Below are 57671 nucleotides of genomic sequence, written 5' to 3'. Positions count from 1 at the left end.
AGATCGATCTGGCGGGCTGGACCGTCACCGAGCGGTTCCGCTTCTCCGACGTGTCGGGCGCGTTCGTCACGCCGTTCACCTCGGCCTATCTGCCCGCGACGCAGGGCGCGGCGCTGCTCGGCGGCGCGGGTGCGCGGCTGTCCTATGCCAATGGGCCGCTCGCCGGTCAGGCGATCGCCGATCCGGCCAGCCTCAACGGCAACGGCCTGCTCGCCGCGCTCAACATCCTCGACCTGCGCATCAAGTCGATGGACAATGTCACCAACGACGTCCGCGCCAGCCGCGTCTGGTCGGTCGGCGACGGCGATCTGACCACCACCGCCGGCTTCTATGCCGCACGCCAGTCGATCGCGCGCGACGCGCTCTGGTCGACGCTGATCTCCGACGTGCGCGGCGACGGACGCGCCGCGCTGGTCGATGTGACCACGGCGGGGGGCCGTGCGCTGACGCAGAACGGCGTCTATGCCTACAACCTCGCGCTGGCCGGCGGCACGCGGCGGCGCAGCGTCGACCTCGACTATGCGGTCAACGCGCCCTTCGCCTCGGCCAATTACCACATCGGCCGCGTCGCGATCGGTGCGAGCATCCGCTACGACTTCGGCACCGCGCGCGGGCAGGTCTTCGGCTCCGATCTGGGTGGCGGGCGCGTCGGCACCGTGACGCGCGACATCGATGGCGACGGCGTGATCTCCTCGCCGGAGACGCGCGTCGGCGTCACCCCGCTGACCACCCCCGCTCCACTCGACTACAGCTACCATTACCTGTCGTATTCGAGCGGCATCAACTTCCGCATCGCCGAGCCGCTGGCGGTGTTCGCGCGCTACAGCCGCGGCGCACGCGCCAACGCCGATCGCATCCTGTTCAGCCCGATCGTCAACACCACCGACGGCAGCCTGACCAATAAGAGCGCGGCCTTCGATCCGGTCAAACAGGCCGAGGTCGGCATCAAATACCGCCGGGCCGGGCTGACGCTCAACCTGACCGGTTTCTGGGCGAAGGCGCAGGACACCAATGTCGACGTCGTCACCAGCCAGATCATCCAGCGCGACTATCGCGCCACCGGTCTGGAGTTCGAGGGCGGCGTGCGCCGCGGCGCATTCGCGCTCACCGCGGGCGCGACCTATACCGATGCCGAGATCACCCGCGACGCGGTCAACCCGGCGGTGGTCGGCAACACGCCGCGCCATCAGGCGAAGCTGATCTTCCAGGCGACGCCGCAGGTCGTCACCGATCGCTTCAGCATCGGCGCGGTGTTCATCGGCACCACCGGCAGCTATTCGCAGGATACCAACATCCTGAAGACGCCGGGCTTCGTCACCACCAATGCCTTTGCGCAGGTGCGGGTCGCCGATCGGCTGATGCTGGGCGTCAACGCGAACAACCTGTTCGACACGCTGGCGATCACCACCTTCGACGAAGCGGCGATCCCGGCCTCGGGAATCCTGCGTGCGCGCCCGCTCAACGGCCGCACGGTGTCCGCGACCGTCCGCTTCGACTTCTGAGCCGCACCGCCGCGGCCGTCCCCGGACGGTCGCGGCCCGCGCCCCTTTGCCGCCGCAGCGTAAGACTTAGGTCGAATCCGCTCATGGTTCAGAGGCGTGGCTATCATCTGCTTAACCACTTCGGCCGCTGAACGACCCTCGCGCCCACAACGGGCATGTGAGGATTTCGATGACGCGACGCGGGACGGGGTGGTGGATGACGATCGTGGTGGCGCTGGCCGTCACGCCCGCCGCCGCCACCACGCCTGCCGGCACCGCGATCACCAACACCGCCCGCCTGACCTACACCGCCGGCACCACCTCCCCCGCCTCGCTCGACAGCAACACCGTCACGATCGCGGTCGACGCACTGGTCGAGGCCGCCATCGCCGCCGATCGTCCGACCGCGCCGATCACGAACACGGCGCCGCTGCCGCTTGCCTTCACCGTCACCAACCCCGGTAACGCCGCCACCGTCTATCGCCTCGCCGCACTCGCCGACCGCGACGGCATCACCGTCGCGACGATCGCCGCCGACACCGACGGCGACGGCCGCTACGATCCCGCGATCGACCGCATCGTCACCAGCGTCACGCTGGCGGCGGGTGCGCAGCAGCGCATCTTCGTGCTCGCCAGCGGCACGCTGACCGCCGGTGCGACGATCACCGCCACCGCCACCGCCGAGCCCGCCGCCGCCGCCACCGTGGGCGCGACCGGCGGCCGCGCGAGCGCCGCGGTTCGGCTGACCGACGGCACCGCCCCCGCCGCGCAGCTCGACAAGGCGCAGTCGGTCGCCGCCCCGGGCGGCGGCACGCGCGCGATCCCCGGCGCGGTCGTCACCTACACGGTCACCGCCCGGTTCGCGCGCGACTGCGCCGCGGTCGAACTGAGCGATGCCGTGCCGGAGGGAACGCGCTTCGTTCCCGGCAGCATCATGCTCGACGACCAGCCGCTCGCCGATGCCGGCCGCTTCGACGGCAGCACCGTCCGCGTCGCGCTCGGCGACATGCCCGCCGGCGCGGTCCGCCGGGTCCGCTTCAACGCCATCATCCTGTGAGGAACATCGTCATGCTCATCCGCTCGCTCTTTCTTCTGGGTGTCGTGCTCGCCACCTCGCCCGCGATGGCCGCCGGCCCGCTGCAGGTCACGTCGCAGGTGATGGTCGAGGCGAAGCAGCGCGCCGCCGACGGCACCACGAAGATCGCTTTGGTCCCCGCGCACCGCGTCGTCCCCGGCGACCGCGTCGTCTTCACGCTCGCCTATCGTAACACCGGCGCGCAGCCGCTGGCCGATCTCGTCTTCGACAATCCGGTTCCGAAGGGCGTCGCCTATCGCGCGCCGGTGCCGAACAGCCCGGCACCCGAACTGTCGGTCGACGGCCACCGCTACGGCACGCTCGCGCAGCTCGGCGCGGTCGAGCCGGACGCCGTCACGCACGTCCGCTGGCGCCTCGCGCGCCCGCTCGCGCCCGGCGCGTCGGGCACGTTCGCCTTCCAGGCGGTGCTCAAGTGATCCCCCTCCCCCTTATCGTTGAAGGAAAGACCGTTCCATGTTCGTGAAGAGAAGCATCGCGCTGCTGCTCGCCGGGGTCGCCGCCGCCGCGCTCGGCGGCGGCGCGGCGCAGGCGCAGACGCCCGCCGCGCAGCTCACCACCGCCGGCACGCGCATCGACAACACCGCGTCGGTGACCTATTCGGTCAACGGCACCAGCCAGTCGATCCAGTCGACCACCGCGTCGTTCGTCGTCGACAAGAAGGTCAACTTCACCGTCGTCACCGCGCAGACCGGGCCGACCGTCGTCAACCTCGGCGACCAGAACGTCGTCACCACCTTCCAGGTCACCAACCTGACCAACGACGTGCAGGATTTCCTGCTCGACCCCGATCAGCAGAACATCTCGCTGGGGCTGTTCCCCGGCAGCGACAATTTCGACGTCACGTCACTGCGCGCCTATGTCGATTCGAACGGCAACGGCCGCTACGACGCGGGCGTCGATACGCAGACCTATATCGACGAACTCGCCCCCGATGCCTCGGCGACCGTGTTCATCGTCGGCAACGTCCCCAACCAGGCCGGGGCCAGATATGCCTATAACTCGCTCCACGTCATCGCCGCCGCCGGCGGTCAGGCGAATGCGCAGGGCGCGGTGCTGATCGGCACCGATCTCAACCTCGCCGGTGCCGACAATATCGTCGACATCGTCTTCGCCGACGACGACAGCGATGGCGCGTTGCTCGGCGATATCGCGCGCAACGGCCAGGGCCGCGCCTATTCGGGCTGGCACGTCGCGGTGAACAACGTCGCGCTCAGCGTCACCAAGTCGGCGCGCGTGCTGGCGGACGGGCTCGGCTCCGCCAATCCCAAGGCGATCCCGGGCGCGACGGTCGAATATTGCCTGCTGGTCCGCAATGCGACGCTGACCACCGGCGCGACCGGCGTCACGCTCGCCGACGTCATTCCCGGCCATACCACCTATGTGCCCGGCTCGATCTCGATCGGCACGCCCGGCGCGCTGGGTGTGTGCAACATCAACGGCTCGGTCGAAGACGACGACGACAACGACAGCGCCGAAACCGACGGCTACACCGCCGCCTTCGACGGCATCGCCAAGAAGGTGACCGTCAACCTCGCCAGCGTCAGCGGCGGCGGCTCGGTCGCGGCGTCGTTCAAGGTGACGATCGACTAAAGCGCCTGCCCCGTCGTCCCGGGCTCGATCAGGACCTTTGCGACACTCCACCCGTCATGCCGGACTGGTTCCGGCATCCACCGTTCCGCAAACGCGCGAGGCCGTTGATGTCGCGGAACCGTGGACCCCGGAACCCGTCCGGGGTGACGTAAGGTTCGGGGCAACGTCCCGACGTTCGCAGAGGCCCGCCAGAATCCGGGGCGACGATCACAGCCACCCACCAACCACCCCGGCGCACCCCCACGCGCCGGGCAGGGACCCTTCATGCCCGTCGTCCGCGTCCGATCACTGCTGGCTTATGCCCATGCGCTGGCGATCGCGGCGCTGTGCCTGGTCGCCACGCTGCCCGCCGCGGCGCAGACGACGCGCATCACCAACACCGCGCACCTCTCCTTCGGCGCCCCCGACGCGCGCACCACGCTGGCGTCGAACACCGTGACGCTCGACGTCGACCGCACGCGCCGCCCGACGTCGCTCAGCTTCCGCCTGCCGCCGATCGGCTATCGGTTCAGCGGGATGCGCTGCGACACCGTGCCGGAGCTGCGCTTCTCGCCCGCGCCGGTCGACGCCGCCGATCTCGCCCGCGCCGCGCCGCTGCGGACGATCGACACGCGTCAGCCGATGATCATCGTGCTCGACGCACCCGCCGACAACCACGATCCGCTGACGCGCGAAGCCGATTATATCGACGTCGACACCGACCGGGGCACCTTCAAGCTGCCGCTGTTCGAAACCGGCCCGGACACTGGCGTCTTCGCCGGTGGCGTTCCGCGCGGCGGCGAGCATCCGGAACTGTCGGCATGCGATCCCACCCGTTCACGCACACCGAAGCTGCGCATGTCGTTCGAGGGCAACGAATTCAGCGACGCCAGCGAAGCGATGCTGCTGGTCGACCCGGCCGGCTACGTCTTCGATTCCGCGACCGGCGCGTTGATCGACGGCGCGGAAGTGTCGCTGCTCGACGCCAACGGCAACCTCGCCACCGTCTATGGCGACGATGGGATGAGCGCCTATCCCTCGACCGTCATCAGCGGCGGCGAGGCGTATGACTCGAGCGGGCGGCATTACCCGTTCTCGAACGGCAACTATCGCTTCCCGCTGGTCGCGCCCGGCACCTATCACCTGCGCGTCGTCCCGCCGGGCAAATATTCCGCGCCTTCGACCCGCGACCGCGCCGACCTCGCGACGTTGCGGGACCCCGGCGGAAAGTCCTTCCTCATCAACGACGCGTCGTTCGGCGCGCCGTTCACGATCGACTCGCCCGAGCCCTTCTATTCCGACATCCCGCTCGACCGCAGCGGCGACACCGTCCTGCTCGTGACCAAGACCGCCTCGACGCGCGAGGCCGCGCCCGGCGATGTCGTCCAGTATCGCGTCACCGTCACCAACCGCGGCGACATGCCCGCGCGCGACGTGGCCGTCACCGACCTGCTCCCCGCCGCCTTGCGCTATCGACCCGGCTCGACGCGCGGCGTCGACGAACCCGTGCGCGGTAGCGATGCGCACAAGCTCGACTTCGTCATTCCGATGATCGCCCCGCGCGCCTCCGTCGAACTGCACTATGCGGTCACGATCGCGATGGGCGCCAAACCCGGCGAAACCGTCAACCGCGTGCTGGCGAGCGGCAGCGCGGGCATCACCGGCAACGAGGCTGCCGCGGCGATCCGCGTCCGCCCGTTGCTGTTCAGCGACGGCTTCACCGTGATCGGCCGCGTGACCGAGGGCGCGTGCGGCGACCCCGCGCAGGGCCGGCGCGGCGTGCGCGGCATCCGGCTGCTGCTCGAGGACGGCACGTTCGTCGTCACCGACAAGGACGGGCTCTACCATTTCGAGGGCGTGCGCGCCGGGCGGCACGTCGTCGCGCTCGACCGCGCCTCGGTGCCCGCCAGCCACGAGCCGGTCGCCTGCGACGCCGACACGCGCCAGGCCGGCAGCGCCACCTCGCGCTTCGTCGAGAGCGACGGCGGGCTGCTCAAGCGCGTCGACTTCCAGCTGCGCCCGACCGGGCGCACCGCCGCCGCCGACGCCACGCTGCCGGTCGCGGTCCGCAGCGACGGCGCGGCGGCGGGCGCGGGCCGCGACTGGTTCGTCGGCGAGACGCCGGGCACCGCCTTCCTCTTCCCGACCGCCGACCACAATCCGCGCGCCCCCGCGATCCGCGTCGTCGTCAAGCATCACCCCGGCCAGCGTGTCGCATTGACCATCAACGGCGTCGCCACCGACCCGCTCGCCTTCGACGGCACCGACACCGATGCGGGCGGCACGATCGCGATCGCGCGCTGGTCTGGCGTGCCGGTCGTGGCCGGTGACAACCGGCTGGTCGCACGCGTGCTCGACGCCGATGGCCGCGTCGCCGCGACGCTGACGCAGGTCGTCCATTATGCCGGCGCGCCGGTGCAGGTCGTCGCGGTCCCCGACAAGAGCCGGCTCGTCGCCGACGGCCTCACCCGCCCGCTGCTCGCGCTGCGCGCCACCGATGCGCAGGGAAAGCCGGTGCGCGCCGGCACCCTGCTCACCGTCCGCGTCGCCGCCCCCTATGCGGTCGCCGAGGAGATCGCGATCGCGCAGGAGCGCCGCCAGATCGCCGACGGCGCGACGCACAGCGCGCAGGTCGTCGGCGACGACGGCTTCGCCTTCATCGCGCTCGAACCGACGATGCAGAGCGGGCAGGTTCGCGCGCAGATCGACCTCGCCGACCGCGACACCCGCCGCACGATCGACGTCACCGGCTGGCTCGCCGCCCCGGCGCGCGGGCTGACCGTGGTCGGCTTCGGCGCGGGCACGCTCGGCTTCGACACGCTGCGCCGCCACGGCGAGCCCGCGCGCGGGCGCTGGGTCCGCGACGGACAGCTCGCGCTCTATGCCAAGGGGCGGATCAAGGGCGCGTGGCTCGCGACGCTCGCCTATGACAGCGACCGCCAGCGCGACCGCACGCGCGGGCTGCTCGGCACGATCGACCCCGATCGCTATTACACCGTCTACGGCGACGGCACCCGCCAGGGCTATGACGCATCCACCGATCGCAAATTGTACCTGCGGCTGGAGCGTCGCGACGTCTATGCGCTGTTCGGCGATTACGAAACCGGGCTGACCGCGACGCGGCTCGGCCGCTACAGCCGCACGCTGAACGGCGTGAAAGCCGAATATGACGGCCGCCGCCTGCTGTTCAGCGCCTTCGCCGCGCACACCGACGAGCGTTATGCGCGCGACGAGATCCCCGGCAACGGCCTGTCCGGCCCGTATCGCCTCGCCGCGCGCGACATCGTTCCCAACAGCGACAAATTGCGCATCGAGGTCCGCGACCGCTTCCGCCCCGAACGGATCGTCGCCACCACGCTCATGACGCGCCACATCGATTACGACATTGACACCGGCGCGGGCACGATCCGCTTCCGCGAGCCGGTGCTGACCCGCGACGCGAGCCTCAACCCGGTCGTGATCGTCGTCGACTATGAAACCTACGGCCGCGGCCGAAAGCGGGTCGCGGGCGGGCGCGGCGCGGTGCGGCTGGCGGGCGGCAAGGTCGAACTCGGCGCGACCGCGCTCCACGACGAAACCACCGCCACCGCCGACCTCCTCGCGGTCGACCTGCGCGCGCGGCTGACCGCCACCACCGAAGTGCGCGCCGAGGCGGCGAGCGGCGGGCGCGGCGGCGTCGACGCCGGCCGCGCCTGGCTCGCCGAGGCCGAGCATCACGGCCCGCGCGCCGACGTGCTGGTCTACGCCCGGCAGCAGGACCGCGCCTTCGGCGTCTCGCAGCAGAATGTCGTCGAGGCCGGCGCGCGCCGCGTCGGGGTCGACAGCCGCGTGCAACTCGCGCCGCGTCTGTCGCTGATCGCGACCGGCTGGCACCAGCAACAGCTCGATGGCCCCGAAACGCGCACCGCGCTCGATACACGGCTCGAATTTCGGCGCGATCGCGGCACCATTTTCGCTGGCACCCAGCTCGCCAGCGATCGCGGCATCACCGGGCGCGACCGCAATTCGCAATTGCTGACACTGGGCGGCACCCAGTCGGTCCTCGACGGCAAACTGACGCTCACCGGACAGACGCAATTCGCCCCCGGCGGCGACACCGACAGCCGCGACTTCCCCGCCCGCCACCAGCTGCTCGCCGGCTATCGGCTGACCCCCGGCGTCCGGCTGATCGGCGGCTACGAAGTCGCGCAGGGCGCCGGCCGCGACGCGCAAACCGCGCGCCTCGGCTTCGACCTCGCGCCGTGGACCGGCGGCAAGCTGTTGACGACGCTCAATCAACAGGCGTCCGGCGGCGAGAATGCACCGCGTCTGTTCGCGCAATACGGCCTCAGCCAGTCGCTCCCGATCGGCACGCGCTGGATCGTCGACGCCTCGCTCGACGCCAGCACCACGCTGCGCGGCCACGCCGACCCCGCCACCGCGCTCAATGCCTTCGGCACGCTCGCCCCCGGCATCACCGTGCAGGACAATGGCGGCGGCGATTATGCTGCAATTACAATGGGCGCCAGCTATCGCGCCGCGCGCTGGTCGTGGAACGGCCGCGGCGAATATCGCGCCAGCGCGCAGGGCAATCGCTTCGGGCTGACCACCAACCTGTTGCGCCCGCTCGGCGAAGGCCGGTCGCTCGCGCTCGGCGTGCGCTGGTACGGGGCCGGTAGCGCGTCGTCGCTGACCGCCGATGCGGCGCTCGCGTGGCGGCCGATCGACAGCCGCTGGTCGATTCTCGAGCGATTGCAATGGCGTGACGACCGCGCCGGTGCGGGCACGACCGCCGCCAACGTGCTCGGCATCGCGGCGAACGGCGACCTGTTCCAGGCGACGCGCCGCGCGCTCCACAATATCGCGGTCAATTACCGCAGCGGTGCGGAAGGCGACGGCCATGGCATCGAGATGACGCTCTATCATGGCGTCAAATGGGTCCGCGGCAGCTTCGGCGAGGACGACTATACCGGCCTGACCCAGATCGTCGGTGCGGAGGTCCGCCGCGATCTCGGCGCGCACGTCGATCTCGGCCTGCAAGGCTCGGTCCAGCACGGCATCACCAGCCGCACGCTGGCGTTCAGCGCCGGCCCGAACATCGGCGTCTCGCCGGTGCGCGACCTGTGGATCAGCGCCGGCTACAACGTCAGCGGCTACCGCGACCGCGATCTCGCGCAGGACCGCTACACCCGGCGCGGCCCGTTCGTGACGCTGCGCCTCAAGCTCGATCGCAACGCCGCCCCCCGCTGATCCGCCGCTCACGACAGCAGCGCGCGCACCTCGGTCGCCAGCGTCAGCGGCTCGAACGGCTTGACGATCACCCCCTGCGCGCCCGCCGCGTACAGCGCGACCAGCTCATGCGCGCGGCTATGCGCGGTCATGAAGATCACCGGCAGTCCCGGCACGATCTCCCGCAACGCGCCCAGCAACGCCGGCCCGTCCATTCCCGGCATCGACACGTCGAGCAGCGCCGCATCGAACCGCGCATCGGCAAGCGCCGTCAGTGCCGCATCCGCGTTGTCGATCGCCACCACCGCGATCGTCGGGTCCAGCCCCAATGCCAGCGTCACGATCGTCCGTATGTCCGGATCGTCGTCGACGAACAGCAGGTGCAGCGCACCGGTCATCGCCGCGCCTCGCGGTCGCGCAACAGCCGCCGGATCGTCTCGACCACCGTGGTCACGCCGTGCCGCCCCTTGACGAGCACCGCCGCCGCATGGCGCGCGACGTCGGGCGCTACCGCTGCGCCGGACAGGATCACGACCGGGATCGCTCGGCCGCTGCGGTCGATCAAAGCGGGAAGCAGCGTCGCCATATCGATCGATTGCGTATCGAGCAGCGCCAGCTGCGGCGGCTGCGCCTGCACCAGCGCGCGTGCCGCGTCGATGCTGTCGGCGCACACCATCCCGGCGCTGCCCCGGAACGCCAGCGTCATCGTCTCGCACAGGTCATGGTCATCATCGACATGGAGGATGACCGGCAGCGCCGCCGCGCCCGCCGTCGCGTCGCCAACGGCGGGAAGCAGCGGCAGATCGAAGGCGAAGCGCGTCCCGCCGCCCGCCCGATCCTCGAACCAGATCGTACCGTCCAGCCGCCGCACGATCTCGCGTGCGATCGCCAGCCCCAGCCCGGTCCCGCCCGACCCGCGCGCCGACTGGAAGCGTTCGAACAGCCGTGATCGCAGGTCGTCGGGCACCCCGCCGCCATGATCGTCGACGCTGATCCGCGCCCGACCCGCGACCATTTCGGTTCGTAGCGTGACCGTCCCGCCGGCGACAGAAGCATGGATCGCGTTCGACAACAGGTTGGTGACCACCTGCAGCAACCGCCCGGCATCGCCCGCGACCAGCACCGGCGCAGGCGCGGGTACGTCGACCAGGCTCACCTCATGCCGCCGCGCCAGCCCCTCATTGTCGAGTGTGGCCTGCGCGATGATCGTGCGCAGGTCGAGCGGCGTCCGCGCGATCGTCAACTGACCGTTCTCGATCCGGTCGATGTCGAGGATGTCGTTGACCAGCCGGATCAATCGCCGCGCATTGTTGTCGGCGATATCGACCAGCCGCCCCGCCTGCGCCGGCCACGCGCCCGCGCTGCCGGCGCGCAGCAGCGCCAGCGAGCCGACCACCGATGTCAGCGGCGTGCGCAGTTCGTGGCTGACGGTCGAGATCAGCTCGTCCTTGGCGCGGGCGATCCGCAGCCGATCCGACGCATCGCGCAACGACAGCACGAACCGGTCGCCGTCCACGCCATGCATCACCCCGATCGCGACATCGACGATCACCTCGCTACCGTCGCGTCGCCGCGCGGCACGAGCCGGCAAGACGTCGCGGCCGGCGCCGATCGCGGTGCGCCATTCGTCCTCGCCCGCGCGGGAGGGAAGGATCGCCGACAGGTCGCGGTCCGTCAGGTCGGCGGTGGTATAGCCCAGCAGATCGTAGCCGGCGGCGTTGATCGTCTCGATCGTGCCGGCGCGATCGACGATCAGCAGCGTATCGGTGGTGCTCGCGAGGATCGCGGCATTGCGCAGCGCCGCTTCGTGCACGGCGCGCGCCGCCTCGTGGCGATCGGATTGCGAGCGCCACCACGCCAGCATGAACCCCAGCAGCAGCAGGCTCACCAGCGCGCCCGTTACCTCCAGTAGCCGGTAACTGTCGTCGCGATGCGCCCTGAACGATGCGGAACGTTCGGCGGTCCGCGCCCGCTCGGCCGCGCTGGCATCGGTCACCACGTCGCGCAGCTGATCCATGATGCGCTTGCCGCGTCCCGACGCGACCTCGCGCCGCATCGCTGCGACGTTCCCGGCCTCGAACAGCGCGATCGTGTCGTCCAGCTCGGCGAACTTGGCGGCGATCAGCGGGCGCAGCACGCGATCGATCGCCCCGGCGTCGGCCAGCAGCCGCTCGACCTGCGCGCGTGCCGGGGCATAAGGCGCGAGGAACGCCCGGTCCCCGGTCAGCAACAGCCCGCGCTGCGCCGTCTCCGCATCCTTCAGCGCCGACAGCAACAGCAACAGCGTCCGCTCGCGCGCGAACGAGCGCGCCGCGGCGGATTGTGCGTCGACCGCGCGGCGGTATTCGATGCCGGTCCAGCCGATCAACGCCGCCAGCAGCAACGGCATCAGCGTCGCGATCAGGAAGAAGCGCCACCGCGACGGCGGGAGCAGCGGCGGGACGGGCAGCGCCGCCTCGCTCACGAATCCGCACGACCGATCAACGGCTGCGCCGCCAGCAGCGCCTGCGCGCGATTGCTGACCCCCAGCTTGCGGAAGATCGCAGTCAGATGCGCCTTGATCGTCGCCTCGGTTACGCCGAGGTCGCGCGCGATCTGCTTGTTCGAATGCCCGTCCGCCAGCGCGAGCAGCACCGCCCGCTGCGCATTGGACAGCGTCGCCAGCCGCGCCAGCAGGTCGTCCAGCACGGGGGCTTCGGTCGCCGCGGTCGACGGGAAGACCTGCTGCCCGCCATCGACGCGCCGCAACCGCTCCGCCAGATCGTCGAGCGGCAGGCTCTTGTACAGATAGCCTGCCGCGCCGACCGCGCGCGCCGCCTCCACCAGCCGCGGCTCCTCGCTGGCGGTCACCACCACGATCGGTGTGGCGGGCGCGTGCATCTGCAGGGTCAGCAGCCCGGAAAAGCCCCGCGCATCGGGAAGGTTGAAGTCGAGCAGGATCATCCGCAACGGTGCGCGCTCGGCCAGCGTGCGTGCTTCCGCGATCGACCCGGCCGCCATGACCGACACACCGGGCAGCGCGGCGCGTGCCGCCATCGCCAGACCTTCGCGGGTCAGCGGATGATCGTCGGCGACCAGCGCGCGCCCTCCCAACCTGCGACCGTCTTCTTCCATACCCCTGTATGTGCAGCTGTTATCGCTATCGAAGATCGTGGTCGCCCGTCACGCTGTCCAGTGTCAATTATTACCAAAGTCGAGCAAATAGAGTAACATAGCGCAGAATGATCGTGCTGATTAACCCTAATTCGGATACGATCGCTGCCGCGCGCACGATCGCGATACAGCATGGCTGGCCGCATCGATCCTGCTCCACGCCTGTGGTGGCGGCGGCGGGGGCGGACGACATCGTGCTCCACGCCGCCGATCATCCGGCCGTTGCCGATCTGACATGGTCGCCGCTCGCCACCGAGGCACCGGTGCTCGCGCTGGCCCCCGCCGCCTGGATCGCGCGCACCGATTGGGCGGCGCGTGGCTATGTCGCCGCCATCGACGATCGCGACCTTGCTGCGAGCCTGCCCGGCGTCGTCGCCGAATGGAGCCATGCCGCGCGGCTGGCGACCATCGACCGGCTCGGCGACACGTTCGGGATCGCGCCGGTCGCCGGGCTGCTGCGCGGGCTGCGCCACGCGCTGGAGGTGGCGATCGGCGCCTCCGACGACCCGGCGCTGCTCGCCGCCGAAGCGCATCGCATCGCCGGCCTCGCCGGGACGCTCGGCTTCGTGGCGCTCGGCCGACATTGGCTGCGCGTCGCGGAGGGTGGACGGGCACCCACCGCTGCGACCCGGCGCGCCACCGCGCACGCCCTCGCCACGCTCGACCGCGCCTCCTTTACAGGATTTTAGCCACTCATACCGTAGGCACGCGCGTTACCGATCGGCCTGAGAGCGACATGTCCCGCGCCATTGTGTCTTTACCATCGACGTTGCGTGCGCTGCTCGTCGCACTGCTGGCGGTCGTCGGTGCGCTCGGCGCGACCCCGGCGATGGCCGCCGCCTGCACCGCCACCGCGCTGACCGCGACTGATCTCGGCAGCTACTCCCCCGCAGCGGTCGCCGCCGGAGCGGTGCCTGCCCTCCGCAGCCGCGCCGGGCTCACCTGCTCGCCCGGGTTGCTCAAGGTGTTGAGCGGAAATTATATCAAAGCGACCTTCCAGAGCCGTAACGCGCTCAGGCTCCTTCCCACCGCCGCGGGCACACCCTCCCTCGCCTACGCCCTGTCCGCCGACCCGAACAACAATGTTCCGATCGCGCAGAACGGGACGGTGGATTACATGCAGGGCGATCTGCTCAACGTGCTCGGGCTGCTCGGCGGCACCGCGGCCGATCTTCCGTTCTTCGTCCGCCCCGCCGCCACCGCCGCCTTGCCGGAGGGCGTCTATACCGATCGCGTGACGATCAAATGGGACTGGTACATCTGTCAGGGGATCGGCGCGCTCGGCGCGTGCATCCTCGCGCTGGACAAGGACAGCGCCACCACGATCGTCGATATCACGCTGACGGTCGCCGCGCGCAAGCTGGTCATCACCACGACCAGCCGCACGACCTGGGACCCGGTAAACGCCGCCACCTTCCCCAAGGCCGTACCGGGCGGCAAGCGCCGGGTCACCGTGCAAGTCAACAACCCCGATATCGTCGCGACCGAGAGCAACGTCACCGTCGTCACCCCGATCGCGCCACGCCAGACGCTCGCGCTCGACGGCGACGGCACCTCCGCCGCGGTGGTCGCCTTCGCGATGGCCCCGTCCGGCAGCGCGGTCGCGCTCACCTACGACGGGCCGGCGAGCGCGAACGACGACGTCGACTTCTCCGCCGATCAGGGGCTTACCTGGACGTACGTGCCCGGCCCCACCGCCACGCAGGCCAATGCGATCCGCTTCCGCCCGCGCGGTCGCGTCCCCGCGGGCGCAACGCTCGATTTCTCCTTTCCGGTCACGGTGCGTTAGTCGCTCAGCCGCCGCGCGCGACCTGAAAGCCCGCGAACGACTGACTGACCGGCATCAATTCCAGCCGGTTGATATTCAGATGCGGCGGCAGCGTCGCGATCCACAACACGGTGGCGGCGATATCCTCGGCGGTCATCGGCGTCGCGCCGGCATAAAGCGTGTCGGACGCGTCGCGATCGCCGCCGGTCCGCACCAGCGTGAATTCGGTTTCGACCATCCCCGGATCGATCGCACTGACCCGAACCCCGGTGCCGTGCAGGTCAGACCGGAGGTTGAGCGTGAATTGCTGCACGAACGCCTTGGTGCCGCCATAGACGTTGCCGCCGGGATAGGGGTAGCTGCCCGCGACCGACGCGATGTTGACGATCCCGCCCTTGCGCGCGATCAGCCCGGGCAGCAATTTGTGCGTCACCGACACGAGCGCGGTGACGTTGGTGTCGATCATCGTCCGCCATTGCGACAGGTCGGCCTGCTGCGCCGGCGCGGTGCCGAGCGCGAGCCCGGCATTGTTGACGAGCAGGTCGATGTCGCGAAATCGCTCCGGCACGGCGTCGAGCGCGGCATCGCGTGCCGCTTCGTCGCGGACGTCGAACGCGGCGGTGTGCACCTGCTCGCCGCATTCCGCCGCCAGCGCGGCCAGCCGGTCGGCGCGCCGTCCGGTGGCGATCACCTGCCAACCCGCACCGGCCAGCGCCCGCGTCGTCGCCTGTCCGATCCCCGATGTGGCACCCGTCACCATCGCCGTCTTCATTCGTCAGTCTCCCATCGGCCTCGCCGCTTTGGCCGGCGGCGAGGGGCACGGCGCGCGATCTGCAACGATCACAGATGCATTTCCAGCCCCGCCCCCAACGTCTGCGGGTCGCCGACGATGCCACGCCGGCCATCCGGGCCGCGATATTGCAGATATTCGGCGTCCAGCAGGTTGCGCGCGAAGGCGAACACCGTCCAGCGCCCGGCGTCATAGCCGATCCGCGCGTTCACCACCGTCCGGCCCGGCAGGCGGTTCTGGCCCTGCGTCGTGCCCACGTCGGTATAGACCCCGCTGCGGTAATTGGCGTTGACGTTGCCGGTGATCGCGCCGGCCCGCGCGTTGACCCCGCCCGACAGCGTCCAGCGCGGCGCATAGGGGAATTGCGATCCCGCCAGTTCGATGGTGCTGGTGGCGCCCGCCGGCAGGTCGAAGCGGTCGAAGCGGGTGCGCACGTGCCCGGCCGAGAAATAGGCATCGACATGCCGGTCGACGCGCCCCTGCACCTCGACCTCGCCGCCGTACAGATGCGACTTGCCGGCATTGACGGTGTTATAGTCGTAGGCGTTCAACCCGAAGAAGGCGTTGGTCTGCTGGTTGCGCCAATCGACGTAGAAGAGATTGGCATTGACCGTCAGCCGCCCGTCCAGCCACCGAGAGCGCAACGCGCCTTCGTAGTTCCAGCTATATTCGGGATCATAGGCGACGAGGCGCGCGCGGGCGATGTTCTGGCTCGACCCGCCCGATCGATACGCGCGCTGCACGGTGAAGCTGGTGGTCAGGTCGGGCGTCCATTCCATGCTGATCCCGGCCTTGGGCAGGAAGGCATCGAAGCGCCGTGCATTGTCCGCGCGCGCCGACGCCGCCTGCGCGACGAGCGCGAGCACGCCGCGATTGATCGCCGTCACCGCGCCGTTCAGCGCCGTTCCGGCGGCGCCGAAGTCGGTCGGGGCCGGCAAGGTGCCGTTGAACGTGGCGACCGTCTCGGCGCCATAAAGATTGTCCTCGTGATCGTAGCGGAAGCCGCCGAGCAGCGAGAGGCGGTCGGTCACGCGCAGCCGCGCATCACCGAACAGCGCGGCGTTGCGCACCAGCATCGGCTGGTCGGAAAGGTAGAGGACGGGAATCTGCGGCAATGCGCTCGCATAAAGTGTCGCGATCTGCCGCGCCGTCGCCGCAGGGACGCCGCCACCTTGCAGCAATTGCGTGATCGTCGCCACCGGCGTAGCGATATTCACCCGGCTGTCGGCGGCGAGCGCGCCGGAGCGCCGGTACACCCACGCGCCCGCCAGCCCGCTCAGCCGCTCGCCATCGAAATTGAGCCGCATCTCCTGCGTCCACGTCCGGTAACGGCTGTCGTTGTCGATATATTGCACGTCGGCGGCGGTGCCGTCGCCATCGGCGAGCGCCAAGGTCGCGGTGCGGTTGAACGATGTCACGCTCGACAGGCGCAGCCGCGGTGCGATCTCGTATCCGATGTTCAGCACCGCGATGTCGGAGCGGATGTAGCCGCGGTTGCGCTGGTCGTTGGTCGACTGGCGATGATCGTAGAAGTCCGGCGTCGTCAGGTTGGTATATTCGAACAGATAGCCGCCGTCGCGGCGCACGCGATTGTAGCTCGCGCGCAGGTCGAGCCCGGGCAAGGCCCGCGGCGTCCAGTGGAGCTTGCCGCGCAGGTTGAGCAGCGCGAGCGTGTCGTCATAGCCGCCGCGCGTGACGTTGCGGATCAGCCCGCGATCGGCCCGCCGCTCCGCCGAAACGCGGACGCCCAGTTCGTCGCGGATCAACGGCCCGCCCGCCGCCGCGGAAAAGGTGCGCTCGTTGCGATTGGTCCACAGCACGCGTGCATCCGCGCCATAGTCCGAGACCGATGCGTCGCGCGTGGTCAGCACCACGGCGCCTGCCAGCGCGTTGAGCCCCTGGATGGTCGATTGCGGCCCGCGCAGCACCTCGACCTGTTCCACGTCCCACAGGTCGGTCGGGCCGCCGAACAGCGCCTGCCGCGGGATCGGTGCGCCATCGACATAGACGGTTGCGGTGTCGGCATTGCCGCCCGCGCCCACGCCCTGGTTGTTGATGCCGCGGATCGTGAACCCCGACGCGCCATAGGTCGCGGAGACATTGGCGGTGCGATCGTAGATATCCTGCACCGTCAGTATGTTCTCCTGACCTATCCGCTCCGGCGTGGTGACCGCGACGCTGGTGGCGGTCTGCTGAAGCGTGCGGTTCGACTTCTCGCCAGTGACGATGATGTCGTCGGGTAGTGCGTCCTGCACCTGTTGGGCGCGGCCGGGCGTCGCGGCCGCCAGCGCGGCAGTATAGATCAAACAGGCAATCGGCTTCATCATGGCCCCCTTTTGCGGGCCAGTTACGCCTTCAGGTAATGCAAATCAATATCAGTTGTCAGGCGCAGTCCGTCTCGATTACCCACGTTGGGGATCGCGACCGCATCCACTGGTCAGGCCACCGTTCTGTTAGCGATCTCAACCTCCATGCAGGTGCAAGGCCGCGCCCGATCGGTCCCGTACGGCACGCCGATCCCGACCCGCAAAATAACATGTTACGCCGACATTTCATCTTTGTTAGAGCAACTTAGCCGGCCCGCTCGATCACCCATCCCACGCAATCGCTGCCGCGCTTGCCGAGATGTGTCACCGCCACTTCGCAACACATGTCAGGCCAAAAAGCGGTTGACAGGTAAGACATACCATAAGAAGTTAGCGCTATCACCAACGGGGTAAAGACTCGGTCGGTGACGGTGCCTCCGGCCCGTCGCCGCTGACGAGCGATCCCGGAACCGACGTGGGATGACTGCGGCGCGCTCCCGAAGAGGAGGCGTCGAGGGAGAGGATTGAACAAGATGAACAGCCGTCGCTTCGCTCGCGCCACGCGCGCGCTCCTTCTGAGCGCCACCGTCCTCGGCGCCATGTCGTCGACCACCGCCACCGCTCAGGCGCTGCCCCCCACCGCCACCACGGCCCCGGCCGATGGTCAGGACAATGGCCCCGCCACCCCGCCGCTGCCGCAGACCGACGCCACGCAGGGCACGATCGCCGAGGACATCGTCGTCACCGGCTACCGCTCGTCGCTCGCCAAGTCGACCGATGCGAAGCGCGCCTCGACCGGCTTCACCGATTCGATCTTCGCCGAGGATATCGGCAAGTTCCCCGACACCAACATCGCCGAATCGTTCAACCGCGTCCCCGGCATCACGATCAGCCGCGACGTCACCGGCGAAGGCACCAACGTCGCGATCCGCGGGCTCGGTTCGAATTTCACCAACGTCACGCTGAACGGCGCGACGATCGCGGTCGCCTCGTCGGGGTCGACCGACGCGCAGGGCACCGATCGATCGGTCGACCTCAGCTTCTTCCCGACCGACCTGTTCACCAAGCTGACCGTCAACAAGAGCTACACCGCCGACCTGCTCGAAGGCGGCGCGGCCGGTAACATCGATCTGCGCTCGGCGCGCCCGTTCGATCGCCAGACCGGGTTCGTCGCCTATAACGTCCAGGGCACGAAGCAGTCGCCCGAGGACCGGATCGGCGCGCGCGGCTCGCTGATCGGCAGCTGGCGCAGCGAGACGTTCGGCATCCTCGCCGGCGTGTCGGCGCAGCGGCTGTTCACCGACACGCGCGGGTTCGAGACGATCGGCTACACCAATCCGGCGCTGTCCGCCGCGCAGTGCGGCGCGACCTCGGGCTGCAACAGCACCGGCGGCGGCAACTGGACGATCCCGGCAACGGTGCCGGTCGGCGCGGGCGCCGGGCTGGTCGCCGGCACGACGATCGACCGCGCCTTCCTGCTCGCCAACAATCCCGGCGCGACGATCCAGCAGATCGACAACGGCCTGCTCCCGCGGCTCGGCCGCTCGACCAGCATCCGCGGCCCACGTGATCGCTTCAACGCGATCGTCAGCGCGGAATGGCAGCCGACCGACACGCTGCATTTCTACATCGACGGCCTGTACGGCTATAAGAAGAACGAGCTGATCCGCGAGAACATGGCGTGGATCGTCCGCAACGGCGCGATCATCCCGACCAACCTGACCTTCGACAAGTCGGATTGCAGCGCGGGCTGCACCGTCACCGGCGGCACCTTCGCCAACGTGCAGTTCTTCAACGAATACCGCCCCTATACCGAAACCACCAAGCTGGTCAGCGTCAATCCGGGCGGCGAGTGGGAGATTTCGGATCGCCTCAAGCTGACGCTGCAGGGCAATTACGCGCGCTCGACCTTCCACCGCGAGAATCCGACCGTCGGCATGACCACGCCGCTCGGCGTCGGCAACACCGTCACTTTCTCCAGCGACGGTGGCATCCCGACGATCACCAGCGGGCTCGATCTCAACGATCCCAACAATTTCGGCTGGTACACCGGCAGCCGCGTCGGCGTGAACGACGAACGTCGCGTCAATGAGAACAAGGGCTTCCGTGGCGACCTGATGTGGGGCGACAAGTCGCTTAACCTGCGCGTCGGCGGCTCGTATGACGATGTTTCGCGCCGGATCAGGAGCTTCGACGCCTCGCAGCAATGGCAGAATGCGGTCTGCGGCAACAATCCCAGCGCGTTCGTGCCGTCGCCGAACAGCCAGCCGCCGTGCGAGGGGCTGAACGCGCCCGGCGCGGCCCCGGCCGGCTATCCGACCTATCCGGGACTCGGCACCGGCTTCAGCACCGGCGTCACCGGCCCGCTCACCTATGGCGGCTCGCTGGTCCCGAACAGCGCCGCGCCCAGCTACCTGCGCCCCGGCCCGGCGGGCTTCGTGACGGTCGACTTCCCGGCCTTCGCCGCCGCGACCAATTACGATTTCTATCACGACAATGCCGCCGAGAGCGGTTCGTCGACGACGGGCGCGAGCGGCGGTTACATCCGTGAGGTCAACAAGGGCCTGTTCGCCACGGTCAGCGGCGCACAGGAACTCGGCGACAACATGCTGCGGTTCAACGTCGGCGTGCGCTGGGTCAACACGATCCAGACGATCTCGGGCCGCGTCTCGGTCCCCGATCCGCGCAACACCACGGAAAGCGGTGCGAGCCTGCCCGACGGCAGCCGCTATCCGAACATCGTCACCATCGCCGACACGCGCAACGTCTATTCGAAGTGGCTGCCCGCGGCGACCTTCGCCTATGACATCGGCGAACATGCGGTGGTCCGCGTCGCGGGTTCGCGGACGATGACGCGCCCCGATCCCTCGGCGCAGCTGCCGGGCGTCAACTTCAGCGCGCCCTCGGCGGATCAGGCGTCGATCGGCAATCCGGCGCTCGCGCCCTATCTGTCGACCAACCTCGACCTCGGCTTCGAATATTACACCGGGCGCGAGGGCGTGGTCAGCTTCAACGCCTTCCGCAAGTCGATCGAGGGGTTCACCACCACCGCGATCAACACGGTGCCGTTCTCGAACCTCGCGCAATATGGCATCACCTACGACACGCTGAACCCGACGCAGCGGATCGCGCTGGATTCGCGCGGCGGGCCGACCGCGGCGCAGGTGCAGGTCACGTCGCAGGTCAACGTGCCCAACAAGCTGACGATCAACGGCCTCGAATTCCAGTGGGTGCAGCCGCTCGACTTCCTGACGCGGATGATCGGCGTGACCGGCTTCGGCTTCAACGCCAATGCCACGGTCGTCGACCAGCGCAGCGACGGCCCGGCGGTGGCGTTCGGCGTTTCGCCGTTCACCTACAACATCACCGGCTATTACGAGAAGAACGGCATCATGCTCCGCGTCGCGACGACCTCGCGGCAGGGGTCGCAGAACAGCGGCCTGGCGCAGAACGGCATTCCGGCGGCGGCGCTGTACGGGACGGACTATACCACCTACGACTTCTCGTCGGCGTTCGATCTCGACAAGCTGCTCGGCATCCCGGGCGCGCCGCAGTTGACGGTCAACATCGCCAACTTCACCGACGCCACGCTGCGCTCCTACTTCCAGTTCGAGAACGCGACCTTCACGCAATACAAGCCCGGCCGCCAGTTCCTGATCGGCCTGCGTGGGACGTTCTAGAGTTGGTCCACCCAGCTTGAACCATTTCCCATCGTCACCCCGGCGAAGGCCGGGGCCCAGTTGGGAAGGCCTGTGAAATAAGGCGCGACCTACATCATCAGCGTCCCCCAACTGGGCCCCGGCCTTCGCCGGGGTGACGCTTCAGCCTGGATGGATCACACTCTGGTGTGGGTCTCGCCTTCAGTCGTCACCCCGGACCTGTTCCGGGGTCCACTGCGCCGCGAACGTAACGGCGGCGTGTTTGCGGAACGGTGAATGCCGGGACGAGCCCGGCATGACGAAGATGAACCGGCACGACCAATAAGGAATATCCCATCATGAGCGCGATCGACGATGCGGTTTCACGGCGCGCGATGCTCGGCACCGCCGCCTTTGGTGCAATGCTGGCAACCACTCCCGCCCGCCTCGCCGCGGCAGGTCAGGCCATGCAAGAACCCGATCCCCGCACCGCTTTCCCGCTGATCCAAAGCGGCCGCGCCGCCACGATCATCGTCGACCGCGACGCGGACACCGCGGTGCAGCGCGTCGCCGCCAGCCTCGCTACCGACCTCGCCCGCGTCGCCGGCACCCGCGTGAAACCGGTACGCCAGCAAATCGATGGCGCACGCGGACCGGTCATCCTCATCGGCGTGCTCGGCCAGAGCAAGGCGATCGACGCGCTCGTCGCCGCCGGCAAGATCGCCGCCGCCGACCTGCGCGGCGAATGGGAAGCGTTCCGTCAGATCGTCGTCGACCGCCCGTGGCCGAACGTGCCGCGTGCGCTGGTGATCGTCGGCGCCGACCGCCGCGGCGCGGTGTTCGGCAGCTACGACGTGTCGGAACGGATCGGCGTCTCGCCGTGGCACTGGTTCGCCGACGTGCCGGTCGCGCGCCGCACGGAGGTGCTGTTCCCCGCCGGATCGTACCGCGACCAGCCGAAGGTCCGCTACCGCGGCTTCTTCATCAACGATGAGGATCCGTGCCTGAAGGGCTGGGCGACGAAGAAGTTCGGCGGCGTGAATTCGGCGATGTACGCGCACGTCTTCGAACTGCTGCTGCGCATGAAGGGCAATTACCTGTGGCCTGCGATGTGGGGCAAGGCGTTCGCCGACGACGATCCAAAGAGCATGGTGCTGGCGGACGCGATGGGCGTGGTGATGGGCAATTCGCACCACGAACCGATGCTGCGCGCACAGGCCGAATGGCACCGTCACAAGGAAGACCCGACGCGCGGCGGCGCATGGGACTATACGAAGAACACCGCCAACCTGCGCGCCTTCTGGCGCGGCGGGATCGAGCGGATGATGGCGAAGGGCGACGGCAAGGGCTATGAGTCGGTCGTCACCGTCGGGATGCGCGGCGACGGCGACGAGGCGATGGCGGAGGGCACCGCGACCGAATTGCTCGAACGCGTCGTCGCGGATCAGCGCGCGATCATCGCCGAGGTCACGCACCGCCCCGCCAGCGAGACACCGCAGGTCTGGGCGCTCTACAAGGAAGTCCAGGATTATTACGACAAGGGCATGAAGGTGCCCGACGACGTCACCTTGCTCTTCTCGGACGACAATTGGGGACAGATCCGCCGGCTTCCCGAGGCCGGCGCCGCGCCGCGAAAGGGTGGCTACGGCATCTATTATCATTTCGATTACGTCGGCGTGCCGCGCAACTACAAATGGATCAACACCAACCAGATCGAAAAGGTCTGGCAGCAGATGGACCTCGCCTACGCCAGCGGGGTCCGCAACATGTGGATCGTCAACGTCGGCGATATCAAGCCGATGGAATATCCGCTCGGCTTCTTCCTGAAGATGGCGTGGAACCCGGAGGCGATGACCCCGCAGGCGCTCGCCGCCTATCCGCGCGACTGGGCGGCGGCGACCTTCGGCGCGGCACAGGCCGCGGCGATCGGCGCGATCGTCACCGACTACAGCCGCTATGCCGCGCGGCGAAAGCCGGAGCTGATCGACCAGAACAGCTTCCCGCTCGGCGGCGTGACCGCGACCGAACTCGACGGCGGCGCGTTCGGCGCGATCGTTGCCGAATGGGACGATCTGGAGCGGCGGATGCTCGCCGTGCGCGCGGCGTTACCGGCTGCATCCCGCGACGCTTTTTTCCAGCTTGTCGAGCACCCGGTCGCCGCCATGGCCAATTTGTACCGGCTATTTTACGCCGCGGCGTGGAACGAGCGGCTGACCCGCAGCAACGATGCGCGCGCCAATTACTTCGCCGATCAGGTCGAGGCGACCTTCCGCCGCGACGCCGAGCTGACGAAAGAATACCACGAAATCAACGGCGGCAAGTGGGACGGCATGATGGCGCAGGTCCATATGAGCTACGTCACCTGGAACGATCCGACGCAGCAATCCATGCCCAGCATCACCCGCGTCGCCGCCGACACGCCTGATTCCAAACGAAATATCCAGCCGCGCTTCGCCGCGCCCACGCGCGCGCCGAAGGGCATGGTGTCCGTGGAAGCCACCGCGTTCAGCCGCGCCCGCCCCGCGCGCGGCGTACGCTGGACCACGATCCCGCACCTCGGCAAGACCCGCGGCGCGATGGTCGCGCTTCCGCAAGGCCGCGCCGCGACGCGCGCGGAGGATCAGATGTCACTGGATTATGACGTGATTCTCGAAAGCGCGGGCGTCGCGGAGGTCACTTTGTACCTCGCACCGACGCTCGACACGACCGGTGGAAAGGGCGTCCGCGTCGCGGTCGCGCTGAACAACGGCCCCACGCAACTGCTTCAGGCGCGACTGGAGGCGACCGGCGGCGCGCAGGACACGCCCGCCAAACAGGCGTGGGCGGAAGCAGTGCGCGACAACGTCGTGAAACTAACGGCGAAAATGGGTCCGGTGCGCGCCGGCCGGCACACGATCCGCGTCTCGCGCATCGATGACAATGTCGTGCTCGAACGCGTGACGCTCGCCACGACGTAGCGCCAACCGCCCCGATTTAGTCGAGCGCTGGCAGCGAGATCGTCTTCTCGACCGTTGCTGCCACGCGCGCGCCCGCCGCCATCTCGGCGCTGCGTCCGGTGAAGAACGGCGCCCCCAGCGCGATGGTGCCCAGCACCGCCCCCGCCGTCACCGACGCATGATCGGACGCCTTCCCCGACAGGCGGACGGTCCTGTTTCCCGCCGTGGTGTAGAGCGGGCGCAGCAACAGCCTGCCGGACATCCCCATGGCGCCCTTCGCGCGGGCGTCGACGATCTGACCGACCGCCCCGGCACCGCGCCGGACGACGATCTTTCCGTCCACGACCACGTCATCGACGACGCGCAACGGCACCATATCCCCTTTCACCGCCGATTTGCTGGACAGCGCGACGGTGGTTTCCAGCATCACTGGCGTGCCGAGGGGAACGACGACGTCCACCGCCTGTGCGCCCGCTGCGGACGCGATCATGACGATCGCGGCGCCGGCGCGCATGATCGTCATGGCTGGACGACCGTCGCGCCGCCCTGCGAAGACGCGCCCAGCGGGATCGGCGTATCGCGCGCCACATATCCCGCGAGCAGCTCGCCCGCCTTGATCTTCGCATTATTCCCCCGGTGGAACAGGCCGACCCAGCCCGTGAACAGCACCGCCACCCCAGCGGAGCCCGCGCCCGTGCCCTTCGCGCTCATCTCGCCCTCCAGCGGAATCTCCACCCCGCCCAGCCGGATCGCGAGCAGCTTGGCCGTCATCCGGCCCGACTTCCCCAGCCCTCCCGAATCGACGGCCGACACGACCTGCCCGAATGCCGGGGTCCCGACGGGCACGACCACCCGCCCCCCGACCTCGACCGGCTTGTTGACCCGCAGCTTGAACAGCTGCCCGGGGACGGCGTCCGCGGTGCTCACCTCCGCGGGCGCCATCAGCTCGACCGGCGTATCCTGCGGCAGCGTCACCGAAGCGCTGGCATCCGCCTGTGCCGTCACCGGCACGCCGATCACTGGCGTCGACGCCTGAAGCGCCAGCGCAAACAACATCATCGATCGAATCCCCCACAGACGCCCGACTGTGCGCCGTCAAACCTGGCCACGCAAGATGTTGCCAGTCGTCGTCAAAAATCCGAAGAGCCACCCGCAACGGGTAAATATGCCCGCTCTGCAAACGGGGGAATAACCATGATGATCGCTCGCGCCTTCGCGCTCGCCATTGCACTCGCTCTTGTGCCGGGCAGCGCCAGCGCAAAGGAAAAAGAAGTAAAACAATATGTTGTCGTCAACGAAGACGTCGGCGTGCCCGTCTTCGCCTACGACCTGACCGATCGTCCGTACACGGTCGTGGGCGAGGTGAAGGCCGGTGTCCGCAAGGCGTCCGTGTTCAGCAAGGAAGCCTCGCAGAAGAAGATCTATCGCGAGCTTTGGGAACGCGCCGAGAAGCTGGGCGCAGACGCCGTCATCAATGCCAAGTACGGCGACTCGCACGTCTCGCTCACGAGCTGGGGCAAGACCAACGCGACGGGAACGGCCGTCAAGTTCACCGCGGCCGCCAAGTAACACGCCGCACCGCGCCGGGGAGGGCGGGCGCCGCCGGCCCTCCCCGTGACGTTGCGCGCCGATCGAGCCCGATCGGACCTTCGCTGCACCGTCGCTAGAGCGACAAGCTTGCAACCTGACCCGTTCGCGCTGAGCTTGTCGAAGTGCGTGTTCCGGGCATTTCGCTTGGCTCACGTGCTTCGACAGGCTCAGCACGAACGGGATGAGCGATTCGGGTTCAGCGCGCGCAGCTCTACTGCTTCCACGTCTTCTCGCGCAGGTTCAACTGGCCCAGCTTGCGCGCCTTCAACCGCGGGCCCAAGAAGCGATGGAAATACCAGTCCTTCGCCGCGGCCGGCGTGAAATGGTAGAGCAGCCGCTCGGCCAGCGTCCAGCGCACGCGTGTGCGGTCGGTGCGGCGATCGGACGGAATACACCACAGGTCGAAGGGATAGACGACCCGCCCCTGCTGCACGACGCGCTGCATGATCTCGTGATCCATGAGCACATACGGCCAGAACCGTTCGGCATAGCCCCCCGCGGCCAGCAAGGCCCGCGTGCGAAACGTCTGCCCGAACCCGCCGGTGTGCGTCTGCTTCGGCCATAGCCGGCTCGCGACCTGATTGTGCCGGCGCTTGCGCAAGGCGGCGGCCGGATCGGCGGGCACGTCGGTCGCCATCACCGCGACGATATCGGACGTCGCATAAGCGGCATCGGCGATCGCCAGATAATCGGGCGGATAATAGGTGTCGGCATCGCCGAACGCCACATAGGTGGTCGCGAGGTGCGGCATCGCGGCTTCCAGCGCGAAGATCTTGCCGGGGCGCGCTTCCGCGAGATGGATCACCTCGACTCCCGGCAGGATCGCCCCGCGCGCGATCGCCGCCGAGCCGTCGGTCGATCCATTGTCGACGAGGATCAGGCGGAACGGCTTGAGCGTCTGCGCGGCAAGCGATGCGAGCGTTGCGGGAAGATACTCCGCTTCATCGAAGTAGGCTATTACGAAAGTCCATTCCATACAGCCACTTAGCGATATTCGACGCCAAGTCGAAGTGTTCGCTGGGTGACGGTGCGATCGGGATGGTCATGCGCCGGTCGAAACCGGCGGCTTTTCGCCGGCTAGAGCGTTACCGGACCAAGTTGGATCATCGGCACGGAGGAGATTTTGGTGTGGTGCGAGGCGTGAGGAGGGAGCGATGCAAAAGCATCGTGACCGACGAGCAACGCGGCATCACACCGAAAGCGCCCCGCCGCGCAGCGGTCGCCCGCAGGGCGATGACGGTGGTTCAACTTGGTCCGGTAACGCTCTAGTCTCGGGCTAGATGAAGGCCGGCGCCGGGGAACACCGGCACGGTTCGACCATCAGCGCTGCCGCTTTGTCGCCTTTTCCTCCTTTCCCGGCAATTGGATCGATTCGGGTTTGATCTCTGGCAGAGCGACGTTGTCCGGATTTTGCGTGCGAGCCTCAACGAGTGGCGACTGCAACAGCAACGATCGCGAGATCGGGGTCAGTCTGCGCCACACCTTCTAACGACCGACAGATCATCGATCCCGCAAGCGGACGGCAGACAACAGGGCGACCATCACGCTTGCGGGATTGTTCGTGTCATGGCGGATCGAGACGCTGGCGGGGGCGGCGCATCCTGGGTCGCGAAAATACAGGCAGTTGCCACCCGACGACCACCGGCCGACACCTCTCCCCATTACAGACGCAGCGGCTGAACCTGCTTGACGAGCGTGTGCCCGGTCATTCGGCTGCGCGGTAGATAATTCAGCGGGCGTACGCCGCCGCCGCCCTCGATCGCCGGTCGGGAGTGAGTATCACAGCGTCCTGCGCACGGCGACACTTGCCCTCCCCCCACGCACGCTTATCGATACTGCGCGCGGTCTTCCATCACGATCGGCCATGATGTCGGCAAGGACGGGCGCGAATGTCCCGTACGGTCACGCCAGACTGTTGCCGTACCCAATGACGATGGTCGCGGCGACCAGCAGCGCGATGCCCGCCCAGACGGTCGCGCGCACCGAGCGGGGCGTCCCGCGCCATTCGCGAGCCGCAAAGCCCCAGAGTGTGCCGAAGATGATGATCGACGCCATGTGCAACGTCCATGACGAGAAGCCGAGCCGTCCCATCTGGCTCTCGCCCATCGTGTAGAAGAAGAACTGAAAATACCACAACGTCCCGCCCAGCCCGGCAAGCAGGTAATTGCGCGCGAGCGCCGGGCGCTTGATCGTCGCGGCTTGGGCACGCCCGAGCCATTGCGCGCCGGAACGGTTGCGTATGATCAGCGCCGCGCACCAGATGGCGTTGGTAACCAGACCGCCGAACATGACGAGGCACAGCACCGGCAGCCCCGTCCAGAGCGGCCCGGTCCCTACGGCCGAGGACAACGCCCTGACCGGCTCGCCCGCCGCCAGCCCGAACGCGAAGCACGATGACATGATGCCCGAGAAGATTGCGACGCCGATACCCTTGCGGAAGTCGAACTCCGCCACCGCATCCGCCGCTTCCGTGCCATCCAGCGCGGCATTCTTGCGCGCGCCCGCCGCCGCGACCACGACGATACCCGCCAGTGTCACCACCAGTCCGACCAGAATGACCCGCCCGCTGGTCGTATCGAGCAGCTTCGCGGCGAACTCGCCGTGAACGATCGGCGGAAGGAGTGTTCCGAAGACCGTGCACAGCCCCAGCACCACCGCCATTCCCAGCGACAGTCCCAGATAACGCATCGTCAGCCCATAGGTCAGCCCGCCGAAGCCCCAGAGCGCCCCGAAGAGAATACACATCCCGGCGGTGTGCGCGGGCACCTGCGCCAGTACGCCGCCCAGATCGTGCGTCATCACCGCCGCGAACAGCCATGGCGCCACGAGCCACGAGAACAGCCCGCCGGTCAGCCAGAGCACTTCCCAATTCCAGCCGCGTACGCCGCGATACGGCACGTAGAAGCTCGCCGAGGACAGCCCGCCAAGCCAATGGTAGAAGACGCCGATCAGGGGATTGAGCATCGGCGTCCTCCGCGTTCGGATGATGGTGCGAGCCGCGGACCGAGCCCGAGGCGGTAGAGGCGATCGGCGTTGCGGCCCCACATCGCGCGCCGCTCGTCCTCCGAAAAGGCGGCGGTCGCCGCGGCGAGTACTTCCAGACAGCGATCGAAGGGCGCGAACAAGGTGTCGGTCGGCGTGTCGCTCGCGATCAGGCAGCGCGCCGGTCCGAACAGCTCGATCGCTTCCGCCAAAAGCGGACGCACCAATGTGTCGGTCCAGTGCCGGTCGACGAAGCCGAGCCCCGACAGCTTGATCGCGACGTTCGGCAAGGCGGCGAGCCGCCGTACACCGACGCGCCATTGTGCCAGCCCGTCCGGGTCGGAAAGCACTGGCATCCCGAGATGGTTGATGATGGCCGTCACATCCGGGTGCCGCGCGATCAGCGTGGCCAGCCCGGGCATCTGACCGGGGTAACATTGCAGGTCGAACGACAGCCCATGCCGCGCCAGCCGCGCGAACCCTGCCTGCCACGCGGACGACTGCGTCAGGTCGTGCGGCTGATAGCTGCGCCGCGGATCGGGGTGCCAGTTGACGATCTGCCGGATGCCGCACACGCGCGGATGCGCGGCCTGTGCCTCCAGCAGCCGCTCGACCTGCGGATCGTCGAGCGGCGCGAAGGCGACGATCCCGGTCGGCAGACCGTCAGCCCCGGCGATTTCCTCCAGCCAGCGGGTTTCTTCGAGCGATTGCGCGGGGTCGGCGCCGGCATCGACATGCACCGCGCCCACCATGTTCCACCGCGACGCTTGCGCCCGGTAATCGGCGACCGTGAAGGTCCGCGCGATCGCCGCGACGCTGCCGTTCGGCCCGTGGTCGGTGAACGGCGGCGTCAGCCACGGATAGCGCAGCCGGTCGAGATCCCAGAGATGGATATGCGCATCGACGAACGGCGGGCGCGCCGCGGCCTCTCTGCCGCGCGGCGCGCCCGCCATCGGCTGCGAGGGCTCGCGCATCAGTAGGTCGTTCGCCCGCCCGAGGTGTCGAACGTCGCCGCGGTGGTGAAGCTACATTCCGCCGAGGCCATGAAGCATACCATCGCCGCCGATTCAGTGACCTCGCCCAGCCTTCCCATCGGGATCTTGCCCTTCATATAGTCGACCTGGCTCTGTGGCAGCTGCGCGAGGATCGGACTTTCGAAGGTCGCCGGTGTCAGCGCGTTGACGATGATCCCCTTCTCCGCAACCTCCTTGCCCAGCGACTTGGTGAAACCCAGCACCCCCGCCTTCGACGCAGAATAAGCGGAGGCGAAGGGATTGCCCTCCTTGCCGGCGACCGAAGCGATGTTGACGATCCGGCCGTACCCATTCGCCAGCATGTACGGCACGATCGCGCGGCAGCAGTAGAAGAGGCCATTCAGATTGACCTCGATCACGCGCTGCCAACTGTCCAGCGGATAGGATTGTACCGGGCCGGTCGCGCCGGTGATCCCCGCCGAACAGATGAGGATATCGACCTTCCCCAACAACGCGACGCTGTCTTGCGCCGCGGCGGCGACGGCGCCTGCGTCCGCGACGTCGATCGCGCAGGTGCCCGCCGCGCCGATCGCCACGGCCGCTTCCGCCAGCGCCTCTTCCTCACGATCCCACAGGCAGACGCGCCCGCCTTCGCGCACGATCCGTTCGGCGGTGGCGCGGCCGAGCCCCGACGCGCCGCCGGTGACGATCGCCGCCCGCCCGTCGAATCTCCCAGCGAAGCTTGTCATCCCAGCCTCGCGCTGTCGAAGCCGACGACCTGCTGGCGCTGCGTGCCCAGCCCCTCGATCGCCAGTTCCATGACGTCGCCAGGCTTCAGGAAGATCTTCTCGGGCTTCTTGCCCTCCCCCACCCCCGGTGGCGTGCCGGTGATCAGGAGATCGCCGGGCAACAGCGTGACGAAGCGGCTGACATAGGCGATCAGTTCGGCGACGCCGAAGATCATCGTGCGCGTGTTGCCGGTCTGCATCCGCTCGCCGTTCACGTCGAGCCGCATGTCGAGCGCCTGTGGATCACCGATCTCGTCGGGCGTCACCAGCCACGGGCCGACCGGGCAGAAGGTGTCGTGCCCCTTGCCCTTCGACCATTGCGTGCCGCGCTCCTTCTGGTTGAAGCGCTCCGACACGTCGTTGGCGAGCACATAGCCTGCGACATGATCGAGCGCGTCGGCCTCCGCGACATAACGGCATGTCCGCCCGATCACGACGCCCAGCTCGACCTCCCAGTCGCCGTGCATCGCGCCCTCGGGCAGCATGACGTCGTCGTTCGGACCGGACAGGCTGGTGACCGCCTTCATGAACATCATCGGCTCGGTCGGGATCGGCAGGTTCGACTCGATCGCATGGTCGCGATAGTTGAGCCCGATCGCAACGATCTTGCCGACCCCCGTGATCGGCACGCCGTAGCGCACGCCCTCGGGCGCGAGCGGCAGCGTCTCGGGATCGATCGTGGCGAGTTGCGCCAGGCGTTCGACGGTGAGGTCGGGCACCTGCGCGGACAGATCGCGCACGCGACCCTGCGCGTCGATGACGCCGGGCTGTTCGGCGCCGATCGCGCCGAAACGACAGAATTTCATCGGCAAGTCCTCAATGGATATAGGGACGGTGAAGCGGAACGTCGGGATTGAGATCGACCCCGAAACCGGGACGATCGAGCGCCGACGCGCGGATGCGGCCGTTCACCGGCACCGGCTCGCCCAGCAATTGCGGCGCGAACATCGGCACCACCTCGGTCGGACCGGGATGCATCATCAGGAATTCGGCAAACGGCGAATTATGGCGCGTCACCACGAAATGATAGCTGTAGACCGACGAGCCGTGCGGAATGACCATCGCGCCGCGCGTGTCGGCATAGTTCGCGATCTTGATGAGTTCTGTAATGCCGCCGCACCAGCCGACATCGGGCTGGATGATGTCGCAACATTCCATGTCGAGCAGCATCCGAAAACCCCAGCGCGTCGCCTCATGCTCGCCGGTCGTCACCAGCAGGCCGCGCGGCGCGTTCTTCCTGAGCTGCGCATAGCCCCAGTAATCGTCGGGGCTCAGCGCCTCCTCGATCCACTTCAGCCCGCATTCGTTCCACGCACGATGCGCGAGCCGCGTGGCATAATCGACGTCGAGGCTCATCCAGCAATCGTACATCAGCCAGAAATCGTCGCCGCACTTGCCGCGCATGTCTGCAAGCAAGGCGATGTTCTTCTCCAGCCCCTCCAGCCCTTCGGCCGGACCGTGGTGGAGCGGCAGCTTGCCGCCGATGAAGCCCAGCTCGCGCGCGATGTCGGGGCGCGCACCGGTCGCGTAGAATTGCAACTCGTCACGCACCGCCCCGCCGAGCATGTGGCAAACCGGTTCGCCGCGCAGCTTGCCCAGCAAATCCCACAGCGCGAGGTCGACGCCGGAGATCGCGTTGATGACCAGCCCCTTGCGCCCGTAATATTGCGTCGAGAAATACATTTGGTCCCAGATCTTCTCGACCTCGACCGGATCGCGCCCTTCCAGAAAACGGGCGAGATGCTTCTCTACGATATAGCAGGCCGGCTCGCCACCGGTCGTCACCGCGAAGCCGACCGTGCCGTCCTCCGCCTCGATCTCCACCACCAACGTGCCGAGCACGTTGATCCCGAACGAGCGCCGCGACTGGCGATATTCGGGATAGCGGCTCATCGGGGTCGCGATATGATCGTCGATCCAGTGCGCGCCCTGCTGGTCGTGATAGTCCGCACCACCACCTTTCGCGGTAAAGGCGCGGACATGCTTGATCTTCGACAATCCCACCGCGCATGCTCTCCCGGCTCTCACAACACCGGCCTACCAATGCAGCCGATTTTTTCCTACATGCTGAGCACATACTTTACAAAGTGGCATTTACCGCGTCAACCGACCGATGATCGTTCGAGTGAGGACCAGTCGGATGAGGCAGTGACCGCGGCGATTGGCGGAGAGGAATGGCGTGCTACTGGAACGAAAGAGATTTCTTATCACGGGTGGATCGCGCGGAATCGGGCGCGCGGCGGCGATCGAGGCCGCGCGGCAGGGCGCCGACGTCGCGCTTCACCACTTCGACGATGACGACGGCGCCGCCGAAACCGTCGCGGCAATCACGGCGCTTGGCCGACGCGCGATCGCGGTCGCAGGCGATGTGGCCGAACCCGCGGCAGCCACCGCCTTCATCGCGGAAGCGACCACGGCATTGGGCGGTATCGACATCTTCGTCAGCAACGCCGGCATTTGCCCCTTCCACGCCTTTCTCGACATGCCGGCCGCGACATTCGAGCGCACCATGCGCGTCAACCTGCACGGCGCGTTCCACATGGTGCAGGCTGCGGCCAATCAGATGGTGCGTCAGGGCGGCGGCGGCGCGATCGTCGCCGTATCCTCAATCTCCGCCCTGGTCGGCGGCGAGTATCAGACGCATTATACCCCGACCAAGGCGGGCGTACACTCCTTGATGCAATCGGCAGCAATCGCGCTGGGGCGGTACGGCATCCGTTGCAACTCGGTGCTGCCAGGTACGATCTTGACTGACATCAACAAGGATGACCTCGCGGATCCTGCAAAGCGTGAGCGGATGGCGTCACGCATTCCGCTTGGCCGCCTCGGCGAGCCCGAGGATCTCGCCGGGCCGATCGTCTTCCTGGCCTCCGACCTCGCCCACTACGTCACAGGCGCCGCGCTGCTGGTGGACGGGGGCGCGTTCGTGAATTTGCAATAATCCGGCGTCGGAACGCTAGAGGCGGGGAAGCACTGCCCCGCCTCCGACAGGCAATCAGCTTGCGGCGTTGCTGTATTTGATCGTGCCGTTCACCCCGCCGGGATAGAATCCACCGCCGCTCACCGCCGTCTTCGACGCATAGGCGATGTTGAGCACGAGGTCGGGGGTTCGACCGAGGAGCGACGCTGAGTTGGAGTTACGGACGTCGATCACCACGATGCTCGTGCCGTCGGTATCACCCACGCCGTTCTCGTAATTCGCGACCAGATACGTGCCGTCGCCGCCGTTCAGATTGTTACGCGCCAGCACCATTTTGTCTTCGGTATCGTAAAGCGCCTTTTTTGCGAGCCCGGCCCGGTGCTCGCTGCGAACGGCCATAAAGAAGGCCCGCCGTGCACGGGGCACGACGGACCAATATTCACACCAAGCCTGGCGTCGCCTGCGGATCAGCCGACGTCGAAGTGGTAGCGTCCCGCCGGCACGCTCAGGATCGCCTCCTGTGCAGTGCGTTGTTCGACGGTCACCGGCTTGCCGCCCTCTGACAGTCGCGCGCCCTGCGCCGCGGGCAGATGGACGCGCGCCACGCTGCCCACCGGTACGGTCAGGTCGAGCGAGAAGCGGTCCTTGTCCTGTTGCCAGCGCGTGCTGATCCGCCCAAGCCGCGAGTCATAGGTCGCGCCCGCCGACGTCATGCGCGCGTCGCGCAGCGGACGAACCGTGAAGCGCGTGAAGCCGGGGGCGGTCGGCGCGATCCCGGCGATGCGGCGGAACATGAAGCCGACCACCGCGCCCAATGCGTAATGGTTGAAGGAGTTCATCGATCGGTCGCCCGCGTCGCTGTTCCACCGCTCCCAGGTCGTCGTCGCGCCCTTGGCGATCATATAGCCCCACGACGGATAGTCGGTGCGCAGTAACAGGTCGTAGACCAGTGCGATCTGCCCCGCATCCGCCAGCACGTCGAGGCTGTACGGCGTGCCGAGGAAACCGGTCGACAGCAACGTACCGCGCCGTCTGATATCCGCCACCAGACGCTGCACCGCCCCTGCTCTCGCCCCCGGCGCGAGCAGATCGAAATGCAGTGCGAGGATGTAGCCGGTCTGCGACCCGTTGCCGATCGACCCGTCGGCGTGCACGAACGCACCCCGAAACGCCGCAGCCAGCTTGCCCGACAAGGCGGCGTAACGTGCCGCCTCCTGCGGCCGCCCGCTGGCGCGCGCCATGTCTGCCATCTGGTCCGCAGCGGCCTTCCAGAAAGCGGTACCGATCAGATCCTTGGGCGTCGTCGGATCGCCGGGATTGACGGCGTCAAGCGCCAGCCAGTCGCCGTAGTCGGAGCCGCGCGCCTTCGACCAGACCAGATCGGGGTTGCTCGTCTGGATGGAGGCGAGGAACCGCTCCATCGACGCCCAATGCTGGTCGATGATCCCGGTGTCGCCATAGCGCTGCCATACCGTCCACGGCAGCGCGACGCCTGCATCGCCCCAACCCGGAGCGGATCCCTTGTCGGAGATATGGTCGTGCCCTGCGATCGGCGCGATGTCCGAATAGCCGCCGCTTTCAAGCTGTGCATCGCGCATGTCGCGCATGAAGCGTTGCGTGAACGCCGCAGTGTCCATGTTGAAGCTCGCCGCGTCCCAGAACACGTGCGCATCGCCGGTCCAGCCCAGCCGCTCGTCACGCTGTGGGCAATCGGTCGGGATGCCGGTGAAGTTCGACCGCTGGCTCCACCGGCTGTTGAGCCACAGCCGTTGCGGTACATAGCTGCCGAGCTGCAGGTCGCTGGTCTCGGTCAGGTCACTGCGGATCGAGATGCCGGTGATCTCCGCGGCGGTGATCGGTCGGCCGAGCCCCTCCACCTGCACGTAGCGGAAGCCGTGATAGGTGAAGCGTGGTTCGTAGCCTTCCGCTTCGCCATCGGTCGCGAACGTATAATGATCGGTGGCGTCCGCGGCACGCAGATTGCTCTGGTCGACGCTGCCATCCGCATTGATCAGTTCCGAATAGCGCAGCCGCACCGTCGTGCCGCGTCGCCCCTTCAGCACGACGCGCGTCCAGCCGGTGAAGTTCTGTCCGAAATCCACCACCGACGCGCCATCGGATAGCGTCGCGATCGTCTGCGCGGGCAGGCGTTCCTTGCGACGGATCGGCGGCACGGTCGCCGCCACCAGCGCCGCGGTCGCCGGCGTCGCTTCCACTGCGGGCGACCAGCTGGCCCCGGGGGTGAAGCCGGCCCGGCTCCAGCCGTCCAGCGCACGGCGGGCGTCGTAATGTTCGCCGTCGTAGATCGTCGCGCTCGTCACCGGCGATTCCGCCACCATCCAGCCCGGGCCAGTCGCGACGGTCTGCGTGCGTCCGTCCTCGTAGCGGATCTCGAGCTGCCCGAAGAGGCGGAACGGCGGTTCGCCATACGAAAAGCGCCCGTCCGGCGAGATATAGCTGCCGTACCAGCCATCGGCGATATGCACGCCCAGCACATTGTCGCCGGGCACCAGCGTGTCGGCAACATCCTCGACGCAATAAAGGCAATGTTTGCGATAGTCGGTGAATTCGGGCCGCAGCAGCGCATCGTCGAGCCGCTTGCCGTTGAGTTCGGCTTCGTACATGCCGAGCGCGGTCAGGTAGAGCCGCGCGCTGGCGACGCGGCCATCGACGCGGAAGCCTTTGCGCAGCAGCGTCGCGGCGCGCGCCGGCATCGTCGCCTGTCCGTCCGCAGCGTTTGTCGCCACCCAGCCCGCCTCGTCCGCACCCGCCTGGCATTCTAGCCGCTCGCCGCCGAAGCGCACCGTGCGCCCGTCGGGGGTGATCACTCGCAGCAGCGCCGCGGCCCGTGCCGGCGCATCACCCGGCGCGCGTGTCTCGATCGTCAGCGTATGGGCGCCCGCCGTGACCGGCACGACCGCGCTGCGCGGACCGGGCGATCCCCAGCCGCCGCGCTTCGGCGCGATGATCTCGTTCCTATCCACGCGCACGGTGCAGTTGCCGCTGCACCCGATCAGCGCGGTCAGTTCACCATCGGTGGGAGCATCGAAGCGCAGCCGGAACATCTGGCGCTCGCCACGCTTCGCTACCGGCGCTGCCCGCCAGCCCAGCCCGGCCTCTCGATCGGCGCGTTGCAGCGGCGTTTCCGCGGACAGCCAGGACGCCGACCAGTCGGTCGGGGCCAGTAGCCCCATCTCCCAAAACGAAACCGGTGAGGTCGCCGCCGTCCGGTGCTCGTCCCAGGCGGTCACTCGCCACCAGACCCGCTGGCGCGATGTCAGCGGCGCACCGCCATAAGCGACGTCGAAAGACCGTTCGCCCGCGATTTGGCCGCTGTCCCATAGATCGAATCGTCCTGCCTCGGCACCCGCCCGCGTCGAGGCGACCCCAACCCGCCACGCCGCCTGCCGGGCCCCGCGCCGGTTGGAGCGAAGCTGCCATGACAGCCGCGGCTGCGGATCGTGCAGCCCCATCGGTTCGCGCAAGCCACCGACCAGCAGGCCATCGACGCCCCATGCCGGGACCCCGGTCATCGCGGCAAGCGCACCGTCACGCATCGGCAAAAGGGCAAGGCCGGCGCCGGCCCCCAGCAAAACGGAACGTCGCCTCGGCATCAAACCATCTCCCCGCGCCGACCGCGCGGCCCCGCCCCGCTTCCCGTCAGTCGGCTCTTCGTCCGCCAAGTCCGGGTCGCAGGACGTGACCGGCACCGCCGGATACTTTCATCGCAAGCGCTGACTAGTCACTATATGGAAATAAGTCCACATCCTGAGGATCATCTTCTCGGCCGCTTGCCGCCTGTCGATTGATGCCCGACCGCGGCGCTGATCTGTTCGGCCGCGGCGAGCACATCGCGGCTCAACGCATCCATCCGCGCATCTTCCATATAATGCGCCGCGCCCGAGACGCTGATCGCGGCGATGATTCGGTCGTGCACATCGCGGATCGGCGCGGCCACGCAGCGGATGCGGTCCTCGTTTTCCTCGAGGTCGAAGGCGCGACCGTGCTGCTTGTAATCGATCATTCGGGTCTTCCACGTCGCCCATGTGCGACGCGCGTTGCCCTGTTCGGCGGCAAGCCGCTCCTCCCAATAGGATGGGTCGTGATCGAGCATCAGCGCCTTGCCGAGCCCGGTCGAGGTCAGCGGGTGACGATCCCCTACCCGGCTCGACACGACGACCCGCCGCCGCCCCGGCACCTTATCGAGATACAGCGCCTGATCGGCATCAAGCACGCCCAGATGCACCGTGTCCTCGGTGAGCGCCGCCAAATCCTCGATGATCGGCCGCGCCGCCTGCACCAGATCGACCTGATCGCGCGCCGCCGAACCCAGCGTCAGCAGCTTCGGCCCCAGCCGGTACCCCGCGCGCGGCGTCGCGGCGAGATACCCGCGATCGACCAGCGCCGAGGCAAGCCGGTACGTGGTGCTCTTGTTCAGGCCGACCCGCTCGGCCAACTCGGCGACCGTTAATTGCTCGTCGGTCAGTGCCTCGAGCACGTCGAGCCCGCGCATCAACGTCTGACTCCCTGCCCCGACGGGGGCGGACGGGGACAGACTTTCGTCATCGGGTGGAACGTTGCGCCGGCGCATAAGAACCTTCCTGCTTGGGAACGCTGCAACGCTCCCTCTTCGGAGGGTGTTCTATGCCATGATTGCCCGCAAGCGCCAGTTGGGAGGACCTCACCTCTTGCCCTCACGCTGGGGCGGAGCGAACCGCGCCGTGTTTGTCGGAGGCTCCAACTCCTGAGAAGGCGGACGCGTCCTCCGCCTCGGTCGCAAATTGCGTCGGAAGATAGCGCTGCGCCGTGCCCGCTCCACCCTGCTGATACCCGCACCCTGATGGGGGCCAGCGCCGCCGCCGCGCTCCTTCCTTGGCGTTCCGGCTACTTAGCTTCATAGCCGCGCTCATGACGAAATCACCTCATGCCAGAGCCATGCCGCGCAACTCCGGCATCGATACCGTCCGCATTGTCATGACGATGCTGGTGATCTTGCACCACACGGCAATTGAATATGGTGGTTCGGGCGGGTGGTTCTGGCGTGAGCAGCCGAACGCGTCGAACCTGCCCCTCGTCATGTTCAACGCGATCAACCAGTCCTACTTCATGGGCCTGTTCTTCCTGCTGGCCGGATATTACACGCCGCGATCGTTCGACCGTAAGGGGCCGCTGCCTTATCTGGCGGATCGTCTCGTCAGGTTAGGCATCCCGCTCCTCGCCTTCTTCTTCGTGCTGTACCCGCTCACAAACGCGCTGGCCGATGCCGCCGGCGGATCAGGCGTCGTCGAGGGCTGGCTGAGGAGAATGGCGCATGGCCCGTATGGTCCCGGACCCTTGTGGTTCGCGATCGCGCTGCTGATCTTCGCTTTTGCCTATGCAGCGTGGCGAGCAGTGCGGCCGCACGGAAGCGCCCTGACCGCGGTCTTCCCCCGGTGGCCCGTCGTCCTGCTGGCGATCGCCGCGATCGGGCTGGCCGCGTTCATCGTGCGGCTGGTCATGCCGGTCGGTCGCGAGATCCTGTGGCTCCAGCTCGGCTTCTTCCCGAGCTACATTGCCTTGTTTGCGGCGGGGACGGTTGCAGCGCCAACCCGCCTGCTCGAGCGTATCAGCTTTCGGGCAGCGTTGCCGTGGCTGATCGTCGCCGGGCTGGCGATCGCATCGCTCCCGCTGGTCGCGGCGACCAGAGGCGCTGCAGGAGGATTCGAAGGCGGGATGAACCTGAACGCCTTCTACTACGCGCTATGGGAGCCGTGCGTGGCGACGGGCGTGATCCTCGGGCTGCTGGTCTGGGCCAGGCGTCGATCGCCAGCAGCTTCCCCGACGACGGAGTGGCTTGCGGCTGGCGCGTTCGGCGCCTTCATCATCCACCCGCCAGTGCTGGTTGCCTTGAGCGTCATGGCGGCATCTTGGCACGCTGCACCATTGCTGAAGTTTCTGCTCGTGGGTCTAGCTGCATGCGGCGCTTCGTTCGCGTTGGCGGGTCTCGCGCGAACGGTGCCGGGCATACGGCGCGTCATCTGATTGCGGCGGCGCTGATCGAAGGTTGTCGCACAGGTGCATGGGTAGGATTGCCGCTTCAGGCTCCCTGCACCGGAACGACACAGGAGCCAGTCGATCGCCTCCCCAGCGAAGGGAGGCTAAAATGCCCGGCAAACTCTGATTTTTAGGTGGTGCCGCTTACAGGCATCTAACCCGTTGTTCGCCGTTGTTCGCCCCTACCCGCCTACGCCTTGACGTTCCCTGTTGATTCACGTTTGGTGTTCCGCACTTGTTCGTTGACGTTCGTCCCTAGCCGCTTCAGAATGAGGGAACGGAATCGGGAGCGGAATGCCTAAGCTCACTGCCTTATCGGTGAAGAACGCCAAGCCCGGCCGGCACGCCGATGGCGAGGGTCTATACCTGCTCGTAAAGCCGACCGGCGCCAAGTCTTGGCTGCTGCGCGTGCAGGTCGATGGCAAGCGTCGGGACGTTGGGCTGGGCACGGTCGACACGTCGCCGCGCGCGATGGGCAAAGGTGAGGCATCACCGATCATCATCCAAATCCTTCATCGCAAGGTGCTGACGCTGAGCGAGGCGCGAGAGAAGGCGTCTATGCTGAGGGTGGCGGCAAAGTCAGGCCTAGACCCCGTGGCCGAGCGCGATCGTGAGCGGTTCCAGGTCCCGACGTTCAAGAAGGCGGCGAAGGAAGCTCATGCTGCGCTGAAGGAGGGGTGGTCGGTGAAGGGCGCTGCCACGTTCATCAGCTCGCTGGAAAATCATACGTTCGATAAGCTGGGCGGTACTCGTGTCGACCAGATCACCGCGGCCGACATCACCAGCGTTCTGGCACCGATCTGGACGACCAAGCCCGACATGGCGCGCAAGGTGCGCCAGCGCATCGGCACCGTCCTGAACTTCGCTCACGGCAAGGGATGGCGCGCGACCGAAGCGCCGGGACGCTCGGTGACAGTCGGCCTGCCCCGTCAGCCTAAGGGCGGCAACTATGACGCGATGCCCTACGTGGACGTCCCGGCCTTCGTCACGGCACTCAAGGAGAAGCCGGCGACGAACGGCAGGCTGGCGCTGCTCTTTCAAATTTACACCGCCGCGCGTCCCGGCGAGGTGCGCGGCGCACGATGGGGGCAGGTCGATCTGGCCAAGCGCGAGTGGAACAGGCCGTCCGAGCTGATGAAGGGCGTTGATGCCCCTTCCCACACAGTGACGCTGAACGACGCGGCCTTAGCGCTGCTGGAGCAGGCGAAGGGGGACAAGAAGCCGAAGGCAGACGACCTGGTCTTCCCCGGCCTGCGCGGCGCCATGCTGTCCGATATGACGATGAACAAGGTGCTGCGATCGGCCGATCAGCCGTATGACGCACACGGTTTCCGCAGCTCATTTCGCGATTGGGCGGCGGAGAAAATGCCGGAAATACCTGATCCCGTCGCGGAAGCGGCACTCGCGCATGCCGTCCCAGACAAGGTGGTTCGCGCCTACAAACGGACTAGCTTTATCGAAATGCGCAGCACCTTGCTGCAAGCCTGGGGCTCTTTCCTCATTGCCAATTCAAGTCAGGATCTGAGACATGGGTGAGCGCTGGCTGACCGCCTTTGATACGCGTCAACTTATAGCTGACCGCCGAAACGTTAGTGACACGATCGAATTGAGGAGTATCGAGTACGCAATCGTCGACTATGCTCGCACAATCCTGCCGGCGAGATGCCGGTACATGTGGGAAGTCACCATTGAAGACGACGGCCCCAGAGACAAAGTCGAAGCTCGCGACGCGCCTGTCCCGGTTTGGGCTTGGGACCTAACTAGTGATCTAAAGATGGACTGGGTCACCGGCATATTTCATCTCGCCGGCGACCGGGACGGCGCCATCAAGTATGTGAAGTTGGTTGGCCTCGAATTTGAAGCGACAACAATTGACCGGATATGGCCAAGTCAAGCGGCGTCGAATGCCATCACCACAGTAACGTCAAGCGAGGCGTTAGAGAACCACGCGGTTGGCAGGGCCGGCCGTCGTCGAAGCGAGCTATGGAATGATTGGATCGCATACCTCGTTATAGCAGCACCTGACATCGTTCGTGAGGAAGGCGTCGATGCCCTGATCAATAAGGTTGCCGATCTGATGGCAGCAGACGGTATCGAAGGTCTTTCGCGTTCAACGGTTCAACCAGCCGCGCGAGCCGTCATCGACCTTTTGGAACGCAAGAAGCTCTGACAAGAATTAATTGTCGGCGCATTGCCGGCATTGCTGGCGGACAGCCCGCCCCCGTTCGTATCAGTAGCTAGTCGCCCGCTGGCCATCGCCAGCGTTCAGGAGCGACAGGCATGGAACCCATCACCGTTACCGTCGACGGCGCCAAGAAAGCGCTCGGCCTCGGTCACACCAAAATTTACGAGCTGATCGGCGAAGGCCGCCTGAAGACTGTTAAGATCGGGCGCCGCACCTTGATCAAAACCGACAGCATCCGCGCGCTCGTGGATCAGGCGGCTTGAGCGCTGATGAAACCCTTAAAGGCGGCGCTTCGGCCTGAAAACGAAGCGCCCCGCACGACCTGGCAGGGTCCGCGGGGCACCACGAATTACATCAGCAGCAACAGCACCGCAGATAGCATCTCCTATTTCCGCCTTCAACGACTATCCGCTCTTTATGGAGTCGTGGGGTTGCGCGCTGAGCTGATCAGCTCGCTTGTTTGGGGAGAGGCTGCATGACGCCGTTTCTCGACCACCAGTCCGCCGCGATGGCCCTGCTGACCAGTGGTGCCGCGCTCCGGCAGCGCGAGGGCCAGTTCCTCGGTGGCATGGCATTCGATGCCAACCTGCCCACCGAAAAGCAGGCGAATTGGCTGCGCATCCTGCTGGAAAAGCATGGCCTGCCGCCGCTGACGACGGAGGCGTTTGATGGCTGACCCCTTTGAAACCGCCGGGAACCACCGCGGCGTGGATACCAGCATCGCCGCCGCCGAACTGGCGGCGCTCACCAGCAACCACCTGCGCTATCTCGTCCATAAGACGCTGTGCGAGGAGGGTGCCGCCGTTGCTCAAAGTGGAGCCACGCTTCGCGTTTAGCCTTTAACCGTAGCATGCCCCATCCTGTGGGGATCCTGACCTCGCCCGGCCATCGTGCCGGGCGCTTTTTGCGTGAGACGTTTGATCAGCGTCGCGGGTCAGGCGCGACATCCATAGCATCGTAGCGGGATCATTAACCCATTTGGGTTAGATGAGGCAGCTCACCCATGCGGACGGAGCGCCTCACATGATCGTCATCGCAGGCTATGCTATCGGCTCGTTGTTCACGCTGGCGGCCGTCGCCAACGTATGTCTCGGTCGCCAACTGGTCCGGATTTGCGCCCACTAATCGAACAGTGGCCCAGCCCCGCCGTCAAAGGCGCTTGTTGATGCATCCTGACGGGCTGTCATCAACTGCGAAGGGAACGGTTTGGCCAGCGCGACGGCATCGTCGAACGAGCACGTCAGCTACCGCTCCTCGCCTTTCTCGTAGAGCGGCACCGGCATCGACCTCACCCGGCATTGGCGTCACGCTCTGCCTGAAAGAAAAAACTTACAACATAGGTCTATTACCTGTCGCGCCCTCGGCAGCTCACTATCAGGGGTCGTCCACCGTCAAGGATCGGCAGTGCTCTATCGCATCATCTATTCCAGTCGCGCCACGCATTTCCTCAACGACGACGAGTTGAGGGCGCTTTGCGAGACCTCGACCCAACGCAATCTTCGCGACGGCATCACCGGCTTGTTCCTGTATGACGGTGTACGGTTTCTGCAAGCGATCGAAGGAGCCCGTCCCGTCGTCGAGAACCTGATGGAGCGTATCGTGCGGAACCCGAACCACAGCGACATCGTGGACATATTCAACGGTGAGATCGACCGCCGTGAGTTTCCGCATTGGTCGATGGAGGAACCCCCGCGGTACGGGGAGGATCTTGAGCAGTTTGTCGAGCAGGTAAAAGCCGATGTCAGCCTGGTGGCGGACACGCATATGCGGGCTCAATTCATCGGCTTCGCACGCCTTGCGAGCAAGAGGCGAAACCCATAGTCCGGCTCGCTTGTAGCCTCATCGATCATCTAACACCTATCTCGTGCCCCTACCTGAGGGTTCCTGACCTCGCCCGGCCGTTGTGCCGGGCGTCTTGTCTCCGAACCCTCCCTTGGTCACCTGAAGCCTCGCGCTTATTAACCTTTGTTTACCATGATCATGTAACCAATGTAGGACATGGCTGCGGGGAGGGTTCGCGAGTCGCAAGGGGTCGGACATGGTACAGAATGCTTATGCTGAGGGCTTGAAAGCGGGCGCAACACGTCAGGCGTCGGCGGCAGATTGTCCTTATCGAACCACGCTTGTTGCGCGTGAGCGTGCCGACTGGCTGCGAGGTTTCTCCTTGTACCGCGAGGATCGCGGCGGGGCTGCCTCGCGGACAGCTTAGCCTAAAATCCGATGAACCGCCTACATTGTAAGACAGAGCCATTGGCCTAAATTAGCAAACACCATTAGCCACGCCGCCTTCATCGATCGCTCATGAAGCGGAGGCGCGACAGGTGGTTGAGCATCCACAATTGACCAACGGCTCTCGCCTTCGAAGCGAGGCAGCCCGGTGGCGGCGAGTGGCCGAGGGCCTGACCAGCAAGGGCGACCGTGCCATCATCATCCGCCTGGCAGAGGAAACTGAGCGGGCAGCGGCTTCATGGGAGCGCAGCCAAGCTAAGATAGGCGGACTTGGCGCAGAACCGTCCTCGCGGGCCGACATCTGATCGAACTTCTCGAGAGATTCGCGATCCGCTTGGCATAACGATGCATGATTCATACGAGCGCCGGGATGAAGGCACCGCCTCGCGTCCTCGTCCGTCGAACCAGCGAGATGCCATATGGGCCGTGGGGGCTCTACCTCCCGGAGGAGGACAGGTGGCTGGATCTGCTCTTCAACACCAAGCTGGAAGCCCGAAAGTTCGCCAATGATCTCAAAGCGCGATCATAACGGCTCAGGAGGTGGGATCATGGACGCGTGAAGCACCGTGGCTCGCAATAGCGCTTAAAGCATTATCGGGTAACGCCTTGACAATCGTTTGCGATATAACGCACTCAAACCTATGTTGGTGATGAACGAGTGCCAAGTGAACGCCGAGACATACATTGAGCAAATACAGCACGAACTAGACGACCTATATGGCAGGATTGCTAGCCAGTCTGACAACGAGATCAAAGATAGGCTTCTGTCGATACTCAAGGTAGCGGATAGCGCATTAGCCGAATTAAGAGAGATTGCGCTGGCGATCGATGTGGATCGCAAAAGGCTAGATCTCGGAATTTCCCAGCACGATGCCGGAATACTTGAGTGATATAGCTGACATAGCACGCAACTCCTTTGCGCTCTACGAAATGAAATTGGACCGCATGTCTCGCACATAGAAATGCGCAAACTCACCGCCTTGGCGCGCTCGATCTCGTCATGCGCTGAGATTAAGGAGCTATGCCCTACCCTAAACACTTGGCTTTCGGGCCGACCTTCATTGATGCGCTTCGCCTCGGCTGCTAATTGCTAACCGGCGAGTGACCCAGTGTGTCCGACACCTTCCATGGGAAGTTCCATCGCATGACGTCGAGCGTGCGGGTGCCGTCCTCCTAGCGCACCAAATATGCCGGCTTGTCGGAGAATAGCTCAGGTGGCGGGCTCGTGTGATTGGGCGGGGAAGGTGCCTCGACACCGTAGCGGGCGGCAAGCGCGATCTGCGCCTCGGTCATGCGGTAGCGATCGCACATATGCGAGTGACCTCACGACCGGTCTGATGCCTCAAGCTACAAAGCTTTGTTCACTTTAGCGACGGACTAACTCTTCTACAATTAATCGATCCGAAGCGGCCTCTTCTTCATGGCAAATAATTATTATGCGATCCTCAGTGCATTGCGCATTTATGCGTGTACTATCACTTAGAAACGGAGGGTCAGAAATTGCCATGCATAATCCGTACTCCGAGGGAGTGGTCGCCGCGGGAACTCCTAATTTGAATTTCGACGATTGCCCTTATCGAACGCCATTGATGTGGCGCGAACGCGAGGAATGGCTTCGCGGATTCACATCGTCGAAAGTACCGGTGTTGATTAAGCCGGTAGTAAAAGCCTGATGCGATTATACGATGTAAATTAGTGCGACTGAGGCAGGATGAGCTTGCTAGGCGTCCAACCGGTTTCGGCATCGATCGAACATCCTGTAGCTCACTGACGGGGCTGAGCCGTGAGAATCATGGCCCGGGGGGAGCGCATGCCGATGAAGGCGATTTTTGACGCCACCAGCTTAAGGCTAGAAGCGGCTCGCTGCCGTCGCCTCGCTGACGGCGTAAGCGGGCAAGCCGACCGTGAGATGATACTCCGGTTTGCGGAAGAGAAGGAACGAGCGGCGGACGCGCACGACATGTTTCGCCGGTGAGAGGCAGGGCGTCGATACGCCCGATGGCGCGAACACCTTAGCTTTTCGATAGCTCAGGGCTGGTTCGCCTCCTCAACCTCCGCACCCTGTTCGATCAGCCGTTGCGCAATCCATCGGTACGGCAGGTGACAGCTCGTCCACGGGTGCCGCGGTTCGGCCGTCGCGGCCTTCCAAAACTCGGTCAGCAGCCGCTGCTCCCGCACGAAGGGGCGAAGGACGTTCAGCGCAAGCCGAACCTCAATCGTGCCGACCGCTTCGCGCGCCGACCGCTGAGCCGCCTCGCGCAAAACCTGAAGCGTCAGGTTGATCAGCGCGTGGCGATGGGCACGGCGCTGGGCACGCTGCTTGCCATAGGGAGCGGTAGGGACGGTCTAAGAAGCGGGCTTGCGCGCGAGCAATCTGGATATTCTTCCAAAAGGTTAGGCCGATAGAAAGGCTCGCGCGCCTACAGGACTTATCGTCCATTCGCCTTCCATATCACAGATGGCGGACTGTTTGGCCTTTCGCACGGGGTATAGGGGTGGCGAAGAAAACGAAAGTCCTGGCCGCTTTGGTGGCGTTGCTCGTCGTGGCAGCCGGCACGGCTATCGGCGTTTGGATGCAGCGGGATGGTTTGGCGGGCAAAATCGATAACGACGCCGATCATGTCGCGGCGGACGCGGATGCGGTGCCGGCCGAATTAATACGTCAGCCCCAGCCTCTCTACTACACCTTCGATCCAGAGATCGTCATCAACGTCAAGGACAGCGATGCCGTCATCAACGCGGGCGTGTCTCTCTCTACCCACTATGCCGCGACCAACGGCGCGCTGAAGAATGATGATCCTGCTCTGCGATCGGCCATCCTGATGGCGCTCGCCGATATGCCTCAAGACACGGTCATGACGGACGCCGGTAAGGCGGAGATGCTCACCCGCATCGTGGCTGCCGTGAACCAGCAGCTTCAACACGATGGGTATCGCGGTAACGTGGATGGTGCGTATTTCACCGACTTCGTCGTTGGCGGTGGCGACAACTCGTGAACGGTCAGGTCGCAGGCCAATCGTCGCTCAGATAGCAGGCGTCATAGATCGCGCGCGCAGCCGCACGCAGCAGGAGATCGTGCGCCATGCCAAGGCTCCTCGATGTCGGTGCGCCGTCGATCGGCGGTGGCGGCAAGCTACGCCGATGCCGCGTTAACTCGCAAGAACATTGCGGGAACACTGGTTTACTGACATGACGCTCGTCATGATCGCCGCCCCGCCGCCACCGCTCGTCTGCCACGTCGTCCGCGTTCATGATGGTGACGGCCCGCTGTGGTGCCGATCAGGCGTGAAGATCCGCGTGGCTGGTGTACAGGCGCCGGACTTCGAAAGCGCAGCACCTTGCCGGCGGCCAGCATCGCAGCGCCGATCCTATGTCTGCGACGATCGTGCAGCGAAGCGCGGCCGCCGGATTATGGAGCGGCTGACGCTCGGCAAGCGGCTCAGCTGTCAGCCGGTGGGCACCAGCTATAAGCGCGTCGTCGCCCGCTGCACGCTGCCGGATGGCCAATCACTGTCGTGTGCGGCGTTGGCGTCCGGAGCGGCCACGCGCTGGGATCGCTATTGGCGCCTATATGAGATGCGTGGGTGCAAGGACGCCAATTAGATCGCGTTGCCCTTACCGGCGTCCCGCCTTATGCGCTTGATCATGCTACAAACCGGACTGTGCCCTTCTCACGACGTGAGCGGCGAGACTTACGACGTCGTCATCCCTTGCTTCAACCGTGAGCGTACCGTTGAGCAGTCTGTCGAAAGCGTCCTATCGCAAAATCCTGCTCCGGCTCGCATCATCCTAGTCGATGATGGGTCCTCAGATCAGACCGCTGGCATCCTTCGTTCACTTGAAGGCCAACATCCATCCGTCCACGCGGTCCTCCTTCCCCGCAATGTCGGAGCATCTGCCGCGAGGAATGCCGGATTGGCGTTGGCCCGTGCCGAATGGGTTGCGTTTCTCGACAGCGACGATGTTTGGTTGCCGGGTGCTGCTGCGGCGATGCTTGGGGCTGAACCGAAGGCTGACGTTGTAGTTGGCCAGTTCCGTCGAGTCTGGCCATGTGGCTCCTCGGGCGAGCCGGAATGCGCTTGGGTCGGTGGTGATGTCCTGTCAGCACTCGCACTTACCGGCGCCATTGGGCCAAGCTGGTCCATCGTACGGCGGTCAGCCGCCGTAGCCGTTTCCGGCTTTGATCCCTCGTTCCACAACTGCAACGATTGGGACTTCTACGTCCGGCTTGTCGCATCAGGGGTAAGGTTCACGCGCATCGATCACGTGGTAGCCTTCTATCACATCGCCGAAGCCAACAGGTTGAGCCACGACAGCGAGGTTGGGCTGGCGAATGCACGACGCGTACAGGCTCATCCGATATTCGATCGCCTCGTTGAGCAGGCTTTCGCTGGCGAGGAACTCGCCTAGGCAAAGCGGGCACCTGACCAGACACGAAAACGCCACCTTGCGGGCGCACTGGCCCGCTATGCGTTTGGTCCTTGCTTTTCCCGCCGCGCTACTTGCGCTCCTTCCCGCCCCGGCACTCGCTTGGGGCAAGACGGGACACCGAGTCGTAGGCCAGATCGCGGACACTCACCTGAGCGGCAAAGCGCGTGCCGCAGTGAAGCGGATCCTGGGCACAGAGACGATGGCCGAAGCGTCGAACTGGCCCGACTTCATGAAGTCCGATCCTGCGCCGTTCTGGCAGGAGACGGCGAGCCCTTGGCACTACGTGACCATACCGGCCGGGAAGACCTACGATCAGGTCGGTACGCCGACGGAAGGCGACGCGCTCACCGCGCTTGATCGGTTCAGCGCTACGCTACGGGACCGGAAGGCATCTGCCGACGACAAGCGCATGGCGCTACGTTTCATCATCCACATCGTAGGCGACCTCGCGCAGCCGCTCCACAACGGCAACGGCACAGATCGCGGCGGCAACGACCTGAAGGTGACGTGGTTCGGCAAACCGACCAACCTGCACAGCGTCTGGGACTCGCTACTGGTCGACGACGAGCAACTTTCGTATTTCGAGATGGCGGCGTGGCTGACCGCGCGCATCACGCCGGCCGACGTCAAGGCATGGTCGTCTGCTGATCCGAGGGTATGGATGGCCGATAGCGTGATCGTGCGGGATCAGGTGTACCCTGCTGCCGGCGACATCTCGCTTGGCTACCGGTACGTCTACGAGAACACGCCGCGCATGGAGTTGCAGCTTGAGAAGGGCGGCGTTCGGCTGGCGGCCTATCTCAACAACGTGCTACGCTGACGAAGACAGCGCGACGCCGTGTCCTGACGTCGCGCCTTGGCTCACCTACACGCCGTAGCGCTTATTACCGCCGCTGGTGATGCAGTACCGGCCTCCCCGCGGTCCGATGCAGACGTTCCCACCGTTACATGGACATGGGCCGTCCGTCGTTCCCCGGGCGCCGTACCCGGAATGGCCGCGAACCCGACCAGACCGCTTCTTCGCGCTCGAGAATGAGTAACGCCGCTTTGCGTCCGCCTGCTCGCTCATGCAGCCTGTCGCCACCAAGGCGAGACAGCCGATCACCAATCCCAGCCGCATTGATCCATTCCCTCGATTAAAGACCGAGCCGAAGGCCGAGAGCGTAGTAGCCGTCGCCGATGTTGCCCTTCACCTTCAAGCCCGGCGTGATCGGGAAAGCGACAGTGCCATAGGGAGTAGTGTCGCGCTCGCTAAAGCGCACACCCGCCCCGATCGTGGCGACAAGCGGAATGGAATAGGTGGCTTCGACCTTGCCGTAGATGTTCACAGCGGTGTTATCGCAGTAGCTGCTTTTCGCGTACCTTCCGGTATCGCCGTCGCGGCAGCGTGGGTTTCCGCCGTTGTTATCTTCGAAGTAGCGGTCGTTATCGCCAGCGTAGACAAGCGCGCCCACGATCGGAGTAAGCTTGAAGCCCGCTGCACCGAAGCCGTAGCCGATCCCCAGCTCACCACCCCATTCGCCATCGGCACGAGCACCGTTACCTTCAACCGTGATCTGCGCAGCAGCAGGTTGAGTCACGCACGCGAGCATTGCCGCAAAGACTGCAGCTACAAATTTCCTCATCAATACCCCCTGCCTCCCGAATGAAGGCGGCGGGCAGCTACGACAGGGAACGCTGCTCAATCAATCGGATACGTATTTCTCTGGATTAGCAGACGCGACCTACTAAGCGGCCACCCTGTCCCGACCCTTGGCTTTCGCTGCATACAGCATCCTGTCAGCACGCTCGAAAGTTGCAGGCAGGTCTGCCTCGTCAGTCATCATTCGCGCTACTCCAACGCTGATCGTGCACGACGTCTCAATCCGCGCTGCCAGGAGCAGCTTTTCGGCGACTTTTGCACCTCGATGCGGATCGTTCGAAGTAGGCACGAGGGCGGCAAACTCGTCGCCGCCAAGGCGGATGAGATGGCCATCGCTCGGGATGGTAGCAGCAGCCTGAGAGGCAAGCGATTTTAGCACCGCATCACCAGCAGCGTGGCCGTACTGATCATTCAACTGCTTGAAGTTGTCGATGTCAAAAAGGATCACGTCGAGGGGCGCGGCCGTCTTCTTGCCAAGGTAATCAAGCCCCGCGCGGTTCCATACCCCGGTGAGTGGATCACGAAGCGCTTGCTCACGAAGATCGGCTTCGGCGCGTTCACCGGGCATCGAAAGGAGTGCGATATTGAGCACGCCGAGCAGTGCTTGGTCGCTCAGCAGCGGGATGAGCGAAAGCCAATCGCGCTGCTCAAATCCGGCGAGATCCAGAAAGACTGAGGCAATATAGGAGGGTACGTACGCCATCTGAATGATGCCGACGATCCGCTGACTGCGCGGGGCGCGTGATCCCGCGGTACGCAGAAAGATCAAGCCGACGACCAACGTTGAGACGCCAAGAACGATTGAGTTGGCCATGCGGGCGGCCGGGATGCCGGCGGGATCGATGGCGAAGACCAGAAAGGCGAGCCCGGATAGTGCCGGCAGCGCGACGACGAGCCAGTTTGCGGCTCGCTTGCCTTGAAAGTGCCGGAGAGCCGCGAGCATGTAGCTGTTGTAGGCGCCAACGCCCAAGCAGAGGGCGGTCGACACCGCGACGCTGTGAGTGGGCACGCTGAAGCCGGCTAGGGTCGCAGCGTATGTGAGGTTAGCGCCCCCGCACAGCAGGTAGAAGAAGCCTCGCTCTCGTATGAGCCAAAGGGCAACGAACAGCAGGCCAAACGAGAGGCTCGACAGCACGGTGCACAGGTGGACAGTGGCAGAGTCGAGTGTCGGCACTTGGATTATCCAGCAGGTCGGTCAGGGTCTTACCAGCGGTTGGTAAAGGAACCTCAAGGGGCTCAATGCTGAGTGTCCTAGCGGAAGGTACAAGAAGCACGGTGCGATTCCTTACAATCTAGATTAGCGCCATTGCACCTTCGACAGGAAGCGGCATGTTCGTGACTGCGGGTCGGGGGACCCGCGCAGATGGGGGTTCAAGATGATCAAGAACGTTGGCGCGCTCGCGAGCGCACTACTCGTTGCCGTGCCTGTAAGCGCACAGATGGCCACCGCTCCGATTGCGGCTCCGACCACCAACTCGGCCGTGCTGCGTACCGGTACGGAAGTGCCTCTCAGACTTTCCGAGGAGCTGACGACGAAAGGCAAGAAATTGCGGGTCGGTCAACGCGTCCACCTGGAAACGGCCGAGCCGGTCATCGTTCAAGGTGTGACTGTCATTCCGGTGGGCAGCCCCGCAATGGGCGAGATCACCGACGTGAAGAACAAGGGCATGTGGGGCAAGTCCGGGCACCTCGGCGCTCGCGTCCTCTACGTGACCGTCAACGGCAGGCAGATCAGGCTCTCGGGTGCGTTCGACGATAAGGGCACCGCGGGTACCGCAGGCGTCGTTGGCGCAGCTGTGTTGCTTCCGGTTGCCGGCTTCTTCGTCACCGGTACCAGCGCAACCGTTCCCGCGGGCACTGTGGTTAAAGGCTTCCTTGATGAGGACGTTCCGCTTGCGATGGCAGCCGCCGGTGCCGAGCCAATGGTGGTAGGTGCTGCCGCTTCGACAACAGTTGCCGCTCCCGTGGCGACACCAGCGGCGACGCTGGCACCGGTGAATGCCGTCAGCCCGAAATGATTCTAAGCCGAAGCCGAACGGTATCAAACGGCTTCGGCTCGGGCCGTCCTTCGCGGTGCACTCAATGAACATTGACTGGCGGCTTGCAGAAGCGCTTGCGATCCAGAAGCGATACGGCGACCACGTGCCGCGCTGGGTAGCTGAGCGCCTCGGTGCGCTGGCGCTGACCGGCGACGTGGAAGGCGTTGAGCGCTTCAAGGCGATAGCGGCCCGACTGGATGATCTGATGTGCGCGACGCGTCAGTGAGGGAGCATCTGCACCGAGCAGAAGCGATCGTGCTTGGCGTGCTGATCGCCGCCAGCACGATCGCAATGATCTGGGGCTGGATCAGCTAACCGGCTTCGCTCCGGCTGTGCCACACTTGGCGAACTTGCCCTTGGCGTCCTTGCACCGTGTCGGCTTCGCGGGGGCCGTCGCGCACTTCACGAATTTGCCCGTCTTCGGGTCTTTGCATGGTGCAGCGAGAGCGGGCGCGGAGCCAGCCACCAGCGTGAGGGCAGCAGCAGCAGCGATGAAACGGCGCATTCAACATCCTCCTGCCCGTTGATCGGGCTCGAAGAAGTTACGCCTGCATCCATGATGCGAATAGTGAATTACTGGTCATGTGTCGATTGCGATGACCGCCGCCACTTCAGCTCTAATTAGCCTGCCACCTTTCAACAGCGCGCTTGTATTTGGCCTCCTGCTCGCTGCGTGCGTCTTCGAGTTGCCTGCGCTCCCGTTCGTGCTTAGCGTCTAGCGCCTGACGCTCGGCCCGTAATGACGCCTCGCTATCCATCAGATCCCGCCGCGCCGCTTCATAGCGGGCCTCTTCCGCTTGAAAGGCGTGTTCGGCCTCATCCAACTTCGACCGAGATGGCCGAGGCACCGGCTTTGCCTTCGCTGCCGGCTTCCTCTTGGCTGGTTCTGCGTCGTCGTCCTTGTTCGACCGAGTTGGCTCGTCGGGCATTGCAGCAAAATGCTCCTCCATCGTTCCGCGCACCTTGCGGACGATCTCCCCGGGTCGGGCGAGCGCCTCCTCCATCAAGCCGGGATCGCTGACCTCCTCCGCCGCGCCGCGAGCGAAAAGGTCAACATCAGCGCCCCACGCCTCCAAGGCCGCCTTGCGGCTAGGCGCTGCAACGTAAGCGTCGTGAAAACCGGTAGACGTGCGGAAGACCTTCAGCTTACGTGGCATGGCGACATAATGCCCGGTAACCGCGACAGGATGCGCGCCGCCGGGAATTGCTTCCTCGGTCAGCCCCATGCACACTACGCTCAGGTCGCTACGGACCTGCCGCGCCTCGCTCATGGCTTAACTCCCCTTGGAGCGAGGCGCGCTTGCCGCCCGATCGCCATCTTCTCTCCACGATTGCCCGTCATGAGCGCGAGCGGGGTGCTTTTACCCCACGGACAGCAGGTCGCGCCGTCTGCGCTTAGGTGTGGGTGGCGCGACTTGCCGTTGATGATCGTAGACCTTCGTTCAAGGCGAGGGCGGGTATCCGCCCCATGGAAGAGGCCTTCGCGCAAGCCGCTCACGATCTGTGGGTGGCACGCGGATCTGATCCTCTGTCCCTTGCGGCTGACAGCCAAGCGCCTGAAAGATGTCGTGCCCATTCGCAAGACGCGGGTGCGCGCTGAGCATATCCTGCTGGATGGTGAGACACCTACGGTCGTTCGCCTTCGAGAGGATTGTGGCTCGGTCCCCGACACGGAAAAGCATTGCCGCGCCTACCAAGAAGAAAGCACCCCCGATCCATCCTGCCCACTCCGCCTTGATGTCGACTGTCGCCCACAGGAGAATCAACGCCAAGCCAAGAGCTAGGCTGTAGCCTCCAGCCCAAACCCACGTCGGGTCGGCAAAGCGGATCAATGGCGACGATGCAAAGGCGATCACCGCTGCGAAAGGGATCGCGGCAGCTGCAAACGGGCGAAGGTTGCTGGGCAAATCCACAATGTTACCGCGCGGTGAGGCGGACGCCCGCACCGCCGACGGGTGAAGCCTCACCAGCGGGGATCAAGCTAATCCCCGCCGCAACTAGGGCCTTGGTCAGGGCTTCCACGGAGGCGTCAGCGACGGTGCTCCCGCTTTCAAAACGACGCACCGTGGCGACGCCTACCCCGGCATGCTCAGCTAACTGCTGCGCCGACCAGTCGAGCAGGGCTCTAGCGGCCCGGCATTGCTCAACCTTCATCATGTGATCGCATTTAAATCACTTCGCGCTTGTTTGCCACCGTTCACGGTGATATGAAAGCGATCAGTACGGCCGGATGCGGAGATTGAGCCCTCCACGTCCGGCCTGACCAAACCACCTGAAGAAGAGGTGATAGGCTATGAACATCGTAACGCCGGACGTGCGCCCGGCCAAGATCAACCGCACCCTTAACAGCATGAGCGTCAGCACAGCGCGCGCAGTCGACACGGCCCGCCTGCAACTGCGCACCGGCAACCACGGCGCATACGCCCGCGCCCTCGCCGGCGAGCACCGCGCGTCCTCGCCGCGTCAGCAGCGCGCGATCGAAGCGGTAATCGCGGCCGATGCGTGCGAGCGTCTGTTTACTCGGCATGCCGGCAACGGCTGCCTTCTGGCACGGGAGGGCTGAGCAATGGGAATTAACACCTCACGCCGCACCCTGATCGGGACGGCGGGGCTGTCCGTCATCGCCGTCGCGGCCACGGCTTGCGCAAGCACCGCCGGAGAGCCCGCGTCCGATGGTGCCAGTCTCGATCTGGCGGCCCTGATTGCCAACGCCAAGTCGCGCGACGGCGTCGTGGATCAGCATCAGCGCTTCGTTCTCGACAATGCCGTAGGGCAGAAAGCTATCAACGCTGCCATCGACGAGAACAACGCGCTGAACGATGCCTATGCAGAGGCACTAGACGCCGTTGCTGTCTACCCCGCTGCTACGCTGACCGATCTTCGTACCAAGCTGACTTTCATGATCGAGCACCAGATGGGCGACGGTCGGGACTGGCTAAGGGAGATCAACGCCGATGTTCTGCGCATCTCGAGCGCGGAGGGCCGCTGAGATGATCCAAGTCGAAGAGAAGCGCCTGTTCGCCGCGGCGAGCACGGCATCGTCCATCTCTGCTTTGTGCGCGCTCGTCAGCGACTCTTTGGGCGCCTCGCCGGAAACGTCGGTCGCAGCGGAAGCGGTCGATGGATTGGGCGAGATGGCGCAGGCGCTCAGCAATGGACTGCATGAAGCGGCGCAGGCGACGCCGACACGCACCCACGGCACGACGCCCGGCGACAATCGACACGCCGCTTGGCTTGTGGAGCGCAGGACATTGCTGAACCGCGCAGAGACGCTGACCGATGGCACCGCCGCGCATGACGCCGCCTGCGTTGCCGTCAACAAGCTCGACCGGCGCATCATGACGACCCCGGCCACAACCGAAAGCGAGATGCTGGCCAAGCTGATGTTGATGGCCGTCGTCAACATCGAAGGAGCAACCATCAGCGAGCGAGATGCCGCTACCATGCTCGCCGAAGCCGAACCGTTCCTCGCAAGGGAGGCGCGATCATGAACATTCAGCAGCGCGACGGCGTGTTCTTCGCTTCGCAGGATGCGGCCACCATCCAGATGCTCGCCTCATACATCGCCAACCAGGCGTCCGTCGAGAATGACGATCGTCTCTGCGCAGCCATGAACGGGCTCACCAACCTTGGACGCCAGCTTTCCGAAAGGCTGTTGGCCTTGTCGCGCGAACGAAAGGACGCATGACGATGGTCGCCATGAAGATGCGTAGCGGCCTCCATCGCATCATCGCTGCCACCGAGCCGTGGTACAACTGGGGCGAAGTCTACGTCGAGCGCATGCAGGAGATCCGCGTCGACGAAGGTGGTCGGCTTCACGTCGGCGGCGAAGGGCCGGTGCGATATTTCGAGCTCCAGTGGTTCGGTATCCACTTCGCCGTCCAACTCGGCCGTACGCCAAAGCGGGAGGGTCGCTGATATGGCCACAGTCCTTGAGCGTCCTGACACGTTCGATCCAGCCGTCTGGCTGACGGCCATGACGCAGATCGGCGGCGGCTATGCGCTGATGTCCGGCCGGCGGCTCGCCCTGATGGTCGACGATTGCCACCCGGAGGATCTGACCACCGTCATGGCACCGCTGATTGGGCGCCCTGACCGGCAGGACGCGATCAAGGCCGCAATTGAAAAGCGCAGCTTCGGGGAGGTGGCGCAATGAAGGGCTTCGAACACATCCGCCCGCTGGCCGACAACCGCGTGCCGGACCGGCCCGTCAGGAATTTTCCGCTGTGGGAAACCAGAGATCCGCCTGAGGAGACGGCAAGGCGATTGAAGGTAGCGCGTGACGCGCTGGACGGACACCGGCGATCACCGAAGCGGCCAGACGCCATGATCTGCGCCGAACCATCATGCGAGCGGGCCTGCGGTCAGTGCGACCTCCGGTGCGCGATCATGACGGGCGCTGTTTGGGATTTGTGGCGGGCGCATCAGCGCGCGCTGTCGGAGAATGGCCAGACGTTGCAGCATGATGGTCGATGCTACAGCGTGGCGGCTGGGAGCGCCTGATGGGTCATGCCTTCCACACGCCTGCGCCGCCACCGCAACGCCGTCCCCGGTGGCGGCGGGAGCGACGACGAGCGTGGAGCCGACCCAGCAATTTACCCGGCACGGGGTCGCTGTTCGCGGCGATTCCGGTTTTGCCGCGTGACGAGCTGGCCCGCCTGACTGAGCGCATGATCGATCGCATGGACCAGATCGACGGCGATCCGGACCTGGAGGATCTGCGCGACGACGACGAAGACACCCACGACCGCGAGGACGACCGTGATGGCGATCAATAGCACCGCACCGTGGCAGCCGGCGTCACCCGGCCGCGTCATCCACCAGCCTATCGCTCGCCATGCGCGGACTTCGGGCTTCAACCGCGTGCATCGGTTCGAGGACAGTCACGCGCTGGCGGCGCAGTACGGGCCGGATTGGTGGCTCCCCATATACCGCCGCGCATTCCCGACGCTGATGTCGGCGGTCGCTGTCGAGCATGACGGATGGGCACAGCGCGGCGGCATCGATCGCCTGCTGACGCTCGCGTGCGGGCGAACCTACACCGTCGACGAAAAGATCAGGACCGAGGATTGGCCCGACGTCCTGCTGGAGCGATGGTCGGACGAGGTGCGCAAGTCGCCTGGCTGGGTGCAGAAGCCGCTAGCCGCGGACTTCATCGCGTACGCGCATGCGCCGGCAGCGACGTGCGTGCTGATGCCGGTGGCGGCGTTGCAGCGTGCCTGGCGGCAGCATGGTCGATCGTGGATTGGTCTTTATGGGCTTCGTCGGGCGCAGAACGCGGGATGGACGTCGGTAAGCGTGCCCGTGCCACGCGGTGTGCTAATGCAGGCGATCGTTGAGGCGATGTTCGTCTGCTGATAATGCACGTTTAAGCCAACCTCGGATGGATGGCGTCAGGTGGTAATTCGTGTCAGCGAAACATGAGTGCGGCGAATTTTGAGTATGCGGGGTCGGCGCGAGGAGGGTGCCGGCGGTGGCCGCTTGAACTGGCATCCGGCTAAGCGCAGGTTGTCACAGTTTAATAGGATTGTGCTCGGCAGTCTTAATGGCCAGTTCCTCCTCAACGCCGGATCTAAGGGATTGCGCGTGCTGCGTTAGCGTTGCCAGCGCCACTCGCCCAAGGTCCGCAGATCTCGCTTGTCTCGCGCCGTCGATTGCGGTGTGAACACGGTCCCAGTCGCGCTCGCCGTCAGCGTCAATGTTGCCGTAAGCCAAGTCTCCCCATGCCGGGTCGACCCGTTCGAGTTCCCTAATAAGTGCCTGATGCGCGATGGTCAGGTCACGGCCCTCTTTGGAAATTTCTTCCTTGAGTTCCCTGGGAGCGTGCGCGCCTTTTGTAAGAGCATGTAGCCGGGCGAACCCGGCCTCGACCTCTCTGAGCGCCTTCATAATCTCAGACCGCTTCGCCTTCCA

General features: G+C 65.8%; 56 protein-coding genes (2 of these 56 only partly in view). 34 read left to right on the top strand and 22 right to left on the bottom strand.

Annotated elements, in window-relative coordinates; genetic code table 11:
* The 5 genes from PGN12_07595 to PGN12_07575 form a co-directional block, all read left to right on the top strand.
* Positions 1-1502 carry the 3' portion of a TonB-dependent receptor gene (locus tag PGN12_07595; protein ID MEH3103756.1) on the top strand. 964 nt of this gene lie to the left of the window's left edge, so 1502 of the gene's 2466 nt are visible here — the last part of the coding sequence; its start codon lies beyond the left edge, outside the window; it ends in the stop codon at positions 1500-1502.
* A 196-nt stretch (positions 1503-1698) separates the two neighbouring features.
* Positions 1699-2538: a hypothetical protein gene (locus PGN12_07590; GenBank protein MEH3103755.1), complete on the top strand. Its 840-nt coding sequence runs from the start codon at positions 1699-1701 to the stop codon at positions 2536-2538.
* A gap of 11 nt (positions 2539-2549) precedes the next feature.
* Complete coding sequence (locus PGN12_07585; protein ID MEH3103754.1) at positions 2550-2993, top strand: hypothetical protein; 444 nt, start codon at positions 2550-2552, stop codon at positions 2991-2993.
* Positions 2994-3030: 37 nt separating this feature from the next.
* The gene (locus PGN12_07580; GenBank protein ID MEH3103753.1) at positions 3031-4167 is read left to right on the top strand and encodes a hypothetical protein; all 1137 of its coding nucleotides are present in this window, start codon (positions 3031-3033) and stop codon (positions 4165-4167) included.
* 264 nt (positions 4168-4431) lie between these two features.
* Entirely contained in the window at positions 4432-9375 is a 4944-nt protein-coding gene (locus PGN12_07575; protein ID MEH3103752.1) for a hypothetical protein, read from the top strand.
* Positions 9376-9383: 8 nt separating this feature from the next.
* Here the strand turns inward: PGN12_07575 and PGN12_07570 are convergent, their stop codons facing one another.
* From PGN12_07570 to PGN12_07560, 3 genes are read right to left on the bottom strand one after another with little or no spacing between them, the layout of a single operon-like run.
* Positions 9384-9752 carry a response regulator gene (locus PGN12_07570; protein MEH3103751.1) on the bottom strand — a complete coding sequence of 123 codons (369 nt, stop codon included), beginning with the start codon at positions 9750-9752 and terminating at the stop codon, positions 9384-9386.
* The gene (locus PGN12_07565) at positions 9749-11818 is read right to left on the bottom strand and encodes an ATP-binding protein (GenBank protein MEH3103750.1); all 2070 of its coding nucleotides are present in this window, start codon (positions 11816-11818) and stop codon (positions 9749-9751) included. Before PGN12_07565 ends, PGN12_07570 begins: the two co-directional genes overlap by 4 nt.
* Complete coding sequence (locus tag PGN12_07560; GenBank protein MEH3103749.1) at positions 11815-12447, bottom strand: response regulator transcription factor; 633 nt, start codon at positions 12445-12447, stop codon at positions 11815-11817. Before PGN12_07560 ends, PGN12_07565 begins: the two co-directional genes overlap by 4 nt.
* 128 nt (positions 12448-12575) lie before the next feature.
* On the opposite strand from PGN12_07560, the gene PGN12_07555 reads away from it, so the two are divergent.
* Positions 12576-13196, top strand: a complete 621-nt coding sequence (locus tag PGN12_07555) for a hypothetical protein (GenBank protein MEH3103748.1) — start codon at positions 12576-12578, stop codon at positions 13194-13196.
* A gap of 47 nt (positions 13197-13243) precedes the next feature.
* A complete protein-coding gene (locus PGN12_07550; GenBank protein MEH3103747.1) occupies positions 13244-14296 on the top strand; it encodes a spore coat protein U domain-containing protein in 1053 nt (350 codons plus the stop codon).
* A gap of 4 nt (positions 14297-14300) precedes the next feature.
* Here the strand turns inward: PGN12_07550 and PGN12_07545 are convergent, their stop codons facing one another.
* Together PGN12_07545 and PGN12_07540 are read right to left on the bottom strand one after the other, a co-directional pair.
* Positions 14301-15047: an SDR family NAD(P)-dependent oxidoreductase gene (locus PGN12_07545; protein ID MEH3103746.1), complete on the bottom strand. Its 747-nt coding sequence runs from the start codon at positions 15045-15047 to the stop codon at positions 14301-14303.
* Between the two features lie 68 nt (positions 15048-15115).
* Positions 15116-17389, bottom strand: coding sequence for a TonB-dependent receptor (locus tag PGN12_07540; protein ID MEH3103745.1), 2274 nt, complete (start codon positions 17387-17389; stop codon positions 15116-15118).
* Between the two features lie 515 nt (positions 17390-17904).
* Between PGN12_07540 and PGN12_07535 the strand changes: the two genes are divergently transcribed.
* Positions 17905-21051, top strand: coding sequence for a TonB-dependent receptor (locus PGN12_07535; protein ID MEH3103744.1), 3147 nt, complete (start codon positions 17905-17907; stop codon positions 21049-21051).
* A gap of 317 nt (positions 21052-21368) precedes the next feature.
* Positions 21369-23966, top strand: coding sequence for a glycosyl hydrolase 115 family protein (locus tag PGN12_07530; GenBank protein ID MEH3103743.1), 2598 nt, complete (start codon positions 21369-21371; stop codon positions 23964-23966).
* 16 nt (positions 23967-23982) lie between these two features.
* Here the strand turns inward: PGN12_07530 and PGN12_07525 are convergent, their stop codons facing one another.
* Entirely contained in the window at positions 23983-24468 is a 486-nt protein-coding gene (locus PGN12_07525; GenBank protein ID MEH3103742.1) for a hypothetical protein, read from the bottom strand.
* Positions 24465-25004, bottom strand: a complete 540-nt coding sequence (locus PGN12_07520) for a hypothetical protein (protein MEH3103741.1) — start codon at positions 25002-25004, stop codon at positions 24465-24467. Before PGN12_07520 ends, PGN12_07525 begins: the two co-directional genes overlap by 4 nt.
* Positions 25005-25139: 135 nt before the next feature.
* Here PGN12_07520 and PGN12_07515 point away from each other — a divergent pair, with 135 nt between their 5' ends.
* Entirely contained in the window at positions 25140-25514 is a 375-nt protein-coding gene (locus tag PGN12_07515) for a heavy metal-binding domain-containing protein (protein ID MEH3103740.1), read from the top strand.
* Between the two features lie 232 nt (positions 25515-25746).
* Here the strand turns inward: PGN12_07515 and PGN12_07510 are convergent, their stop codons facing one another.
* From PGN12_07510 to rhmD, 6 genes are all read right to left on the bottom strand, one after another.
* Complete coding sequence (locus PGN12_07510) at positions 25747-26511, bottom strand: glycosyltransferase family 2 protein (GenBank protein ID MEH3103739.1); 765 nt, start codon at positions 26509-26511, stop codon at positions 25747-25749.
* Between the two features lie 926 nt (positions 26512-27437).
* Positions 27438-28499 (bottom strand): L-rhamnose/proton symporter RhaT, encoded by a 1062-nt coding sequence (rhaT, locus tag PGN12_07505; protein MEH3103738.1) that lies wholly within the window; start codon positions 28497-28499, stop codon positions 27438-27440.
* Positions 28484-29470 carry an amidohydrolase family protein gene (locus tag PGN12_07500; protein MEH3103737.1) on the bottom strand — a complete coding sequence of 329 codons (987 nt, stop codon included), beginning with the start codon at positions 29468-29470 and terminating at the stop codon, positions 28484-28486. Before PGN12_07500 ends, rhaT begins: the two co-directional genes overlap by 16 nt.
* 20 nt (positions 29471-29490) lie before the next feature.
* A complete protein-coding gene (locus PGN12_07495) occupies positions 29491-30240 on the bottom strand; it encodes an SDR family NAD(P)-dependent oxidoreductase (protein ID MEH3103736.1) in 750 nt (249 codons plus the stop codon).
* Entirely contained in the window at positions 30237-31085 is an 849-nt protein-coding gene (locus tag PGN12_07490) for a fumarylacetoacetate hydrolase family protein (GenBank protein MEH3103735.1), read from the bottom strand. Before PGN12_07490 ends, PGN12_07495 begins: the two co-directional genes overlap by 4 nt.
* A 10-nt stretch (positions 31086-31095) precedes the next feature.
* The gene (rhmD, locus tag PGN12_07485; protein MEH3103734.1) at positions 31096-32283 is read right to left on the bottom strand and encodes an L-rhamnonate dehydratase; all 1188 of its coding nucleotides are present in this window, start codon (positions 32281-32283) and stop codon (positions 31096-31098) included.
* A 175-nt stretch (positions 32284-32458) separates the two neighbouring features.
* On the opposite strand from rhmD, the gene PGN12_07480 reads away from it, so the two are divergent.
* On the top strand, positions 32459-33220 hold the full coding sequence (locus PGN12_07480; GenBank protein MEH3103733.1) for an SDR family NAD(P)-dependent oxidoreductase: 762 nt from the start codon (positions 32459-32461) through the stop codon (positions 33218-33220).
* A gap of 54 nt (positions 33221-33274) precedes the next feature.
* On the opposite strand, the gene PGN12_07475 is transcribed toward PGN12_07480, so the two are convergent.
* The 3 genes from PGN12_07475 to PGN12_07465 all read right to left on the bottom strand — a co-directional run bounded on the left by PGN12_07475 (position 33275) and on the right by PGN12_07465 (position 37712).
* Positions 33275-33598, bottom strand: coding sequence for a hypothetical protein (locus PGN12_07475; GenBank protein MEH3103732.1), 324 nt, complete (start codon positions 33596-33598; stop codon positions 33275-33277).
* 68 nt (positions 33599-33666) lie between these two features.
* Positions 33667-36756 carry a family 78 glycoside hydrolase catalytic domain gene (locus PGN12_07470; GenBank protein ID MEH3103731.1) on the bottom strand — a complete coding sequence of 1030 codons (3090 nt, stop codon included), beginning with the start codon at positions 36754-36756 and terminating at the stop codon, positions 33667-33669.
* A gap of 218 nt (positions 36757-36974) precedes the next feature.
* A complete protein-coding gene (locus PGN12_07465; protein ID MEH3103730.1) occupies positions 36975-37712 on the bottom strand; it encodes an IclR family transcriptional regulator in 738 nt (245 codons plus the stop codon).
* A gap of 359 nt (positions 37713-38071) precedes the next feature.
* Here PGN12_07465 and PGN12_07460 point away from each other — a divergent pair, with 359 nt between their 5' ends.
* The 8 genes from PGN12_07460 to PGN12_07425 all read left to right on the top strand — a co-directional run bounded on the left by PGN12_07460 (position 38072) and on the right by PGN12_07425 (position 44536).
* Complete coding sequence (locus PGN12_07460; GenBank protein MEH3103729.1) at positions 38072-39220, top strand: acyltransferase; 1149 nt, start codon at positions 38072-38074, stop codon at positions 39218-39220.
* A 306-nt stretch (positions 39221-39526) separates the two neighbouring features.
* A complete protein-coding gene (locus PGN12_07455) occupies positions 39527-40768 on the top strand; it encodes an integrase arm-type DNA-binding domain-containing protein (protein MEH3103728.1) in 1242 nt (413 codons plus the stop codon).
* Positions 40761-41402, top strand: a complete 642-nt coding sequence (locus PGN12_07450; GenBank protein ID MEH3103727.1) for a hypothetical protein — start codon at positions 40761-40763, stop codon at positions 41400-41402. The genes PGN12_07455 and PGN12_07450 overlap by 8 nt, the downstream gene beginning before the upstream one ends.
* A gap of 110 nt (positions 41403-41512) precedes the next feature.
* Complete coding sequence (locus tag PGN12_07445) at positions 41513-41680, top strand: helix-turn-helix domain-containing protein (protein ID MEH3103726.1); 168 nt, start codon at positions 41513-41515, stop codon at positions 41678-41680.
* A 212-nt stretch (positions 41681-41892) separates the two neighbouring features.
* Positions 41893-42093, top strand: a complete 201-nt coding sequence (locus PGN12_07440; protein ID MEH3103725.1) for a hypothetical protein — start codon at positions 41893-41895, stop codon at positions 42091-42093.
* Complete coding sequence (locus PGN12_07435; GenBank protein ID MEH3103724.1) at positions 42086-42253, top strand: hypothetical protein; 168 nt, start codon at positions 42086-42088, stop codon at positions 42251-42253. Before PGN12_07440 ends, PGN12_07435 begins: the two co-directional genes overlap by 8 nt.
* A 568-nt stretch (positions 42254-42821) precedes the next feature.
* On the top strand, positions 42822-43238 hold the full coding sequence (locus PGN12_07430) for a BLUF domain-containing protein (GenBank protein ID MEH3103723.1): 417 nt from the start codon (positions 42822-42824) through the stop codon (positions 43236-43238).
* A 1073-nt stretch (positions 43239-44311) separates the two neighbouring features.
* On the top strand, positions 44312-44536 hold the full coding sequence (locus PGN12_07425; protein MEH3103722.1) for a hypothetical protein: 225 nt from the start codon (positions 44312-44314) through the stop codon (positions 44534-44536).
* Positions 44537-45674: 1138 nt separating this feature from the next.
* Here PGN12_07425 and PGN12_07420 read toward each other — a convergent pair.
* On the bottom strand, positions 45675-45908 hold the full coding sequence (locus PGN12_07420; GenBank protein MEH3103721.1) for a hypothetical protein: 234 nt from the start codon (positions 45906-45908) through the stop codon (positions 45675-45677).
* A 233-nt stretch (positions 45909-46141) separates the two neighbouring features.
* Between PGN12_07420 and PGN12_07415 the strand changes: the two genes are divergently transcribed.
* From PGN12_07415 to PGN12_07400, 4 genes are all read left to right on the top strand, one after another.
* Complete coding sequence (locus PGN12_07415) at positions 46142-46642, top strand: flagellar basal body-associated FliL family protein (protein MEH3103720.1); 501 nt, start codon at positions 46142-46144, stop codon at positions 46640-46642.
* Between the two features lie 193 nt (positions 46643-46835).
* Complete coding sequence (locus tag PGN12_07410) at positions 46836-47249, top strand: hypothetical protein (GenBank protein MEH3103719.1); 414 nt, start codon at positions 46836-46838, stop codon at positions 47247-47249.
* A gap of 42 nt (positions 47250-47291) precedes the next feature.
* A complete protein-coding gene (locus PGN12_07405) occupies positions 47292-48056 on the top strand; it encodes a glycosyltransferase family A protein (protein ID MEH3103718.1) in 765 nt (254 codons plus the stop codon).
* A 58-nt stretch (positions 48057-48114) separates the two neighbouring features.
* Entirely contained in the window at positions 48115-48897 is a 783-nt protein-coding gene (locus PGN12_07400; protein MEH3103717.1) for a S1/P1 nuclease, read from the top strand.
* A 316-nt stretch (positions 48898-49213) separates the two neighbouring features.
* Here PGN12_07400 and PGN12_07395 read toward each other — a convergent pair whose 3' ends face one another.
* Positions 49214-49702, bottom strand: a complete 489-nt coding sequence (locus PGN12_07395; GenBank protein ID MEH3103716.1) for a hypothetical protein — start codon at positions 49700-49702, stop codon at positions 49214-49216.
* A gap of 102 nt (positions 49703-49804) precedes the next feature.
* On the bottom strand, positions 49805-50893 hold the full coding sequence (locus PGN12_07390; GenBank protein ID MEH3103715.1) for a GGDEF domain-containing protein: 1089 nt from the start codon (positions 50891-50893) through the stop codon (positions 49805-49807).
* 265 nt (positions 50894-51158) lie between these two features.
* Between PGN12_07390 and PGN12_07385 the strand changes: the two genes are divergently transcribed.
* Together PGN12_07385 and PGN12_07380 are read left to right on the top strand one after the other, a co-directional pair.
* Positions 51159-51737: a hypothetical protein gene (locus PGN12_07385; protein MEH3103714.1), complete on the top strand. Its 579-nt coding sequence runs from the start codon at positions 51159-51161 to the stop codon at positions 51735-51737.
* 64 nt (positions 51738-51801) lie between these two features.
* The gene (locus PGN12_07380; GenBank protein ID MEH3103713.1) at positions 51802-51984 is read left to right on the top strand and encodes a hypothetical protein; all 183 of its coding nucleotides are present in this window, start codon (positions 51802-51804) and stop codon (positions 51982-51984) included.
* Between the two features lie 391 nt (positions 51985-52375).
* Here the strand turns inward: PGN12_07380 and PGN12_07375 are convergent, their stop codons facing one another.
* A complete protein-coding gene (locus tag PGN12_07375; protein ID MEH3103712.1) occupies positions 52376-53029 on the bottom strand; it encodes a hypothetical protein in 654 nt (217 codons plus the stop codon).
* 646 nt (positions 53030-53675) lie between these two features.
* Positions 53676-53912: a helix-turn-helix transcriptional regulator gene (locus PGN12_07370; GenBank protein MEH3103711.1), complete on the bottom strand. Its 237-nt coding sequence runs from the start codon at positions 53910-53912 to the stop codon at positions 53676-53678.
* A 139-nt stretch (positions 53913-54051) separates the two neighbouring features.
* On the opposite strand from PGN12_07370, the gene PGN12_07365 reads away from it, so the two are divergent.
* The 9 genes from PGN12_07365 to PGN12_07325 are packed head-to-tail and all read left to right on the top strand — an operon-like array spanning position 54052 to position 57116.
* Positions 54052-54321 (top strand): hypothetical protein, encoded by a 270-nt coding sequence (locus PGN12_07365; protein MEH3103710.1) that lies wholly within the window; start codon positions 54052-54054, stop codon positions 54319-54321.
* Between the two features lie 3 nt (positions 54322-54324).
* A complete protein-coding gene (locus tag PGN12_07360) occupies positions 54325-54747 on the top strand; it encodes a hypothetical protein (protein MEH3103709.1) in 423 nt (140 codons plus the stop codon).
* A gap of 1 nt (position 54748) precedes the next feature.
* On the top strand, positions 54749-55249 hold the full coding sequence (locus tag PGN12_07355) for a hypothetical protein (protein ID MEH3103708.1): 501 nt from the start codon (positions 54749-54751) through the stop codon (positions 55247-55249).
* A complete protein-coding gene (locus PGN12_07350) occupies positions 55246-55446 on the top strand; it encodes a hypothetical protein (protein MEH3103707.1) in 201 nt (66 codons plus the stop codon). The genes PGN12_07355 and PGN12_07350 overlap by 4 nt, the downstream gene beginning before the upstream one ends.
* Positions 55443-55676, top strand: a complete 234-nt coding sequence (locus PGN12_07345; protein ID MEH3103706.1) for a hypothetical protein — start codon at positions 55443-55445, stop codon at positions 55674-55676. The genes PGN12_07350 and PGN12_07345 overlap by 4 nt, the downstream gene beginning before the upstream one ends.
* A gap of 1 nt (position 55677) precedes the next feature.
* On the top strand, positions 55678-55914 hold the full coding sequence (locus PGN12_07340; GenBank protein MEH3103705.1) for a hypothetical protein: 237 nt from the start codon (positions 55678-55680) through the stop codon (positions 55912-55914).
* The gene (locus PGN12_07335; GenBank protein ID MEH3103704.1) at positions 55911-56261 is read left to right on the top strand and encodes a hypothetical protein; all 351 of its coding nucleotides are present in this window, start codon (positions 55911-55913) and stop codon (positions 56259-56261) included. Before PGN12_07340 ends, PGN12_07335 begins: the two co-directional genes overlap by 4 nt.
* Positions 56261-56536 carry a hypothetical protein gene (locus tag PGN12_07330; GenBank protein MEH3103703.1) on the top strand — a complete coding sequence of 92 codons (276 nt, stop codon included), beginning with the start codon at positions 56261-56263 and terminating at the stop codon, positions 56534-56536. Before PGN12_07335 ends, PGN12_07330 begins: the two co-directional genes overlap by 1 nt.
* Positions 56523-57116: a hypothetical protein gene (locus tag PGN12_07325; GenBank protein ID MEH3103702.1), complete on the top strand. Its 594-nt coding sequence runs from the start codon at positions 56523-56525 to the stop codon at positions 57114-57116. Before PGN12_07330 ends, PGN12_07325 begins: the two co-directional genes overlap by 14 nt.
* Before the next feature lie 153 nt (positions 57117-57269).
* Here PGN12_07325 and PGN12_07320 read toward each other — a convergent pair whose 3' ends face one another.
* Positions 57270-57671: the 3' portion of a hypothetical protein gene (locus tag PGN12_07320; GenBank protein MEH3103701.1), read on the bottom strand. The gene runs 138 nt beyond the window's last position; only the last 402 of its 540 coding nucleotides appear in the window; its start codon lies off the right edge, out of view; it ends in the stop codon at positions 57270-57272.

The sequence above is a fragment of the Sphingomonas phyllosphaerae genome, from assembly GCA_036946405.1.
GTDB classification, from domain to species: domain Bacteria; phylum Pseudomonadota; class Alphaproteobacteria; order Sphingomonadales; family Sphingomonadaceae; genus Sphingomonas; species Sphingomonas phyllosphaerae_D.
Note: the sequence above shows the minus strand (reverse complement) of the source record. Positions and strands in the feature narration are given on the sequence as shown.

Bases quoted from the DNA above. Each gene is read 5' to 3' on its own strand.
- PGN12_07525 (MEH3103742.1), bottom strand. From the start codon at position 24,468: ATGACGATCATGCGCGCCGGCGCCGCGATCGTCATGATCGCGTCCGCA.
- PGN12_07465 (MEH3103730.1), bottom strand. From the start codon at position 37,712: ATGCGCGGGCTCGACGTGCTCGAGGCACTGACCGACGAGCAATTAACG.
- PGN12_07370 (MEH3103711.1), bottom strand. From the start codon at position 53,912: ATGAAGGTTGAGCAATGCCGGGCCGCTAGAGCCCTGCTCGACTGGTCG.
- PGN12_07475 (MEH3103732.1), bottom strand. From the start codon at position 33,598: ATGGCCGTTCGCAGCGAGCACCGGGCCGGGCTCGCAAAAAAGGCGCTT.
- PGN12_07470 (MEH3103731.1), bottom strand. From the start codon at position 36,756: ATGCGTGACGGTGCGCTTGCCGCGATGACCGGGGTCCCGGCATGGGGC.
- PGN12_07360 (MEH3103709.1), top strand. From the start codon at position 54,325: ATGGGAATTAACACCTCACGCCGCACCCTGATCGGGACGGCGGGGCTG.
- PGN12_07380 (MEH3103713.1), top strand. From the start codon at position 51,802: ATGAACATTGACTGGCGGCTTGCAGAAGCGCTTGCGATCCAGAAGCGA.
- PGN12_07450 (MEH3103727.1), top strand. From the start codon at position 40,761: ATGGGTGAGCGCTGGCTGACCGCCTTTGATACGCGTCAACTTATAGCT.
- PGN12_07540 (MEH3103745.1), bottom strand. From the start codon at position 17,389: ATGAAGCCGATTGCCTGTTTGATCTATACTGCCGCGCTGGCGGCCGCG.
- PGN12_07410 (MEH3103719.1), top strand. From the start codon at position 46,836: ATGACGCTCGTCATGATCGCCGCCCCGCCGCCACCGCTCGTCTGCCAC.
- PGN12_07545 (MEH3103746.1), bottom strand. From the start codon at position 15,047: ATGAAGACGGCGATGGTGACGGGTGCCACATCGGGGATCGGACAGGCG.
- PGN12_07345 (MEH3103706.1), top strand. From the start codon at position 55,443: ATGACGATGGTCGCCATGAAGATGCGTAGCGGCCTCCATCGCATCATC.
- PGN12_07365 (MEH3103710.1), top strand. From the start codon at position 54,052: ATGAACATCGTAACGCCGGACGTGCGCCCGGCCAAGATCAACCGCACC.
- PGN12_07400 (MEH3103717.1), top strand. From the start codon at position 48,115: ATGCGTTTGGTCCTTGCTTTTCCCGCCGCGCTACTTGCGCTCCTTCCC.
- PGN12_07440 (MEH3103725.1), top strand. From the start codon at position 41,893: ATGACGCCGTTTCTCGACCACCAGTCCGCCGCGATGGCCCTGCTGACC.
- PGN12_07510 (MEH3103739.1), bottom strand. From the start codon at position 26,511: ATGGAATGGACTTTCGTAATAGCCTACTTCGATGAAGCGGAGTATCTT.
- PGN12_07405 (MEH3103718.1), top strand. From the start codon at position 47,292: ATGCTACAAACCGGACTGTGCCCTTCTCACGACGTGAGCGGCGAGACT.
- PGN12_07520 (MEH3103741.1), bottom strand. From the start codon at position 25,004: ATGATGTTGTTTGCGCTGGCGCTTCAGGCGTCGACGCCAGTGATCGGC.
- PGN12_07555 (MEH3103748.1), top strand. From the start codon at position 12,576: ATGATCGTGCTGATTAACCCTAATTCGGATACGATCGCTGCCGCGCGC.
- PGN12_07500 (MEH3103737.1), bottom strand. From the start codon at position 29,470: ATGGCGGGCGCGCCGCGCGGCAGAGAGGCCGCGGCGCGCCCGCCGTTC.
- PGN12_07385 (MEH3103714.1), top strand. From the start codon at position 51,159: ATGGCCACCGCTCCGATTGCGGCTCCGACCACCAACTCGGCCGTGCTG.
- PGN12_07515 (MEH3103740.1), top strand. From the start codon at position 25,140: ATGATGATCGCTCGCGCCTTCGCGCTCGCCATTGCACTCGCTCTTGTG.
- PGN12_07585 (MEH3103754.1), top strand. From the start codon at position 2,550: ATGCTCATCCGCTCGCTCTTTCTTCTGGGTGTCGTGCTCGCCACCTCG.
- PGN12_07575 (MEH3103752.1), top strand. From the start codon at position 4,432: ATGCCCGTCGTCCGCGTCCGATCACTGCTGGCTTATGCCCATGCGCTG.
- PGN12_07495 (MEH3103736.1), bottom strand. From the start codon at position 30,240: ATGACAAGCTTCGCTGGGAGATTCGACGGGCGGGCGGCGATCGTCACC.
- PGN12_07550 (MEH3103747.1), top strand. From the start codon at position 13,244: ATGTCCCGCGCCATTGTGTCTTTACCATCGACGTTGCGTGCGCTGCTC.
- PGN12_07490 (MEH3103735.1), bottom strand. From the start codon at position 31,085: ATGAAATTCTGTCGTTTCGGCGCGATCGGCGCCGAACAGCCCGGCGTC.
- PGN12_07375 (MEH3103712.1), bottom strand. From the start codon at position 53,029: ATGAGCGAGGCGCGGCAGGTCCGTAGCGACCTGAGCGTAGTGTGCATG.
- PGN12_07530 (MEH3103743.1), top strand. From the start codon at position 21,369: ATGAGCGCGATCGACGATGCGGTTTCACGGCGCGCGATGCTCGGCACC.
- PGN12_07325 (MEH3103702.1), top strand. From the start codon at position 56,523: ATGGCGATCAATAGCACCGCACCGTGGCAGCCGGCGTCACCCGGCCGC.
- PGN12_07395 (MEH3103716.1), bottom strand. From the start codon at position 49,702: ATGAGGAAATTTGTAGCTGCAGTCTTTGCGGCAATGCTCGCGTGCGTG.
- PGN12_07580 (MEH3103753.1), top strand. From the start codon at position 3,031: ATGTTCGTGAAGAGAAGCATCGCGCTGCTGCTCGCCGGGGTCGCCGCC.
- PGN12_07455 (MEH3103728.1), top strand. From the start codon at position 39,527: ATGCCTAAGCTCACTGCCTTATCGGTGAAGAACGCCAAGCCCGGCCGG.
- PGN12_07350 (MEH3103707.1), top strand. From the start codon at position 55,246: ATGAACATTCAGCAGCGCGACGGCGTGTTCTTCGCTTCGCAGGATGCG.
- PGN12_07335 (MEH3103704.1), top strand. From the start codon at position 55,911: ATGAAGGGCTTCGAACACATCCGCCCGCTGGCCGACAACCGCGTGCCG.
- PGN12_07535 (MEH3103744.1), top strand. From the start codon at position 17,905: ATGAACAGCCGTCGCTTCGCTCGCGCCACGCGCGCGCTCCTTCTGAGC.
- PGN12_07570 (MEH3103751.1), bottom strand. From the start codon at position 9,752: ATGACCGGTGCGCTGCACCTGCTGTTCGTCGACGACGATCCGGACATA.
- rhaT (MEH3103738.1), bottom strand. From the start codon at position 28,499: ATGCTCAATCCCCTGATCGGCGTCTTCTACCATTGGCTTGGCGGGCTG.
- PGN12_07445 (MEH3103726.1), top strand. From the start codon at position 41,513: ATGGAACCCATCACCGTTACCGTCGACGGCGCCAAGAAAGCGCTCGGC.
- PGN12_07355 (MEH3103708.1), top strand. From the start codon at position 54,749: ATGATCCAAGTCGAAGAGAAGCGCCTGTTCGCCGCGGCGAGCACGGCA.
- PGN12_07435 (MEH3103724.1), top strand. From the start codon at position 42,086: ATGGCTGACCCCTTTGAAACCGCCGGGAACCACCGCGGCGTGGATACC.
- PGN12_07330 (MEH3103703.1), top strand. From the start codon at position 56,261: ATGGGTCATGCCTTCCACACGCCTGCGCCGCCACCGCAACGCCGTCCC.
- PGN12_07590 (MEH3103755.1), top strand. From the start codon at position 1,699: ATGACGATCGTGGTGGCGCTGGCCGTCACGCCCGCCGCCGCCACCACG.
- PGN12_07340 (MEH3103705.1), top strand. From the start codon at position 55,678: ATGGCCACAGTCCTTGAGCGTCCTGACACGTTCGATCCAGCCGTCTGG.